The following is a 55521-nucleotide window of genomic DNA, read 5'->3' as shown; positions in this document are numbered from 1 at the left end:
GGCGTTGCTGAAGGAGTGAGCTGCTGAGTGCAGGCGACGGCGCGCTCGCGCCGTCGTCTTTAAATGCTGTCAGCCGTTGGCCTAAACCAGGTATTTGCGAAACCACGCCAGCGTCCGGTCCCAGGCCAGGGTGGCGGCTGCCTCGTCGTAGCGCGGGGTCGAGTCGTTGTGAAAACCGTGGTTCACCCCGGGATAGATATAAGCCTCGTAAGTCTTGCCCGCGGCTTTCAGCGCCTGCTCGTAGGTCGGCCAGCCTTCGTTGATGCGCGTGTCCAGTTCGGCGTAGTGCAGCAGCAGTGGCGCCTGGATTCGTTCGACCTCCGCGCTGTCCGGCTGGCGTCCGTAAAAGGGCACGGCTGCCGCCAGTTCGGGATAGGCCACGGCCGCGGCATTGGCCACCCCGCCGCCATAGCAGAAGCCGGTGATGCCGACCTTGCCGGTGCTGGCGTCGTGCTCGAGCAGCCACTGGATGGCGGCGAAAAAGTCGTTCATCAGCTTTTCCGGATTGACCTTCTGTTGCAGTTCGCGGCCCTTGTCGTCGTTGCCCGGGTAGCCGCCGACCGACGTCAGGCCGTCGGGGGCCAGGGCGATGAAACCGGCCTTGGCCAGGCGCCGCGCGACGTCCTCGATATAGGGGTTGAGCCCGCGGTTTTCATGGGCCACCACCACCGCCGGCAACTTGCCTTCGGCATTTGCCGGGCGCACCAGGTAACCCCGGACCTGTTCGTGGCCCTTGGGCGAGGGGTAGGTGATGTATTCGGCGACGATCTGCGGGTCGGTGAACGACACCTGTTCGGCCAGGGCGTAGTTCGGCGTCAGGGCGGCGAGGGTGGCGCTGGCGGTCAGCCCGACCAGGGTGAAGGCCGCCGCCCGGTCGAGGAACTCGCGGCGGCTGATCTTGCCGTGGGCGTAGTAGTCGTAGAGTTCGAGCAACTCGGGGGCGAAGTCTTTGGCACTGAGACGTTCCATCGCGCGCTACCTCTTCAATCATGGGGGACGTCCTGGTGCCGCACGGCTTGTAGGCGGGACAGGTTCGACCTGGGATTGAATCAGTAAAGCAAGCCTGGGCCCCGGCGGCCAATGCGCAGGGTGAGCATTGTGTTTGGGCGGGGCCTTGGCTAATCTCGCATAAACACGCAAAAGCAGGCATAAGCATGCAAAACCAGCATTCAGTCGCCGAGCTGCCCCATGTGCGCCGGCAGAAGATCCTGTTGCTGCTCGAGCGCGACGGCAAGGTCATGGCCTCCGAGCTTGGCCAGCATTTCGCGGTCTCGGAGGACACCATCCGCCGCGACCTGGCGGAGCTGGCCGATGCCGGGCTGCTGCAGCGGGTGCATGGCGGCGCGCTGCCACGACCCAAGGACACCGGCAAGGATGTGTTCACCCGCCTGGGCGAAAGCAGCGAGGTCAAGCGCCACCTGGCCAGGCTCGGCGCGCAGCGGGTGCAGGAAGGGCAGATCGTGATGTTCGACTCGGGCTCGACCACGCTGCTGATCGCCCAGTCGCTACCTGCCGATATCGGCATCACCGCGGTCACCGCTTCGCCGCTGATCGCCATCGCCCTGGCCGAGTACCCGCGCAGCCAGGTGATCCTCGCCGGTGGCCGGCTCAACCCGGCGACCCTGTCTTCCGGTGGCCATGAGGCGGTACGCCTGATCCAGGGCATCCGCGCCGATCTGCTGTTCACCGGAGTGTGCGCGATTCATCCGGAAGTCGGCATCACCTCGCTGCACTTCGACGAGGTGCCGGTGAAACAGGCCCTGCTCGACAGCGCATCCCAGGTGGTCGCGGTGACCACCGCCGACAAGCTCGGCGCGGTGGAACCCTTTGCCGTGGCGCCGTGCAATCGCCTGCATACGCTGATCACCGAGCAGCACCTGGCCTCGGGCAGCATCGAGGACTACCGGCGCCTGGGCATCGAGGTGGTGCAGGCGCCGGTGTGACGGCGGCGTGAGGTGCCGGGCTTTACGGCCTGGCATCCGCGCATTCATCACGACGCGGCCCAGGCCTGGGGCGGTGGATTGCGAGTGCGGACTTACGGCAAGTCAGACCTGAGATGCTGCGCGCTTATTCGACCCGGCGGAACACCAGGGCCTTCAGGCCGCTTTCGATATCGGTATCGGGAAACTCCGGCGGGTTGTCCAGGCGTTGTTCGAAGCGCAGTCCCGGGGCTTCGCGGGTAACGCTGTCGATCAGGAAGTCCGAGGCGACGGCCGGGTCGTTCATACAGGCCAGCACGCAGCCGTCGGCGGTGAGCAATTCCGGCAAGCGCCGCAGTACCCGGGCGTAGTCCTTGGTCAGCAGGAAACTGCCTTTCTGGAACGAAGGCGGGTCGATGATCACCAGGTCGTAGGGGCCGGCGTTCTTCACCTTGCTCCAGGACTTGAACAGGTCGTGGCCGAGAAAGGTTACCTGGCTCAGGTCGTGGCTATTGAGCCGGTGATTGTCGCGGCCTCGGCTCAGGGCCGGGCGCGACATGTCGAGGTTGACCACATGGGTCGCGCCGCCTTCGATGGCCGCCACCGAGAAGCCGCAGGTGTAGGCGAACAGGTTCAGTACGCGCTTGCCCCGGGCATTGGCGCGCACCCAGTTGCGACCGTAGCGCATGTCGAGAAACAGGCCGTTGTTCTGCTTCTTGCCCAGGTCCACCCGATACCGCAGGCCTTCCTCGACCAGGGTCCATTCCTCGATAGGTTCGCCCACCAGCCAGTCCACCGGGCTTTGCAGCTGATAGCGGTGTTGCAGCAGCAGGGTATGGGCGCCACAGGCCTGCCACTGCGGCGAGGTGCTGATCGCCAGCAGCAACTGCTTGAGCGCCTCCAGCTGTTCCGGCTCCGGCTCCTTGAACAGCGCCACCAGCACCACGCCCTGCAGCCAGTCGACGGTCACCTGCTCCAGCCCCGGCCAGCAACGACCGCGGCCATGGAACAGGCGCCGGGTTTCCGCGGGAGCGGACGCCAGGGCTGTCAGCAGGTGATGGTGCAGGATGGAGAGGGCTTCGGAGTTCATCGAAGGAGGGCCGGCAATAAAAGGGCGGGCATTTTAAACACAACTGACCGTGATGACTTACAAAACCAATGTCTACCCGATTTTAAAGAGATGTTTAACGACGAATCTTCAGAATTGTCCTAACTACCAACTGCCGCCCTTCAGGGTAACGTCCAACCGCCAACTGCAACTATTCGCCTCCTCCCGGAGGCTTTTTTATGGGTAATGCGGAAGCGGACACGGATGAGCGGCTATGTACCCAACGCCCCGAAGGGCTATCGCGATAGAGGCGTGGAACCTGTCGATCTCGGTGAACAACGCTGGGCCGAATACAAGGACCTGCCAGCCAAGCCAGAGGCAAAGCCTGGTCCTGTTGGCTGTGTCTTCGCCAAGTCCTGCACCTTGCCCAATGGGGTGATAAACCATAGCAACCCCGGTGGTTTTGTGCCCGTCGAGTTGCTGAAGCAATACGGTACTTATGCGGTGCTGGGCACCGGCCCAGTGATATCCGCAGGCGGTACTCCACTGCAATGGGTGGGTGGTTCGGGGAGTGCTTCGGGGCTGGTAGCTCGTCTTGGTGGCACCTTGGCCTTGGCGGGTTCCGCCGCTGTGGGTTTCGCGGCATTACTGCTGCCTGACGATACGTCGGCTGACAGTGCGTTCTATACCTCCGAGCAATACGCGCAGTTGAACCAAGGGAACACCCGTGTACGGGTCAACGTAAAACACCTGCCGGATGGTTCTGTGAGTGTTTACGGGTTCTATACCGGGACCAAGGCAGAGTGGCAGCAGGTGCCTGTTATCGAAGCGAAGAGCCTTGGCGATCAACTGGTAGCGGATTTGGGGAACGGAACTGAGCTCATATGGACTCCGGCAGCCGATCCAAACGCCGTGCTAGGCATCCCCACGCTGGAAGGCGCCTCGTTGAAGCCCGGGGCCTGGGTTTTTCCACCCACTGAGCAGGCCGATAAGATATTGGTCAATCCAGTGCATCCGCCCGACTACCAAGATGCAATCATCTGGTTTCCGAACACCGGTATCCAGCCGATTTACATCTCGCTAATCCTGCCAGGAGATCACAGCTACTACCCCAAACCTAAAAGCTTCCCTGCATTCCCTGGCCTCAAGCTGGCGAGACCTAAGACTCGGAAAAAGGGTGGCGGCTTGCGTGACCGCTGGAAAGATAAAGACGGCACACTCTATGAGTGGGACTCTCAGCATGGGGCATTGGAGAAATACAACAAGCGCGGGAAACATCTAGGTGAGTTCGACCCGATAACGGGGCGGCAAACCAAGCCGGCAGACAGATCCAGGGAAATTGAACCATGAAGTACGAACTGAAATTCGAGATATACGGCATACCTCCAGATGGCGATGAAGCGGTATTCGAGATGGAGTTACCAACGCTCACCACAGAATGCCTGATGCCTGTGATGGGCTGGCAGAGCGAGGCGGAGGCCGTGAGCAGCTATTTTCTAACCCCCGAACAAACTGATGCAATAGAGCATCTCGCGGCGATCACTCTGCCAAAAGACCTGGACTTGTTCCTTAGCTGTCATGGCTGAGCCACGAAGAAGCTTGGCGGCACCCTGAAGCATTTAACTTTGGGAGTTCCCGAGGGTGAGGACAGGTTCTTGATGTTCAACAAATGCCGCGTGGGGAACGCGGCAAGTCAGTGGCCTGCACCCGTGCCGATGGCCGGGTGCCATGTCGAGCGGGGCTACCGATCAGGTGTGGAACAGGGCGATGGCAAAGGAAACCACGATCATGCAGGCGACTGCAAAATTGATATTCATGACGTACTTGTCCGACGGTATTGAAGGTGGCGCCATTCTGAAGGCATCGGCGGAAAATAAAAAATCCGCTTTCATGATTTGAATGATCGACGGCAGTGATGATTGGCGGCGTCGTGCCCGACAGGCCGTAAAACGGGGAGCGAGTGGATATCTGCGCGAAGCTGATTATTCAGGCTTCGCGCAATCCAATGAGATCGTCGAGGGCCTGCCTCCAGTTCGCCATGCCATGGCTGTTCAGGTCTGCTGGACGATCTGGATAAGGTTGCCGCAGGTGTCGTCGAAGACCGCCAGGGTCACCGGGCCGGCGACCGTCGGCGGTCGGGTGAACTGCACACCCAGGGCACTCAACCGGGCATATTCGGCGTGCACATCCTCGACCCCGAAGAAGGTGAAGGGAATGCCATCGCGTTTCAGCGCCGAGGTGAACGGCTTGGCGGCCGGGTGGGCGTCGGGCTCCAGCAGCAACTCGACGCCGTCGGGGTCGCCGGGTGAGGTCAGCGTCAGCCAGCGATGCTCGCCCATGGCGATGTCGTGCTTGAGCTGAAAACCCAGCACATCCCGGTAGAAGGCCAGGGCCTTGGCCTGGTCGTCGACGACCACGCTGGTGATCATGATCTTCATGGGTTGGTTCTCCGTATTGATGCGCGAATGGCCAGCAGGATATCGAGGGCCTGTCGGCGATAAATGCCTGGCAGGGATAATAGTCGGGCGGCAGCGTCGCCCGCGCCCTGGAGTGTTACAGGCTGCCACCGGGCGAGGAGGGAAGGCCGGGTTTTCCAGCCGATTCCCGCACGACCCGGCGCCGGGGCTGTAAACTGGCGCGCCAAAGCCGTTGCCCAGCAAGGCGCCGGCCATCCTTTATGACCCCCGAACAAGAGAGCCCCATGGCCAACCACGATATCGACTTCATTCCCGATCCCGACGCGGACTCCATCTCTTCCGACGTCGCCGGCTTCGCTGGCATCCTGGTTTCCACCCAGATCCCCACCCGCGCCGACGGCAGCCTGGAACTGGGCGGCATCACCGCGCAGAGCGAGTGCACCCTGCAGGCGCTCAAGGTGGCCCTGGAAAAGGCCGGCAGCTCCATGGACCGGGTCCTGCACCTGACCATCTACCTCACCGACATGGCCGACCGCGCCGCGTTCAACGAGGTCTACCAGCGCTTCTTCGCCAAGCCCTGGCCAGTGCGCGCCGCCGTTGGCGTGGCGTCCCTGGCGGTCGAAGGCATGCGCGTGGAAGTCACCGCGATGGCGGCCAAGGCCTGAGTTCCAGCCTTTGGCCGGTGGCGCCGCTCGGCGAGTGCGCGCCATCGGGCAGTACACGGGTGCCGGTCAGGCGTTTCGCCGCTACAATGCGCGCCTCGACCGTGACAAGCCTGACTAAAAAAATATGTCCTTGCCCAAGCATCACCTGGAATTGCTCAGCCCTGCCCGCGATGTAGCCATCGCCCGCGAGGCCATCCTGCATGGCGCCGACGCCGTGTACATCGGCGGCCCGAGCTTCGGCGCGCGCCACAACGCCTGCAACGAGGTGAGTGAAATCGCCGAGCTGGTGGAGTTCGCCCGGCGCTACCATGCGCGGATTTTCACCACCCTCAACACCATCCTCCACGACAACGAGCTGGAGCCGGCGCGCAAGCTGATCCACCAGCTGTACGACGCCGGCGTCGATGCGTTGATCGTCCAGGACCTGGGCGTGATGGAGCTGGACATTCCGCCGATCGAGCTGCACGCCAGCACCCAGACCGATATCCGCACCCTGGCGCGGGCCAAGTTCCTCGACCAGGCCGGTTTCTCGCAACTGGTCCTGGCCCGTGAGCTGAACTTGCAGGAAATCCGCGCCATCGCCGACGAAACCGACGCGGCGATCGAGTTCTTCATCCACGGCGCGCTGTGCGTGGCCTTCTCCGGCCAGTGCAACATTTCCCACGCGCAGACCGGCCGCAGCGCCAACCGTGGCGACTGCTCCCAGGCCTGCCGCCTGCCGTACACCCTCAAGGATGAAAAGGGCGGCGTGATCGCCTACGAGAAGCACCTGCTGTCGATGAAGGACAACAACCAGAGCGCCAACATCCGCGCCCTGGTGGAAGCCGGCGTGCGCTCGTTCAAGATCGAAGGGCGCTACAAGGACATGGGCTATGTGAAGAACATCACCGCCTACTACCGCCAGCGCCTGGACGACGTGCTCGAAGACCGTATCGACCTGGCCCGCGCCTCCAGCGGCCGCACCGCGCACTTCTTCCTGCCCGACCCGGAAAAGACCTTCCACCGCGGCAGCACCGATTATTTCGTCACCGATCGCAAGATCGACATCGGCGCCTTCGACTCGCCGACCTTCACCGGCCTGCCGGTGGGCGTGGTGGAGAAAGTCGCCAAGCGCGACCTGCAAGTGGTGACCCATGAGCCGCTGTCCAACGGTGACGGCCTCAACGTGCTGGTCAAGCGCGAAGTGGTGGGGTTCCGCGCCAACATCGCCGAGCCCAAGGGCGAGTTCGAAGAAGATGGCGAGAAACGCTATCGCTATCGCGTCGAGCCCAACGAGATGCCGGAAGGCCTTTACAAGCTGCGGCCGAACCACCCGCTGAACCGCAACCTCGATCACAACTGGCAACAAGCCCTGCAGAAGACTTCCGCCGAACGTCGCGTGGCCCTGAGCTGGGTCGCGCGCCTGCGTGAAGAGCAACTGGAAGTGACCGCGACCAGTGAAGAAGGGATCAGCGCCAGCGTGACCCTGAACGGCCCGTTCGGCGTCGCCAACAAGCCGGAACAGGCGCTGGAGCAACTGCAGGACCTGCTCGGCCAGCTCGGTACCACGCAGTACCACGCCATCGACATCAAGCTCGATGCGCCGCAGGCGTACTTCATCCCCAACTCCCAGCTCAAGGCGTTGCGCCGTGAGGTGATCGAAGCCTTGACCGCCGCGCGGATCGCCGCCCACCCGCGTGGCAGCCGCAAGGCCGAGACCACGCCACCGCCGGTGTACCCGGAATCGCACCTGTCGTTCCTGGCCAACGTCTACAACCAGAAGGCTCGCGACTTCTATCACCGCCATGGCGTGAAGCTGATCGATGCGGCCTACGAGGCCCACGAAGAGGCCGGCGAAGTGCCGGTGATGATCACCAAGCACTGCCTGCGTTTCTCCTTCAACCTGTGCCCGAAACAGGCCAAGGGTGTGACCGGCGTGCGTACCAAGGTGGCGCCGATGCAGCTGATTCACGGCGACGAAGTACTGACCCTGAAGTTCGACTGCAAGCCGTGCGAGATGCACATCATCGGCAAGATGAAAGGCCACATCCTCAACATGCCGCAACCGGGCAGCGTGGTCGGCCACATCAGCCCCGAAGACCTGCTCAAGACCATCCCCCGCGCTCCGCACTGAGTGAGTGGGCGGGCGCGTCGCTCGCTCACTCGGTCAAACGCTGGCTGTCGCGCATCAACGCCATTGTCGACCTGGGTCGGCAATGGCGTTGTTGTCTCAGCGACCTGCCTCAACGCGCCGGGTTTTCTTCCGCGCGCAGTTGCACGCTCATGTCATCGCAGCTTTGCGACCAGTCTTTCAGCCACTGTGGCAACTCGGGCGATAGTTCCAGGCCCAGTTCATGGACGAACTCACCGGGGGCGATCGTGCCTTTGGCCGAGCGGAACAGCCCGCGCATCACCACCACGCCGGTGACCCGGCCTTTGCTGACGAAGCGGTGTTCCATAAAACTCCATTTTTCGTCCCAGCCGAGGATCCGGCTGTGGACCTCGAAGGCTTCGAACAGCTTCAGTTCACGGCGGAACTTGCCCCACACATCACCGACGATCGGCACCGCCCTGTGGCGCAGGGCCACGCGGTAGGCGCCGCTGCGCAGGACGAAGTCCATGCGCCCGAGGTCGGCCAGGGTGAAGTAGCGGCCGTTGGTGACGTGCAGGTTGAGGTCGAGGTCGAGCGGCCAGACGCGCATGCGCACGACGGTGGTGGCCAGGCCTTCGACCGGCTTGCGCCACGGACGACGAAACAGCATGAGCAGCATGCGGAACCAGAGATTCATGAATACACCGATGATTGAAAGGATGGCCGCACTTTAGGCAAGGGGGATCGGCTAAGCTAGGTGCGCAAATGACTTTTTTCATGCGAAAAGCGCAACGGAATCCACTATGCACGTCACCTTGCTCCTGGCCGATCACTGTTCCGCCGCCAGCGCCACCCTGGCCCTGGAAGTACTGAGCGCCGCCAACCTGTTCGCCGACACCGCCAACGCGCCGTTCGAGGTGGTGGTCGCCTCGCTGGATGGCGCCGATGTCAGCGCCTGGGGCGGGCAAGCGCTGCGGGTGCAGCAGTCCGTGGCCGAGATCGCCCAGACCGACCTGGTGCTGATCCCCGGTTTTCTCTTCACCTTGAAGGAGGCCTTGCCGGCATTTGCCGGCTATGGGCCTTGGCTGCGACAACAGCACGCTCGGGGTGCGGTGTTGGCCTCGATGTGCACGGCCACCTTCCTGCTGGCCGAAGCCGGCCTGCTGAAGGGCGCCCGCGTCACCACCCACTGGGCTTTCGCCGAGCTGTTCCGGCGGCGTTATGCCGGGGTTGAACTGGACGAGGGGCAGCTTCTCTGCGAGGACCGGGGCCTGATCACCAGCGGCGGCGCGAGCGCGGCCATGGACCTGCTGCTGCACCTGGTGCGGCGTTTCGCGTCCCTGGAGCTGGCGCAGAAATGCGGCAAGTACCTGCTGATCGACAAGGTGCGCAGCGAGCAGTCGGTGTATGTCATGTGGTCATTGCCCAAGAGCCATGGGGATGGCGAGATCCTGCGGGTGCAGGACTGGCTGGAGGAACACTTCGACCAGCCGCTGCTGATCGACGACACGGCCCGGCGCTTCGGCTTCGGCGTGAGGAACTTCAAGCGGCGCTTCAAGGAGGCCACCGGCTACACGCCGCTGGCCTATCTGCAGACCCTGCGCCTGGAAAAGGCCAAGGAGCTGCTGGAGTCCACGCGCATGACCCTGGACAGCATCACCTACAAGGTGGGCTACGAAGACAGCAACTCGTTTCGCCGGCTGTTCCAGCAACGGGTCGGCCTGCTGCCGGCGGCTTACCGCAAGAAGTTCCAGGCCGCCGGCTGAATGCCGGCGCTGCTTGGCGAAATGCCCCGCGGCCAGCACAATCCCCTGCGTCAGGGAGTCGGGCCGGTCAGTGGCCCAAGTCTCATCCTCCACGGGTTTCGCCATGCCGGTACTGCACGACCAATATCAACCCCAGGACCCGGACCGGATCGACCGGCCGCTGTATGCGCTGCGGATCTCCATGCAGGCCACGCGCTGGGAGCGGCCCTGGCACAGCCATCGCAAGGCGCAGCTGCTGTTCCCGCTGGCCGGGGTGATTACCTGCGAGACCGATGAAGGCCTGTGGATGGCACCGCCGCACTGCGCGGTGTGGATTCCCGGGGATATGCGGCACAACGTGCGGGGCCTGGAGCGGACCGAGAGTTACTGCCTGTTCGTCGAACCGGAACAGGTCCGCGGCCTGCCCGGGGCCTGTTGCACCCTGGCGGTTTCGCCGCTGTTGCAGGCGTTGCTCAAGCGGTGCGTGGAGGTGCCCGAGCTCTATGACCTCGACGGCCCGCAGGGGCGCTTGATGGCGGTGGCCCTGGATGAACTGGCCGCCGCGCCCCAGGAGCAGATCCACCTGCCCATGCCCCGACACCCACAGCTGCGCGCCATGGCCGCGTCGATCATCGAGCAGCCGGCCGAGCGTCGCAGCCTGGGTGGCTGGGGCGAGCAGATCGGCATGAGCGAGCGCAACCTGAGCCGTCTGATCCTGGCCGAGACCGGCCTGAGTTTCGGCCAGTGGCAACGCCAGTTGCACATCCTGCTGGGGATCAAGCGCCTGGCCCGGGGCGAGTCGGTGGAGAGCGTGGCGCTGGGCCTGGGTTATGAAAGCGCCAGTGCCTTTATCCGCATGTTCAAGAAGGCCGTGGGCCAGCCGCCGGCGCGTTTCCTCGCCGAGCGCAGAATGCTGCTGGGCGACCATTCGGCGGTCCGGGACGTGGAATCTTCATTTGGCTGAATCGGTCAATCGCTTGTCCAGATTGACTGATGCAGACAAGGTTTCCTTTGCAGATGATAGGTATTCTTGTTTGTCTCTTGTCGAGGAAGCCTTATGAACATCGACCATCGTCAGTTTCCCCTGGTCTGGATGCACTACCGCGGCGCGGCCGGCCAGACCGATCCTTTCAGCCAGCTCGACCAGTTGCTGCAACGCCAGAAGCCCTTTGTGCTGGTGACCGCCGACGCGCCTGGGGAACAACCGCAGCCGGGCGAAGACGCACAGGCCAGCCTCAAGCAGGCCTCCTTGTGGATGAAGCGCAACAAGGAGGCGATCCGCCGCTGGATCCGGGCCAGTATCGTCATCGCCCCCGACGGCGCGACCCAGGCCCGGGTGGAAGCCTTCGCCGACACCTACCGCAAGTTCTGGGGTTACCCCCTGCTGCACTGCGCTTCGAAGGAGGCCGCCGTGACCATGGTCGACCAGTTGCTGGGGCAAAAGCGGATCAACAGCCATAACTGGTGAGCCAACCCCTTCCTCTGTAGGAGCGAGCTTGCTCGCGATGAACGATAACGCAGTGGATCAGGTACTCCGCGGCGCGGCCATCGCGAGCAAGCTCGCTCCTACAAAACCTTGCTCATAAAGACCCGGCTGCTGCCTTCGGGGGCGCAGGGGATTTCGCCGAAGCGTTGCCAGCCGTGTTTTTCGTAGAAGGACGGCGCCTGGAAGCTCAGGGTGTAGAGCACGGCCGAGCGGCAGCCGCGGCGCCGGCCTTCGTCTTCGCACGCCTGCAGCAGTCGGGCGCCGAGGCCCGCGCCGCGCAGGCTGTCGGGCAGGTAGAACAGGTCGATGAACAACAGGCCCAGGGAGGTGCGGCCGCTGATGCCGCCCAGGACCTGGCCGGTCTCCGGATCCTGGAGTTCCACGGCCAGGGGCTGCCGGTCGTGGTAGCCGGTCATCTGCTCATTGAAGGTGGCGAGGCCGTTGCCGAGCAGGGTTTCGAAGCTGCTGTCGAGGGTGTCGCTGATAACGATCGAGGGGCTGGCCGTGACGGCGTGTTTCATAGGGGGTATTCCAGTTCAGGCGTCGCGCAACAGGTCGTGGGCGTCGAGCAGGCGGTAGGCGATTTCCGGGTTCTTCTCCAGGCCACGGCGGATGGCGGCGGGGATCGATTGGCGGGTCTTGCGGCACAGGCCCGGCAGCTCGTCGAGCTGGATGGCGATGCCGCGCATGCTGCGCACTTCGTTGAAGCTGGGGGCAATCTGCACGCGGATGCCCAGCAATTCGTACATCCGCCGCTGCATGTGTTCGAGGTCGCTCAGGCTTTGCAGGTTCTCCAGCCGGTCGAGCAGGCGCTTTTCCTCCTGGCGGGTCAGGCCGAGGATGCGCAGGTCGGTGCCAGGGGTTTGCAGCAGGCGTTCGCGGTCGCAGTCACAGGCGCCGGGTGGGCAAGGCTGGCGGATCTGGAAATCGGGCATCTATGGACTCCACTCGAAGCGATCGCGGATCGCCGTTGCCCACGGGGTTGCCTGGAAATATACACAGACGGGGCAGGCTGTGGCGCGGGAATCGCCAGCCACGCCGTCGGTTTTTTCAAGGCTGTCGGCGCCGCCACCACAGCCGCCCGTAGACCAGGGCGTTGATCAGCAGCACCAGCGCGCCCAGGACCAGTTGGATCTGCGGCGTCAGCCCGGCCGGGTAGATCAGCGGGATCAGGTAGTGCTCGATGAAACCGTCGCCATAACCCTGCTGGCCGGCGCCGTGGCGCAGGCGGTTTTCCCAGTCGGTCAGGGGGCAGGGCAGGTGGAAGACTTCGACCGCCACGCCCCAGGTCGCGGCAGGCAGATGCAGCCAGGCCAGGCGCGGCCACTTGAGCACCAGCAGGCCGCCGAAGAGTACGAACAGAATGAAGGTCAGGTGCAGTGATACCAGGCTGTCAGCGGCGAAGCGGTAGAGCATGTCGAGTCTCGTTGCGGTCAGGGGTACGGCAGGGGTTCAGGTTCGCGCGCGGTCGAACCAGCCCAGCGCGGTGCGCCAGATGCAGATGCCGAGAAAGTACGCCGACATCGCCAGCCACAAGCCCATCACCCAGGGGCCATTGTAGGGATGGTTGACCACCAATGACAGGCTGCACAGCAGCCAGATGGCGGTCACCGCGATGTTCACCGGCATGAAGCGGCGCACGCGGAAGGGGTGGAGGAATTTCATCCGGGTCAGGGTCAGCAGCGCCAGGACCACGATGCTCGAAAGGCTCAGCCAGGGTGTCGGGGCAAGGATGTACAGCGTCAGCGCCACCACGTTCCAGGCTGCGGGAAAACCGACGAAATAGTTGTCCTTGCTCTTCATGTTGACGTTGCAGAAGCAGAACAGCGACGACACCAGGATCACCGAGGTCGCCAGCAGCGCGCTGTAGTCCGGCAGCGGGATGTAGCGATAGATGAACAGCGCCGGGATGAACACATAGGTCAGGTAGTCGATCACCAGGTCCAGCACCGAGCCGTCGAAATGCGGCAGCACCGACTGCACATTGACCTTGCGCGCCAGCGAGCCGTCGACCCCATCGACAATCAGCGCCACGCCCAGCCACAGCAGGCAGGCCTTGGGCTGGTTGTCGAACAGCGCCAGGGTGGCGAGAAAGGCCGTGACCACCCCGGTCGCGGTGAAACCATGGGCGCCCCAGGCTTTGAGACTGGCGATGTGTCGGGTCGTTATCACGGGTGTTCTCCAGGAAATGAAACCAGCCGTACGACGCCCCATTGGAAGAAACGGGGGCTTATCGCCAAACCTGGCCAGACTGCATCTATCGACCGGGCCGGCGGCGATAAGGTTCACCGCTGCCCGCGTCTTTGTCAGGCCACTCATGGACTTGTCGGCGTGCAGCATGGCGCCCAAGCCCGTGGCGGCTCCTAAGACTGTAGCCACAGTTTGGCGGGGACGGGCCCTGGCGAACGCGAATTTCTTCACGGCGCTGGGGGAGGCAGGGCGCCCACCGTGGCATTCACTTCCGGTGTCGCGGTGCTACATCCCGTTGGCGAAGGGCACGGCCCGGATATCGATGCGCGAGCGCAGGTGCTTCATCGCACCGGCGTACTCGGCCAGGACCTCCAGGGTCCAGTCGGCACGAGCGCGCAGGTGGCGTTCTTCGGGCGTGGGCTCGGCATGCGCATTGAATGCGCCTTCCACCTGGCGAACGATCAGCTGCTCCGGCAAGTAGCAGATCCGGCAGTTCTTGTAGCTGGAGACGCGCAGCTCGGCGAGCGGATAGGCACCACCGAGGCCGGCCGAGACCCCGACCAGCAACGCCGGCTTGTGCCCCAGCTCGGTGTGGCCGGCATACACGAAGAAGTTCTTGATGGCCGGGCAGGCCATGCCGTTCCACTCCGGTGTCACCACCACCAGCGCGTCGGCCTGGCGCAAGGTGGCCGAGTATTGGCTCCAGGCATCGTTCGAGTCCGGGCTTGGCCAGAGCGGCAAGGGCGAGCGCCCGAGGTCGAGCAGCGTGACCTGCTCGCAGAGTTTCAGCTGTTGCAGGCGTTGGCCCAGGTAATGGGCGACCTTGGCCGACTGGCTGTCGGGCTGGCTGGAGCCGGCGAGCAGCGCGATATGCAGGCTCATTGCACCACCTCCTGCTTGGCTTCGGGACGCGCCGCCGGTTTGGGTGAACGCACCAGCGGCCAGAACAGTTCCTGCTGCCAACTGATGGGGCGCAGATCCTCGATGCCATAGGCGCTGGGCCGGCGGCGGGTGATTTTCGCGGTGCCGAACAGCACGTCCCAGAAGAACAGCAGATTGCCGAAATTGCCCTTGTAGTGGGTCACCCCGTCATGGGCGCTGAGGCCGTGGTGGGCGGAGTGGGTCGAAGGGGTCGAAATGGTCCGCTCCAGCAACCACATCAGTGGGCGCAGGGCCGGGATGCGATAGAGCCTGTCGTCCCAGGCGACGCTGCTGTGGGCGGCGAAGATCACCGTCATCTTGACGATCAGGTAGCCGTAGTAGACCGGCGCCAGGCCCATGTAGATCAGCAGGCCAGAGAGCCAGATGCCCGGCATCAGCAGGTAATAGAAACTGTTGTTGCGGTAGACGATGCGGATGCTCATGTACGGCGCCGAATGGTGCGCGCGGTGCAGCGCGTAGAGGAACGGCAGGCGGTGGGTCAGGCGATGCCACCAGTACTGGGTCATGTCATCGAGCAGCAGGAACAGCGCCGCGCCCGCCACCCAGTGCAGGTCGCCCAGGCTGTTCTTCAGCGACGGCGCGAAGGTGTCCAGCAGCAGGGTGCTGAGGAACATCACCAGGGGGAAGGTGAGGCCCAGCAACAGCGAGGAACCGATGATCTCGATCAGCACATCGCGGCGCTGACCCTTGGGCTGGCGAAAGCAGGTACAGGCGATTTCCAGGAGGATGAAACCGAGGAAAATCCCGGCCACGACCAGGATTGGATTGTTGGCGAGCATTGTTGTATTCATGGCAATCTCGAGTCAGGCCCGACATGGGCATTGCCCGAACAATAAGAAACCAAGAGCCGCCCGGACCCTATGCGCGAACTGGACAAAAACACTGGCGAAGAGGCCAATCAACCGGTCCGCCGTTTTCACCGGGGCCAGCTCGGCCGGGTGCTGGAACGGGTGCTGCAACGCCAGACCCGCGGCGACCGCCAGGATTACAACCTGCTCGAGCTCGAACAACTGTGGCGCCTGGCGGCAGAGCGCGACCCGGCCATCGGCCTGCACTTGTTCGGCGAATTCACCCCCCAGGACCTGCACGTACTGGCCTACATCTGCCTGTACTGCCCGGACGTGCGCGGCGCCATGCGATGCTGGGCCGACTACGCCGCGCTGGCCTCGGACATGGACAGCCTGAGGCTGGTCAGCGACGGCGATCTGCTCGGCGTCGAACTGTGCATCGACGCGCCCGCCAGGCTGACCCGCTACGTGGTGGAGCATTACTGCGTCATGGCCCTGACCCAGATCCGCCACGGCACCGGGCAAGCTGTGCGCCCGGTGCGCGCCTGCTTCAGCCATTCGCGACCGGCTTACCACGAGGAATATCGCCAGTGGTTCGGCGATAACCTCCAATTCGATTGCCCGCGCAACTGCCTGTACTACGACCAGGCCACCCTGCGCCTGCCGCTGTTGACGCGCCACGCCGGCATGCAGGCGTTGCTGCGCAGCGAACTGGACCGGCGCCTGGCCCAGCGCCTGCAACTGGCTGGCTGGACCGGCAAGGTCGCGGCCAGCATGCGCGACAGCCTGGCCCGTGGCGTGGTGCCGAGCCTGGAGAACCAGGCCGAGGCGCTGTACCAGAGCCCGCGGACCCTGCGCCGGCGCCTGGAAGAGCAGGGCATGACCTTTCGCCAGTTGCTCGATCAGGTCCGCGCCGAGCTGGAGCAGCAGCTGGAGTTTCTCGGCGAGAGCCGCGCCCAGATGGCGGCCCAGCTGGGTTACAGCGACCTCGCGGCGTACCTGCATGCCCGCAAACGCTGGAAGCGCGACTGAATCCAGCGCGCGCGCGACATCACAGCAGGCGTTGTGCGGATTCCTGAAAGGAATCCACTCTATAAAAAACATGAATTTTATTTATCGAATTCGAGCCTGTAGCGTGGTCCCGTCCCTGACCGATGGAGCGCCCTCATGTCCACCCCGCAGCCGCCGTCTCCCGCCGAACGCTACTGGCAGCGCAACCTCGCGGTATGCGCCCTGGGGGCGTTCACCACCATTGTCGCGATGACCCTGCTGTTGCCGTTCCTGCCGTTGTACGTCGAGCAACTGGGCGTCAGCGATCCGGCGGCCATCGTCCAGTGGTCCGGCGTGGCCTTTGGCGCGACCTTCCTGTCGGCGGCGATCACCGCGCCCTTGTGGGGCCGTCTGGGCGATTGCTACGGGCGCAAGCTGATGCTGATCCGCGCCAGCCTCGGCATGGCGCTGGCCATGTCGCTGATCGGCCTGGCGGAGAACGTCTGGCAACTGGTGTTGCTGCGCCTGCTGGCGGGCTTGCTCGGCGGTTATGCCTCGGGGGCGACCATCCTGGTCGCCACGCAGACCCCCAAGGCGCGCTCCGGCTGGGCGTTGGGCGTGCTGTCTTCGGGGATCATGGCCGGCAGCCTGGCCGGCCCCCTGATAGGCGGTCTGCTGCCGCCGTTGATCGGTATCCGCAACACCTTCTTCATCGCCGGCGCGGTGATCTTCGTGACCTTCCTGGCCACCACTTTTTTGTTGAAAGAGGCGCCGCGCGAGCCACGCCAGGCAACGCAAAAGGGCCAGGCGCCGGAGCATTCCTGGGCGTCGGTGACGGACAAGAAACCGCTGCTGAGCATGTTCGCGGTGGCCTGCCTGCTGATGTTCGCGACCATGTCCATCGAGCCGATCATCACCGTGTATCTGCAGGAGCTGCGGGCGGAAAACGTCACCCTGATGGCGGGGCTGGTGATGTCCGCCGCGGCCCTGGGCAGCATCATTTCCGCGTCGCAGCTGGGCAAGCTGGCCGACCGTATCGGCCACTGGCGGGTGCTCACTGTGTGCCTGGCCGCGGCGGCGCTGCTGCTGATTCCCCAGGCGCTGGTCAGCGCGCCCTGGCAACTGGTGCTGCTGCGTTTTCTCATGGGCCTGGCGTTGGGCGGGCTGTTGCCTTGCATCTCCAGCATCATTCGCCATTCGGTACCGGAAAACATCGCCGGGCGGATGCTTGGCTACTCGACCTCCAGCCAGTACGTCGGGCAGGTGCTCGGCCCCCTGGCCGGGGGCTTTCTCGGCGGGCACTTCGGCATGCGCACGGTGTTTGTCGGCACCTGCGGCGTCATGGCCCTGTGTGCCCTTGTCACCTGGTGGTTCGGCTCGATGAAACCTGCCGTGGCGGTGGCCGGCGAAGCCGGTTAGACCGGGCCGGCACCACGCCGCGCGCTGCGTTCGACCATGGCGACAATGGTCTCGAACAGCTCATCGCGGGCTTGCTCGCGGCTGATTTCTCCGGTGGCCGCGGCATGGGACAGGGCCTCGGCGGCCCCGAGCATCGCCCGCAGGCCAGCCGTGGCTATGGTCCCGGGCGCCGCGAAGGGGGCGAGGGCGGCGCGGCATTTTTCCAGGAAGATCAGCTCGTACTCCTCCTTGATCCGCGCCAGTTCCGGCGTACTGGCCAGGGCGGCGATCACCCCGGGGATCTCCCGCCCCTGGGTCAGCACGCAGTCGACATAAGAGCCGGCGATGACCGCCGCGCGGCTGTCCAGGGTCGCTTCGCTGCGCTCCAGGGCGGCGTCCATCAGCAGCGTCTGGCGTGCATCGAAGTCCTGGTACAGCGCCGCCAGCAGCCCGGCGCGGGTGACGAAATGGTCATAGACCACCGGCTTGGTCACCCCGGCCTGCTCGGCGAGGCGGCCCAGGGTCAGGGCCTCGGTGCCTTCGGCGCCGATCAATTGCCAGGCCACTTCCAGCAGCTGTTGCAGGCGCTCTTCCCGGGACAGGCGGCGACGGGGGGGTGAAGCCTCGGAGGGGGTGCTTGACATGCTTATATACCAAAAGTAACTTACTGTTCGTAACTTACCAAAAGTATATAGGGCCTGGTTGCCGCCCTCAATCCATTTGCCCCCTTTGCAGGAGTCTTCGCCATGCATGCGCTTATCGTTGTCGCCCACCATGATCCCCGCTCGCTCAGCCACAGCCTGGCGGCGCAGGTCGCCGAGGGCCTTGGGCCGTCCCACTCGTTCGAGATCGCCGACCTGTTCGCCGAGGCGTTCGACCCACGCTTCAATATCGCCGACCACGCGGTCCACCGCCGGCAGGAACAGCCTCCGGCCGACGTGCTGGCCGAGCAGGCGCGCATCGACCGTGCCGATGCGCTGGTGCTGGTCTATCCGGTGTACTGGTGGTCGATGCCGGCGCTGCTCAAGGGCTGGATCGACCGGGTGTTCGCCAACGGCTGGGCATTCGATTTCAACCTCGAAGCCAATCGCTTTGAGAAGAAACTCGGACACCTGCGGGTGCACCTGCTCGGCGTCGGTGGGGCCGATGCCGGCACATACGGGCGCCACGGCTACGAGGTGGCGATGAAGACCCAGATCGATCACGGGATCTTCGATTACTGCGGCGCGCGGGTGCTGACCTCGCAGCTGCTGCTGGAATCGGAAAGCCAGGACCCGGCGCTGCATTTGCGCACGGCCCGGGCCATCGGTCGTGGTCTGTTCACCCGTGTCGAAACCGCCGCGGCGGTCCAGGTGGGGTGAGGGGAGGATGCACCGTGCGGCTCCGCGACGTCCCGGTCGCGGAGCGCAGGACGGCACAGGCCGTTAGTGCCCGGCGGGCTGCGCCTGTTGAGTGAGGATGGCCCTGGCCAGTTCTTCATCGCTGGCGTTGAGGCCTGGGTTTTCCTGGCGGATTTTCTGCAGCACCGACTCCAGGTAGACACCACGGATGGCACCACCGCTGGCGACGAAACTGGAGGCGTCGTCACGGGCGGGAATCACCATTTTGTCGTCCTTGAAGGTCGAGTACAGCGAGGCGGAAACCCCTGCCGAGGTGGCGACATCACCCGCATCGACACGGGCCATGGCTGAACCTGCGGGCAGACAGAGCAACAACGAAGAAACGAGTAATAGGCGGCGCATGAGGGCGTCCTCCGACAGCGTGAAGCAAAAAGGAAGTACTACACCATCTAGGATGCGCGGTACTGCCCGGGAGTTCCCTGGGCGCCGGCTGTACCCGCTGGCCGGGCGTTTTGCGTGGGGCAGGAAGCGGCCCCCGGCATTGCACCGGAGGCCGTCGTCAACGGGCTGTCAGCTGACGACCCGGTAGCACGGCACATAGGCCGCGCCGCCCGGCAGTTTCATCCGGTGCTGCTGGACGAAGGATTTGAGCAGGTGATCCAGCGGCTGCATGATCGCGGTGTCGCCGTGGATTTCGTACGGGCCGTGCTTCTCGATCAGGCGGATGCCCTTGTCCTTGACGTTGCCGGCGACGATGCCGGAGAACGCGCGGCGCAGGTTGGCCGCCAGTTCGTGGGACGGCAGTGCGTGGTCCAGCTGCAGGCCGGCCATGTTGGCGTGGGTCGGGTCGAACGGGCGCTGGAAGCCTTCGTCGATTTTCAGCAGCCAGTTGAAGTGGAAGGCGTCGTTGCGTTCGCGGCGGAACTGCTTGACCTCCTTGAGCCCCTCGGTCATCTGCCGGGCGACCTCGGCCGGGTCGTCGATGATGATCTGGTACAGGCTGTGGGCCGCATCGCCCAGGGTCGCGCCGACGAAGGCATGCAACTGCTCCAGGTACGGCGCGGCGCTTTTCGGCCCGGTGAGGATCACCGGGAACGGCAGGTCGCGGTTGTCCGGGTGCATGAGGATGCCCAGCAGGTACAGGAACTCCTCGGCGGTGCCGGCGCCGCCCGGGAAAATGATGATGCCGTGGCCGACGCGGACGAAGGCTTCCAGGCGCTTCTCGATGTCCGGCAGGATCACCAGCTCGTTGACGATTGGGTTCGGCGCCTCGGCGGCGATGATGCCCGGCTCGGTGAGGCCCAGGTAACGGCTGCCGCTCATGCGCTGCTTGGCATGGGCAATGGTCGCGCCCTTCATCGGGCCCTTCATCACGCCCGGGCCGCAACCGGTGCAGACGTCCAGTTTGCGCAGGCCCAGCTCATGGCCGACCTTCTTGGTGTACTGGTATTCCTCGGTGCTGATCGAGTGGCCGCCCCAGCACACCACCATCTTCGGCTCCACGCCCGGGCGCAGGGTGCGGGCGTTGCGCAGCAGGTGGAAGACGTAGTCGGTGATGCCCTGGGAGCTTTCCAGGTCGATGCGCTGGCTGGCCAGCTCGCTTTCGGTGTAGACGATGTCGCGCAGGGCGCTGAACAGCATTTCCCGGGTGCTGGCGATCATCTCGCCATCGACGAAGGCATCGGCCGGGGCGTTCAGCAGTTCCAGGCGCACGCCACGGTCCTGCTGGTGGATGCGGACTTCGAAATCCTTGTAGGCGTCGAGGATGGTCTTGGCGTTATCGACATGGGCGCCGGTGTTGAGGATGGCCAGGGCGCACTGGCGGAACAGGGCATAGATGCTGCCGGAACCGGCTTCGCTGAGTTGTTGCACTTCACGTTGGGACAAAGTCTCCAGGCTGCCTTTGGGGCTGACCGAAGCGTTGATGACGTGTCTTGGTTGCATTCTGGATTCCTTGAAAGCGAGACCACCGGCCCATACGGGCCCATGGCTTAAGAATAGTGAGCGGCGGTCGGGACGCCGGGAAAAACATTCTCCCGGGCTTCACGACGCAAAGGCAAACGGGGCCACCGGAACGTGCGGCCCGTGCACCTCGCTACTTTCTCACAGCTGGTGGTCCGAAGCGAAAGCGGCGTGCATTGCCCTTGGCTATGCTCAGCCCATTCACCCATAGGGCTGGGGAGCGCAACCGGGCGCTAGCAGTGCCAGCCTCGTCACGACATTGGGAGTGCGTGAACATGGCACCTGCATCCGAGCGGTCCGCGGTCAACAAGAGCTGCTGAAGTGATTGCCTGTCATGTCACCCATGGCGCTCCGTCGATCTTGTCCGAAGCCTGAATGAATTTATCGGCCCGGCACTGCTCATAACTCTAAATGGCGTAATCGCGCCAGGATCGTGTACGCAGTCAGGGAGCGGCATCCTCATGAGTCCAGTGTCATCCGTCGATCCAGGCCAGCCTTGTCGCCTGCTGTTGGTGGTCGAGGACGAGCCGATGATCCTGGAGTTTCTCTGCGAGATCCTGCAGGACGAAGGTTTCGCCACCCAGGCCATGCCCAGCGCGGATGCGGCGCTGCGGTTCCTGGAAAGCCATCCGGAGCAGGTGCGCCTGCTGCTGACCGATATCAACATGCCGGGCACCTTGAACGGCGCGGGCCTGGCCAATCGGGTGCGCGAGTGCTGGCCGGGCCTGCCGGTGCTGGTGATGTCCGGTTATGAGACGCCGCAGAGTTCCGGCATCCGCTACCCGGTGGCGTTCATCCGCAAACCCTGGACCATCGGGCAGATCCTCGACTGTGTCGATGAAGCGTTGAACGGGACGGGGGAATAAAGAGTGGGGCGGAAGGTGAGGCGCGAAGCGGCTTTCGACCACCCAGGACCTCGGGTCCTCGGTGATCGCAAGGGAGGGTGAGCTAGCGGCTCACTCTTTGACGCTCATGAACTCTTTGGCCCAGACGATGTAGTCCTCGGGCTGGGTGTAGGTGTGGGCCAGCTCGGTAGCGCTGAGGTCCGAGGCCTGGGTGAAGATCTGCCGCTGTTCGCGCAGGCAGTCGTAGGTGGCCTTGATCGCCGCGAAATACGCCGCGTGGCCGTCGACGATGATCTTCGCGCCCAGTTGCGCCAGGCGCGCATCGTCGCGCAGCGCCGGGTTGCCGTAGGTCACCAGCATCAGGGGCACCGACAGGTGCTCGGAGATCTGTTCCAGTTGCTCGAAATCCTTGACCCCGACCATGCAGATGCCGTCGGCGCCGGCGCGCTCGTATTGCTGGGTGCGGCTGATGATTTCCTGGATCGGCAGGATCGCCGCGTTGGTCCGGGCGATGATCGCCAGTTCCGGGTCGACCCGGGCTTCCAGCGCCGCGCGGATCTTGCCCACGCCTTCGGCGACCGAGATCAGGTCGGTGGACTTGCGTCCGAACTGGGCCGGCAGCAGGGTGTCTTCGATGGTCAGGGCGGCGACGCCGGCGCGCTCCAGCTCGACCACGGTGCGCATCACATTGAGGGCGTTGCCGTAGCCGTGGTCGGCGTCGGCGATCACCGGCAGTTGGGCGACGCGGCCGATGCGGGTGGCCTGCTCGGCGAATTCGCTCAGGGTGATCAGGGCGAAGTCAGGCGCGGCCAGCACCTGCAGCGAGGCGACGGAGCCGCCGAGAATGCCCACTTCGAACCCCAGGTCGGCGGCGATCCGTGCCGACATCGGGTCGAAGACGGAGGCAGTGTGGAAGCAGGAGTCTGAAGCGATCAACTCGCGAAAACTACGGCGTAAATCTTGATGAGACAGCCTGGACATACGAACTCCCGGAAGGAGGTAAAAGAGATGCCGACGATAGCGTCGAGTCAAAAATGCAATCGGTCGTCCAGCGAGCCTGTGTAGGAGGTTCGCTGCGAAAACCTGGGCAGATGAAGACGAAGCAAGCAGGTATGAAACGGCGGGTGACGCCGCACCGGATGGAAAAAGCCAGGCGGGCGCTTTTGTTATGGCCGGGGTGAAGGCTATCACGCCACCGCGGCGAAAATGATGACGAATTCGTATGGGCCCATGCCAGAACGGCATAGGCCATGCCGGTTGTCATGGGCGCCAGGGCGGGTCGATCATGCCGATTGAGAGGGTTCGCTCATCACTGGTATTTATGGGAGCGTCGATCGCTCGCGACGAAAACGAGCACGCGCAGCGACGGTTCCCGCACCGCGGATCACGGGCATGGCTCAATAAAATGTCAGAATTTGAGTCCAGGTCTGGACCTTTTCCCCTGATGCGCAATCATTAGGACGTGGATACCCAAAGGAGAGACGCATGTTCATTCGGTCATTGACCCTCGCAACGCTGCTCGCTGTCGTCGGCCCCGCAATGGCGGCCGACAACGAAGGCCCTCTGGCCCAGGATCAGGGCAAGGCGCGCCCACTGATCGTGATCGCACCCAGCTCCGTGGACCCGACCCTGGTGGCGCTGAAGAAATCCCTCGACGAGCCGGCCAACCGCCAGGCCTTCAGCGAACGCAACATGGTGCTCTACACGGTGATCAACACCATCGGCCAACGCGACGGCAAGGACCTGGACCCGCAATCGACCATGGCGCTGATCCGCAGCCTGAAGCTCGGCGCCGGGGCGCAGACCAAGGTGATCCTGGTGGGCAAGGACGGCGAGAAGAAGCTCGAGCATTCCGGGGCCATCGAACTCAAGGAAGTCTTCAGCACCATTGACCAACTACCAGCGGCGGAAAAGGAAGCCGTTGCGCCGACGTTAGCGCCGGTCTCGGAAGTCAAGGCAGCCCACGCCGGCAAGGCCGCCAAATCGGGTAAGCCAGCGGCGCCACCGAAACCGCTGGACGACTGAGCCCGGCCCACACCGTTTGCTGATCCATCCCATCGCGAGCAAGCTCGCTCCTACAGAAACACGCATGCCCCCTGTAGGAGCGAGCTTGCTCGCGAAGCGTTCTGATTGACCTCACCCGGCCATCAGGCATCGGTCACGACACCGCCAGCATTCCTTCCACTCTTGCTGCATCGCCATCGACCTCGGCGCTTTGCAATGTCCGGCTGACCCCGCGCACGATCATCTCGACCTCGCGTTCGTCGACGATCAGCGCTGGCAGCAGGCGGATGGTGCTGCCCCGGGTCACGTTGATCAGCAGTCCGTGATCCTGGGCCGCCCGGAGCGCCAGCTCGCGTTGTGGGGCTTTCAGCTCGATGCCGATCATCAACCCCAGGCCACGCACCTGCAGGACCTGCGGGTGATCGGCCAGCTCCGCCCGCAAGCGTTGCAGCAGGTGCTCGCCCTGGCGCCTGGCGTTGGCCAGCAGGCCTTGTTGCTCGATGATCTCCAGCACGGTGCAGGCCACCCGGCAGGCCAGCGGGTTGCCACCGAAGGTGCTGCCGTGGCTGCCGGGGGTGAACAGGTGCGCGGCCTTGCCCCGGGCCAGGCAGGCACCGATGGGGATGCCGTTGCCCAGGCCCTTGGCCAGGGTCATCACGTCCGGGACTACGCCTTCATGCTGGCAGGCGAACCACTGGCCGGTGCGGCCGATGCCGGTCTGGATCTCGTCGAGCATCAGCAGCCAGTTGCGCCGGCTGCACAGCTCGCGCACGCCCTTGAGGTAGCCGGGCGGGGCCAGACGGATACCGCTTTCGCCCTGGATCGGCTCCATCAGCACCGCGGCGATACGCGGGCCGTGGGCCTGCGCGGCTTGCTCCAGGGCGGCCAGGTCACCGAAGGGCACCTTGAGAAAATCCCCCGGCAGCGAATTCAGGCCCAGGCGTACCGCTGGCCCGTCGCTGGCCGCCAGGGTGCCCAGGGTGCGGCCGTGGAAGGCGTTCTCCATGACAATCACCAACGGCCGCTCGATGCCTTTGTGCCAGCCGTGCAGCCGCGCCAGCTTCAACGCGGTCTCGTTGGCTTCGGCGCCGGAGTTGTTGAAGAACGCCCGGTCCATCCCGGCCAGGCGGGTCAGCCGCTGCGCCAGTTGCTGTTGCCAGTCGATGCCGTAGAGGTTGGAGGTGTGCAGCAGCAGGCCGGCCTGTTCGCTGATGACACTGACCAGTCTGGGATGGGAATGGCCGACGCCCGTCACCGCCACGCCGGCCACCGCGTCCAGGTATTCGCGGCCGGCCTGGTCCCAGAGGCGCGTGCCCAGGCCGCGGGTGAAGCTCAGCGGCAGCGGCTGATAGGTGTTCATCAGGCAGGTGGCGGTCATGACGGGTAGCTCCATCCAAGGGGTGTGCGGGCAGTATCGTTAGCCACCTGAGCTAGATAAACTCGTCAATTCTTTAATCATCTTCAAGTCAGGGTTGATAATGGATCTGTTCCAGGCGATGACGGTGTACGTGAAGGTGGTGGAGGCGGGGAACATGACTGCCGCTGCCCGCGAGTGCGGCCTGTCCACCACCATGGTCGGCAATCACCTGCGGGCCCTGGAGCAGCGCCTCGGGGTCAGCCTGCTCAGTCGCACCACAAGGCGTCAGCGCCTGACTGAGTTCGGCGCCGAGTATTACCAGCGTTGCCTGGCGGTGCTGGGGTTGGTGGCGGACTCCGAGCGCATGGCGGAGCAGGTCCAGGGTGAGCCGTCGGGCACCCTGCGCATCACCGCGCCGCTGACCTTCGGTACCGAGCGCCTGGCGCCGGCCCTGAGCGAATTCCAGCAGCGCTGCCCGCAGGTCAAGGTGGAACTGACGCTGGCCAACCAGCGCTTCGACCTGATCGACGGTGCCTTCGACGTGGCTTTTCGCCTGGGCAACCTGGACACCTCGTCGCTGATCGCCCGGCCCCTGGAGGACTACACCCTGACCATCTGCGCGGCGCCGGACTATCTACAGCGCTGCGGCACGCCACGAGTCCCGGAGGACCTGCAGCACCACAACTGCCTGGCGTTCGCCTATCCGGCCGGTGACGAGTGGAGCTCCACCGCCACCCAATGGCCGTTGCGCGGGCCCGAGGGCGACGTGCTGATTCCAGTGTCCGGCTCGTTGTTGACCAACACCTCGTCCGGCCTGCATCGCGCGGCGCGGGGTGGCCTGGGGGTGGTGATGATGCCCGATGCCCTGGTGGAAGAAGACCTGCAACAGGGGCGGCTGGTGCCCGTGCTGCAGGACTATCAATTGCCCCGGCGGGCGATGCACCTGCTCTACGCCCAGGACCGTTACCGCCTGCCCAAGCTGCGCAGTTTCGTTGAGTTTGCCTTGGAGAAATGGGGGCGCTAAGCAGCGCCAGGTCGTGAAACATAGACCCCGCCGTGCCAGTCTGGCAGCGACGGGGTCTGGAGTGACGCTATTTACCGGTCAGCTCAACTCGACCGGTTTCAACTGCTCCCAGGATTCCACCGGCCCCGGGTTGGCCGGCTGGCTGCCGCCGCCAAAACACACCGCCAGCTTGTTCAGCGCATTGATCGCGGTGGTGACCGCGCCTTCGGCCCAGCCGGCCGTCCAGGACACGTCATCGCCCGCCAGGATGAAGCGGTCGGGATTGCCGGTGTCGATGCCGCTCATGAACTGGGAAAAGATCCGCCGCTGATATTCGTACTGCCCCGGCAGGTTCATCTTGAAGGCGCCCAGGTACAGCGGCTGATCCTCCCAGTTGTGCTCCACGAACGCATTGACGGTGCTGTATTGCTCGTTGAGGTTGATCCCCGGGTAGACGTTGTCCAGCAGGTTGGTGCACAGCTCGACATGCTGCGGTAACGGCGCGGGGCGGTCGCCGAGGAATTTCAGCGCATCGTCGTTCCAGGTGTAGGACAGGAAGATCCCGCTGCCTTTGTAGTCGCCCTTGCTGGCCGAGTAGTCGACCAGGTAAGTGCCGCGGGTCAGGCGGTCGGAGAGGGTGATGCTCATCTTGCGTTGCTCGTCGCCCACCACCGGGTCGTTCCAGAACGGGCGCTGGGTGGCGGCGAAAATCTTCGCCGACTGCATGTAGTGGGTGTACATGATGGCTTCCCAGGTATCGATGGGCAGCAGGCTGTTCATGGCGGGAAGGCTTTGCGGGTTCCCCGAGTAGCGCAGTTTGTCGAGGATCCGCACATGCGGGGTGTAGATGACGCTGGGGAAGTGGCACTGCTGGGTCTTCCGGGTGCGGGTGTCGGTGATGGCGACGCGGAAGGAACCGTCCGGCTGGCGTTCGATGTGTCGCACCTCCTTGTGGAACGGGTCGGCGAATACCTCGCGCGACAGCGCTTCGACCGTGGTGTCCTCGCCCCAGTGCAGCATCACGTCACCCAGTTCTTTCGGCGCCTTGGACCAGAGTCGTTGCGGCAGGCTCGAGGAGCCGTCGAACATCAGTTGGTGGTCGGCATCCAGGCCGGTGTACAGCACGCGCAGCAACTCGAGGATGCTGTTGGGGTAGTCGGTGTTCCAGCCGCCGGTGCCGAAGCCGATCTGGCCGAACAGGTCGATATCGGCCTTGCTCCAGCCGGAGTTTTCCAGGAGCGCGGCGTAGAAGCTGACGTCGTCGCCGCTGGTTCCCGACTGAGGTTTGACGATGGCATTCCAGAGCTGCTTGATCTTCTGTTGATCGATGGAGCCCTCGGTCATGGCCTTTTCCAGATCTTTGAAGTGGTAGTTTTCCAGGAAGTCATCGAAGAACTGGTCTTCCAGCTCGACGTATTCCTGTGGCTTTGGAAAGGCCGGGTTGCCGTCCACTTCGTAATAGACCTTCTCCCCGCGGTAATCGACCACCGTGCTGACGGCGGCGGCAGTCCCCGGGTTGGGAAAGTCCGCCGAGTTTTCGGTCATGCCGACTTTGCGGAAGTAGTGGAACAGCGCCTTGCCCGACACCGGGAAACGCATGGCGCCCAGTTCACAGAGCACCTGGCTGCCCGGGTTTTCGGGGTCGCCCTGGACCTTGGAGTAGAGCCGCCCGCCGATGCGCTCGGAGGCCTCGACCACCACCGGGTGCAGGCCCATGCGCATGGCTTCATAGGCGGCGACCAGACCGGAGACGCCAGCGCCGACGATCAACACTTTCTGCCCATAGTTCTCCGGGTCTACCTGGCAGGGGGGAAGCTTTCGATTAGTCGCGCTCTGCAAATAGTTGGCGTAGTGAAAGGGGAAGTCCGGAATCAGCGCAGTGACATCCTTGTTCATGCGCAGGGGAGAGCGGTTGGTTCTTGAAGGAATCGCAGACATGGGGTTTCTCCTTGAAAGTCATTTCCATGTGTTTCCACTTGCTCGATGGCTCTATATCCATAGTCGCCGAGGCTTCAGCCTAGAGCAGATTCCCGGGTTGTATAGGTTCGCGCGGGTTTTGTGCCCGCACGAGCCGAAGGAACTAGGATTGCACCGCCGTGCACAACTCCACCAGCAGGCCGTCGGGGCAACGCACATAGGACACGGTCTGCCCCCAGGGTTTTTCGCTGGGCGCGCTGAGTTCGCTGGCGCCGGCATCCAGCGCCTTTTGATGGGCGGCGTGCACGTCTGCGCAGACCAGGCCGATTTCCATGCCCAGCGGCCTGGCCGAGCTGTGGGCCTCGACGTGGCCGCCGTTGAAGTTCATTGCGCCCAGTTCATGGGCGGCGAAGGCGAGGGCGGTGGCGCCGGTTTCCAGTTCGCCGTAGGTGCCGGACTCATGGAGAAAACGGGTGGGCAGGCCGAAGGCGCGATTGAAGAAAGCCAGCGAGGCGCTGACATCCGGGACATAGAAAATGGTGTAGGCGAATTTCATGCTTGAGCGATCCTTGTTCATTGAAACTGGAGGGCCACGAAGGCCGGTTTATGTGTCGCCCTGGCACCCGCTTGGGCGTGCGCATGAGTAGGAGTGCCCGGTCGGTTTTGGCACTGAGCATTCAGGGTGCTGCGCAAGCGTACTACCCGATTCCAGGGACGATGATTTTCAATGGTTACAGATCGCTACCAGGCAGGTGTCGCGGCGAAAGGCTTGCTGGCGATGGCGGTCGTGAGGGCGCTATCGCGAGCAAGCTTCGCTCCTACAGAAGCGAGGAGTACGGGGCCTTAGCGCAACCGTTCAAGCATCTGGTAGTACCACATGCCCGCCGCCAGCATCGGGTTGCCCAGCTGGTCGCCGAAGGGCACGCGGATGTGCTGGCAGGCGGCGAAGGTGTCGTAGTCGCCCAAGTGCCCGGTGATGGCCTGGGCCATGATCTCGCCCATGATGTGGCTGGTGGCGATGCCGTGGCCGGAGTAGCCCTGGCAATACCAGACGTTGTCCGAGAGCTTGCCCAGTTGCGGGATGCGGTTGATCACGATGCCCATGGCGCAGCTCCACTGGAAGTCGATGGCCACGCCCTTGAGCGCCGGGAAGGTGCGTTCGATGCACGGGCGCAGTTCGCCGGCGATGTCCCGCGAGTCCTTGCCGCTGTAGTTGGCGCCGCCGCCGAACAACAGGCGGCCGTCGGCGGTCATGCGGTAATAGTCGAGCACGAAGCGGCAATCGTAGACCGCCAGGTCCTGGGGGTTGAGGCGCTTGGCCAGGTCGCCCAGGGGCGCGGTGGTGACGATGCCGCCCATGGCCGGGAAGATCTTGCCCTTGAGTTGTTTCGGCTCCAGCTTGTGGTACACGTCGCCGGCCAGCAGCACCTGTCTGGCGTCGATGCGGCCCTGGGCGGTGATCACCGCCGGGCGCTCGCCGTGGACGATCTGCAGCACTTCGCTGTGCTCGAAGATCAGCGCGCCGAGGCTCTCGGCGGCGCGGGCTTCGCCGATGCACAGGTTCAGCGGATGCAGGTGCAGGTTGCGGGTGTTCTTGATCGCACCGTGGTACAGCGGGCTGTCCAGCACCTCGCGCAGCTGTTGCTGGTCCAGCAGGCTGACCTCGTCGCCCATGCCGCGGCGCACCGCTTCTTCATAGTCGGCACGCAGGCCGGCGAGGTGGCTGGGCTTGTAGGCGGCATGCAGGTGGCCGTGCTTGAGGTCGCAGGCGATGGCGTATTTGTCCACGCGCTGGCGGATGATCCGGTGCCCGCGCCAGCGCAGTTGCCAGATGAAATCGTCGACCTCGTCGCCCAGGGTGCGGCGCATCTGCTTGCGCATGGCCTCGTCGCCGGACAGGCTGCCGGTGACCTGGCCGCCGTTGCGCCCGGTAGCGCCCCAGCCGATCTTGTGGCTTTCGACCAGGGCCACTTTCAGGCCTTTTTCCGCCAGTTCCACGGCGCTGGCGACGCCAGTGAAACCGCCGCCGATGATCACCACGTCGACGCTCACCTGGCCTTGCAGGGGCGGGTAGGCGGTTTCGTCATTCAGGGTGGCGCTGTAGTAGGAAGGGCAGCGTTCGGCTGCCGGTGTTACCGGGTTGAATGCGGCTGTCATGGGTCGTTCTCGAATGCTGGGAAGGGGCCGGGCCGGCGCTATGACGCCGGCCAGCGCGTCACGCCTGGGTCAGGTACCAGCGCCAGTCCTGCTCGCCGACTTCGGCCATGAACTGGCGGTATTCGGCGCGCTTGACCGCCAGGTAGACCCCGAGGAATTCGCTGCCCAGGGCATTGCGGGCCCAGCTGGAGTTCTCCAGGGCGGTCAGCGAGGTCAGCCAGTCGGTGGGCAGCAGTTCGCTGGCCTGGGCATAGCCGTTGCCTTGCACCGGGTCGCCCGGATCGAGTTGTTCGCGCAGGCCGCGATGGATCCCGGCGAGGATCGCCGCGGCCGCCAGGTAGGGGTTGGCGTCGGCGCCGCAGATGCGGTGCTCGATATGCCGGCTGTTGGCCGGGCCGCCCGGCACTCGCAGGCTCACCGTGCGGTTGTCGACGCCCCAGGTCGGTGCCAGCGGCGCGTAGCTGTTGGCCTGGAAGCGGCGATAGGAATTGGCGTTGGGGCAGAACAGCAGCAGCGAGTCGAGCAGCGACGCGAGCATGCCACCCACCGCCTGGCGCAGCAGCGGGGTGCCGGCCGGGTCTTCGGCGGCGAACAGGTTGTGGCCCGCGGCGTCGGCGAGGCTCACGTGCATGTGCATGCCGGTGCCCGCCAGGTCATCGAAGGGCTTGGCCATGAAGGTCGCCTGCATCCCGTGCTGGTGGGCCACGGCCTTGACCAGGCGCTTGTAGCGCACCGCCTGGTCCATGGCCTCCAGGGCATCACCGTGCTCCAGGGTGATTTCCACCTGGCCCGGGGCGTATTCGGAAATCGCCGTGCGCGCCGGAATGCCTTGCAGCTTGCAGGCGGCGTAGAGGTCGGCGAGGAAGGGTTCGATCTGCTCCAGCTCGCGCAGGCCATAGACCTGGGTGTGCCGTGGCCGGCCGCCGTCGGCGTCCAGCGCCGGTTGCGGGCGGCCGTTGCTGTCGCGCTTGGTATCCAGCAGGTAGAACTCCAGCTCGCAGGCCATCACCGGGTGATATCCCTCGGCCTTGAGCTGGTCGATGACCTTGATCAACAGGTGGCGCGGGTCGGCGATGCTGGCCGGCAGGCCTTCCTGCGGGTGCATGCTGACCTGCACCGCGGCGGTGGGGATCTGTCGCCACGGCAGGCGCACCAGGCTGCCGGCCAGCGGGTAGGCGCGGCAGTCGATATCGCCGACGTCCCAGACCAGACCGGAGTTTTCCACGTCGTCGCCCTGCAGGGTCAGGCCGAGGATGGTGCTGGGCAGCGGGCGGCCGCTTTCATAGACCGCCAGCAGTTCTTCGCGGTGCAGCAGCTTGCCGCGCGGCACGCCGTTGGCGTCGAGGATGAACAGCTCGATCATGTCGATATCGGGGTTGGCGGCCAGGAAGCTACGGGCCTCATCAAGGGCTGCAAATTTCATGGTTCTCTCGCTTGCGCCATGACGGCGCGCAGGTTCGGTTCATGCAGCGGCGCCGGCATGGCCCGGTTGCAATGGCAGATAGCAAGGCGGCAGGGCTCGACGCGCAAAGGCGCGCGTTCAGAGCGAAAGCGAGAGATCCGGAGGGCGCGAGGAATGACGCAGGCGGGAGCGGCACAGGGCCATGGGCAGATTGACCAGCAGTTTCATCGCGGGTCCCCGGGGGTGCCGTGGAGATCGCCGCGGGTGCGTTGCGTTGTCGCCATGCCAATGCCGAGGCGGCTGCACGGGGCAGCAGCGCATGTCTGGCAGGGCGGGCGGCAACACAAGGCGTTCATCGGCCGGCGGATCTCGTCAAGAATTCACGGACATTTCGTGCAAGTGAGGCTCACCGTTTTACCGGGACTGGTCCTCGCTGCCAAGGGGCGCGTCACAAAATATTTAACACCGCCCCCGGCAACGTAACGGAAAAAGTCCTCAGTAGATCCAGGGCACCAGGCGCCAGGTGTAGGCGCAGTAAGTGTCGTATTGCTTGCCGAACTCTTTGCGCAGCAAGGCTTCTTCGGCGTGGATGCGGGCGATCAGCGGGATCAGCATCAAGGCTGTCAGCAGCAGGCCGACCCCGGAGCGGAAGGCCAGGGCCCAGCCCACGCAATTGATCAGCAACCCCAGGTAACTCGGATTACGCAGGGTGCCGTAGATGCCGGTGGTCACCAGCTGATGGCCGGGCTGGATCGCCACCAGGCCGCTGAAGCGATTGCCCAGCACGAACACCGGCCACAGCCGCAAGATGCCACCGGCGATAAAGAACACCACGCCGAACCAGCGCGTGTCGGTGCCGCCAAAGGTCCAGAAATTCAGGCGGTCGGTGTAGGCGGGAAGAAAGGCCAGCAACAGCCCGAGGATGCCGAAGGCGGCGAGGACCCAGCGGTTTTCCCGGTCTTCCTGTTTGCCGGGGCTCAGGTTGCCTTCGCTGAACTGGGCCACGCCGGCCATCGCCAGCAAGGACAGGGCGATGACCCACAACGCCGGGTGGGAGAAGAACGCCACCAGCCCGCCCATGCCGAGGATGGCCAGGCCAAGGTAGACGAGGCTGGCGACCAGGCTGAGCGCCGCGAGTCTGGGAGAGTTACGCATGATGGCCCCTCACGAATGCCGAGGTGTATGCATTCAGTGTAGGTCCATCGCCGAGACAGCCCAGGTCGCCCGCGGCACCGCGTCGCCTGCATCGCCGGCAAGCCTGGCTCCTACAGAAGAGGAGGTGTTCACGCATGTCTGTAGCCGCTGCCGAGCAGCGCGAGGCTGCGCTCGAGGACGAAGTCCTCGCAAAACCTGCGCATGCGGTTTGCCTGTAGGAACGCGGTGCCCGGTTTTGCGGCCCCTGCGTTGCCGATCGCAGCCTCGCGGGCTCGGCAGCGGCTACAGGGACGCCATGGTGTTCCCGGCTTCTGTAGGAGCGAGGCTTGCCCGCGAGGCGGTGTATCTGACACCCCATCTCGCCTGGATCACCTACGGATGCACAGGCGGTTTCTCCGCCAACTGGGCGACCAGGAATTCGATAAAGGCCCGGGTCTTTTGCGGCACGCGCCGGGCCGACGGGTACACCGCGTGGATGCTGATCGGCGGCGCCTGCCATTCGCACAGCACCGGCACCAGGCGGCCGGCGGCCAGGGCGTCGGCGACGATGAAGTCGGGCAGCAGGGCGATGCCCATGCCGGCCTCGGCGGCCTGGGCCAGCAGGTCGCCGTTGTTGGCGTGCAGCGGGCCGGTGACGTGGACGCGCTGGGTGTCTTTGCCGTTGCTCAATTGCAGGCTGACTCCGCTTTGCAGGTAGCCATAGTTCAGGCACTGGTGGGCGGTCAGGTCGCGGGGCGTCTGCGGGATGCCGGCGCGCTTCAGGTAGTCCGGCGAGGCCACCATGATCCGCGGCGCCGGGGCCAGCAGCTTGGCGACCATCGACGAGTCGGCCAGGCTGGCGATGCGGATGGTCACGTCGAAACCGCCGCGTACCGGGTCCACCTGCTGGTCGCTGAGCACCAGCTGCAACTCGATGTTCGGGTGCTGCTCATGGAATAGCGGCACCAGCGGCCCGAGGCGGCGCAAGCCAAAGGACATCGGCGCGTTGACCCGCAGCACCCCGCGCAATTCGCCGATGCCGTCCCGCGCCCGCTGTTCGGCCTCGTCCACGGCGGCCAGGACTTCCCGCGCCGACTCGTAGTACTCGGCGCCGGCTTCGGTCAGGTGCAGGCTGCGGGTGGTGCGGTGCAGCAACTGCACGCCGATGGCTTCCTCCAACGCCTGGATCTGTTTGCTGACTTTCGAGCGCGGCACGTCCATGGCCCGGGCCGCAGCGGCGAAGCCGTTGGCATCGACCGTGATGACAAACGCGCGCATGCATTCGATGCGATCCATGACTGTCCCTATTTTGGAATCAATGATTCTCGATTTTAGGGAATTGTCCCTTTTTAATCTAGCCCCTAAATTAGCCACCAAGCCGGCAGCAAAGCCTCCACAACGGAATCCGCGCCGAGCCCCCGAATTTTGCAACTCAACGCTTTAACCCACTTAGCTATCGACATCAAAAGGAACGCGCCATGTCTATCCGTGAACTGCTCAACCCAAGCAACTCCGCCCTGATCCTGATCGACCACCAGCCACAGATGTCCTTCGGTGTGCAGTCGATCGACCGCCAGACCCTGAAGAACAACACCGTGGGCCTGGCCAAGGCGGCGAAGATCTTCAACGTGCCGACCATCTTCACCTCGGTGGAAACCGAAAGCTTCAGCGGCTACATCTGGCCGGAACTGCTCAGCGTGTTCCCGGATCACCAGCCGATCGAGCGCACCTCGATGAACTCCTGGGAAGACAAGAAACTGGTGGAAGCAGTGAAGGCCACCGGACGCAAGAAGCTGATCATGGCCGCGCTGTGGACCGAGGTCTGCCTGAACTTCCCGGCCCTGGAAGCCCTGGCCGAAGGTTATGAGGTGTACATCGTCACCGACGCTTCCGGCGGCACCAGCCAGGAAGCCCACGACATGTCGGTGCAACGCATGATCCAGGCCGGCGCGGTGCCGGTGACCTGGCAGCAAGTGCTGCTCGAGTTCCAGCGCGACTGGGCGCACAAGGAAACCTACGACGCGGTGATGGACCTGGTGCGCGAGCACAGCGGCGCCTACGGCATGGGCGTGGACTATGCCTACACCATGGTGCACAAGGCGCCGCAGCGTCAGGTCAAGTAAGCCTGTCGCCAATGACCACCGGCTGACGCAACCCGCTTGCGTCGGCCGGTGGTCGTTGGCGATGAAAACGCCCGGATTGCACACCGTTCCCACGACTCAAGGACCGTCATGAAACAGACCCTCGATTCCTCCCGTAGCGCGGCCTCCCTGTCGCCCTGGAGCCCGCTCAAGCATGGCCTGTTTCGCGGGCTGTGGCTGGCCAGCATCGCCTCGAACATCGGCACCTGGATGCACGAGGTGGGCGCCGGTTGGCTGATGACCTCGTTGTCGGCCAGCCCGATGACGGTGGCGCTGGTGCAGGTGGCCGCCGCGGCGCCGATGTTTTTCCTCGCGCTGCCGGCGGGGGCGCTGGCCGATATCGTCGACAAGCGCCGCTACCTGTTGCTGGTGCAGGGCTGGATGGCCAGCGTCGCCATGCTCCTGGCGTTCCTGACCCTCAGTGGCCTGATGACGGTGCCCCTGTTGCTGCTGTTGACCCTGGCCATGGGCATCGGCACAGCGCTGATGATGCCGGCCTGGTCGGCCCTGACCCCGGAACTGGTGCCCGCCGGCGAATTGCCCGCGGCCATCGCCTTGAGCAGCGTCGGGACCAACGTGGCGCGCGCCGTGGGCCCGGCCATCGCCGGGGTCCTGGTGAGCCTGGCCGGGCCCTGGGCGACCTTTGCGGTGAATGCGCTGTCGTTCTTTGCGGTGATCGCCGTGCTCGCCTGCTGGCGGCGCGAGCCGAAGGTCGCGGTGCTGCCGGCGGAGCGGCTGTTCAGTGCGATCCGCGTGGGCTGGCGCTACGCCCGCAGTTCCCATCCGCTGCAACGGGTGCTGATTCGCACCCTGGCGTTCTTCTTCGGCGCCAGCGCCGGCATGTCCTTGCTGCCGTTGATCGTGCGCGGCGAGTTGCAGGGCAGCGCGACTCAGTTCGGCGTGTTGCTCGGCAGTGTCGGCCTCGGCGCGGTGCTGGGGGCGATGCTGTTGCCGCGGCTGCGCCAGCACCTGGCGGTGGATCGCCTGGTGGCGCTGGCCAGCGTGATCTACGCCCTGGTGCTGTTCGCCCTGGCCTGGCTGCGCGACTTCTATCTGTTGATCCCGGTGATGCTGATCAGCGGCGGCGCCTGGATCGCCGTGCTCTCGAGTTTCCAGGTGGCGGCCCAGACCTCGGTGCCGGCCTGGGTGCGGGCGCGGGCGCTGGCGGTGTATATCCTGATGTTCTTCGGCAGCATGGCCCTGGGCGGGTTGCTCTGGGGCTGGGTGGCCAGCCTGTTGTCCATGAGCCTTGCCCTGAGCGTGGCGGCCGCGGTGCTGCTGGCCGGGGTCGGGCTGACCTGGCGGGTCGGCTTGCCCCAGCGCAGCGCCGAAGACCTGGCGCCGTCGCTGCACTGGCCGCAACCGCTGCTCAGCGCCGACCAGGACCTGGAACGCGGCCCGGTGATGATCCGCCTGGAATACGACATCGCCCCCGAACACGCCCAGGCCTTCCAGCAGGCGATGAACCCGGTGCGACGCATGCGCCAGCGCAACGGTTCGTTTTCCTGGTGCCTGTTGCAGGACAGCGAAAACCCGCGCCTGTGGTGCGAGATTTTCTTCGACGAATCCTGGGTCGGCCACCTGCGTCACCACGAGCGGGTGACCCGCGCCGAACTGAAGATCGAAGCGGCCGCCCGCCGCTTCCAGAGCGACGGGGTGAAGATCCGCATCCGCCATTTCCTCAAGGGGCAGGGCTGAGGCCCGCAGCGTTGGCGGGCCGGCGCCTGTGCCCTAGCGCAGCAGGTGCACGGCCAGGCCCGCCAGCGCACAGGCCATCAGCACCTGGATCACGCCGCGCTTGAAGCGGAACAGGGCAACCGCCGCGGCCAGGGCGATCAGCGCCGAGGGCCAGTCGAGGGCGCCGCTGAAGCCGTTCGGCCACAGCACGTGGTAGCCGAAGAAGCACGCCAGGTTGAGGATCACCCCGACCACCGCGGCGGTGATCCCGGTGAGCGGCGCGGTGAACTTGAGCTCGTTGTGGGTCGACTCCACCAGCGGGCCGCCGGCGAGGATGAACAGGAACGAAGGCAGGAAGGTGAACCAGGTGACCAGCGACGCCGCGACCGCCCCGGCCAGGAACACCTGGTCGGCGCCAAACACTTGCGAGACATAAGCCCCGACGAAGCCGACGAAGGCCACCACCATGATCAGCGGCCCGGGGGTGGTTTCCCCCAGGGCCAGGCCGTCGATCATCTGGGTCGGGGTCAGCCAGCCGTAGTGACCCACCGCGCCCTGATAGACATACGGCAGCACGGCATAGGCACCGCCGAAGGTCAGCAGGGCGGCCTTGGTGAAGAACCAGCCCATCTGGGTCAAGGTGCCTTGCCAGCCGAACAGCGCGGTCAGGGCGCCCATCGGCAAGGCCCACAACAGGGCACCGATGAATGCCAGCAGCGCGAGTTTCAGCCAACTGAAGCGGGCATGCCCAGGGGCAGGGGTGTCGTCATCGATCAAGGCCGGGCCGAAGGACTTTTTAGCCGCACCGTGCCCTCCGACCTTGAACTTCTCGGGTGCCAGGCGACCGCCGAGGTAACCGATCAAGGCGGCCCCCAACACGATCAACGGAAACGGCACGTTGAAGGCAAAGATCGCGGTGAATGACGCCGCGGCTATCGCCCACAGCCAAGGGTTCTTCAGGGCCCGCGAGCCGATCCGGTGCGCCGCCTGTATGACTATCGCCGTCACCGCGGGCTTGATGCCATAGAACAGCCCGGCCACCACCGGGACTTCGCCGAAGGCGATGTACAGCCAGGACAAGGCGATCAGGATGAACAGCGAGGGCAATACGAACAGCGCGCCGGCAATCACGCCGCCCCAGGTCCGATGCATCAGCCAGCCAATGTAGGTCGCCAACTGCTGGGCCTCGGGCCCGGGCAGCAACATGCAGTAGTTGAGGGCGTGCAGGAAGCGTCGCTCGGAGATCCAGCCCCGGCGTTCTACCAGTTCCTGGTGCATGATCGAAATCTGCCCCGCGGGCCCGCCAAAGCTGATGAAGCCGAGCTTGAGCCAGAACCAGAAGGCCTCGCGCAAACCGACCGGCCCGGGCCTCGGCGGATCCGTTTCCAGCGCCGACTCGGAAACCTTACTCATGGGGTTGTTCCTCTTTCTCGAACTCGGCGAGCAGGCCGTCGAAGATGGCGCTGGCAGCGGCCAGCAGCTGGTCGTCATGGCTGATGGTTTCGCGCAGCCCGGCCAGTACCCGCTCGATGCCGGCAGCCTCCGCGGGCTGGATGCCGCCGATATCGAGGTAGTGCACCAGGGCCGCGAGACGATCCAGGCCGGGTTGCCGAAGGGCAAAACTGGCTTGCAGGGTTTCGAAGGTCACGCGGTTGCCGACATGGCTGAACGCTGCGTCATCGAAGTCGAAACCCAGGGCGTCGGCCGGGCAGTCCTGGGGCTGGTCCAGCCAGAGGATCCGCGCCTTGGGATCGATGAAGCGGCGGATCAGCCAGGCACTCGCCAGGCGGTCGACCCAGGGGCGCTTGCGGGTCGCCCAGGCACGGCCCTGATAGTCGCCCGGGCTGAGCAGGGTGATGGGCAGGTCGTGGCTATACGGCTCATCCGTCGACAAGGCCCGGCTGACCGCCGTCTCCAGCTCCTGCAAGGCGGCGTCGGTGTGCTGCTTCGGCTGGCCGGGGAAAAAATCGATGCTGGCCAGCTGATCGTAGGCTTTGCGCAGCTTGCGAATCTGCCGGGTGCTGGCCAGGGCATTCTGCGCCGTCAGTTGCCCCCGGCACTCCTCGATTTCGTTGCGCAGTTTGCTGTAGTCCTCGTTGCGGTCGAACAACCCGATAAAGCGTTCGCCGTTGGGGTCCACCACGGGCAGGACAAAGGCGGTGCCATTGAGGGCCAGGATGTCGCGCTCAACCGCGGCCAGCGTTTCGCGGCAGGTGGCGGTGTCCGGCAACAGGTAGGCACCGTCGCGCAACACCGCGGCCCCGGAGGCTTTCAGGGCTCGCCAGGCGCGCATGCGCGCTGTTGCATTCGCGGTCGGCAATCCGAGGATTAGCGCTAGCCAGTTATTCATGTAGTGACAGATCTGAAAAATGTAGATATTGCTACATTATTCTTGCGCGAAGGCATTGGAAAGGGATTTCACAGGCTCTTCGTGAATGGCGAGGTCCGCCGGTCAAATCCGAGGGCTCAATGAGGGGCTTTGATAACGCAAGTCGCCCACCGCGGCAGCGGTGGGCGACCTGTACTAGCGCAGCCGGCGGGCGGCGAGATCCAGCGCGATGGCCAGCAACAACGCCAGGCTGGCGATCACGAACAGCTGCTGATGATGGCCGCCGCTGGCATTGAAGATCAGCGAGTAGGCGGCCCCGGCCAGCGCCTGGAAGCTGGCGAAGGCCACGGTCGCGCGGCTCCAGGCGACCTGTTGGGCATGGGCGTGTTGCTTCAGTTCGTGGACCCGGGCCAGGGCCAGAGGCACGATGCCGGGTGGGAACGAGCCGACCAGTACCGCCAGCCCGCACAGCAGCCACGGCTGGCTGGTGATGCTCAACGCGCCCACCGCCAGCGCCTGCACGATCAGCACCCAGCGGATGCTGCGGCGGGCCCCGAGGTGGTCGGCGAGCATGCCGTAGACCATCGGCCCAAAGATCGCGCCGACCCCATACATCACCCACACCAGCGCCGCCACATGGGTGCCGGCATCGAGGCCGCGGGCCACGTAGTCCACCAGGAACACCATGGCCGGCACCAGCCCGGTAGCCATCAAGGCGTACTGGGCGAACAGCAGGCGCAGGCCACGGCCGGACGCCGGCTCTTCATGGTTGGCCGGCTCGCTGGCCTTCACCGCGACAGCGGGCTCGGGCTGGGTCTGCGGCCAGCAGAACCAGCTGGCGGCGGTCAGCACCGCGGCCACCAGCCCCAGGCCTAGCCAGGTGTCGCGCAGGCCCCATTCCAGCAGGGCCGGCACCAGGGTGCCGGAGCCGGCGATGCCCAGGCCGATGCCGAGGAAGATCGCGCCGCTGGCCGCGCCTCGGCGCGCTGGCGGTACGTGGGGCAGCACAGTGGACGCCACCAGCACCATGATGGCGCCGCCGGCGATCCCCGAGAGCAGGCGCCAGACGAAGAACCAGCTGAAGGACAGGGCCCAGGCACAGGCGAAGAACGACAGGGTGGCGACCACCAGCATCAGCCGCAGCACCCGCGGATTGCTCAGGCGCTTGCCCAGGGGATGGCCGATCAGCGCGCCGATCAGGTAGCCGGCAAGGTTGGCGGCGCCGAGGTAGACCACGTCGGCCTGGACGAACCAGTGGGCCTGGATCAGCTGCGGGATCAGCGGGGTATAGGCAAAGCGCGCCAGCCCGATACTGACCAGGCTGGCGCACAGGCCGGCGAAAATATGCAGCCAGACTGCATTACGCATGGGAAGTGTCGCGGTGGTAGGCGCTGACATGGGGGCGTCCTTGATGGGTGAGCGGTGGAAAGGGATGGGCTGGGGTGGATTCTGCAAGGTGGCGCCTGTGCGGCGGAAATCATCGGCATCGATAGCGGATATGCCTCGCCGATATCGCCTCAAACGCTTGCGGGGCCCTGGCTGTTTGCCAGTCAGGCCCGGGGGCGCAAACCCCCAGGCCAGTGCCGGTCAAGGCATCTCGGGCAGTTCCTGCGCCCGCAGATCGAACACCAGCACTTCGGCATCCGCGCCGTTGCTCAAGGTCAGTGCCTGTTCCTTGCGGACCCGCACGCCATCGCCTTCCTGCAAGAGCAGGCCATTGAGCTCGACCGAGCCGCGGGCCACATGCACATAGGCGTAGCGGTCGGCGTCGAGCTTCAGGGTGGCGCTTTCCTGGCCATCGATCAGCCCGGCATAGACCCGCGCATCCTGGCGCACCTGCAGCGAACCGTCGGCGCCCTCGGGGGAGATGATCAGTTGCAGGCGACCGCGTTTTTGCTGCGGGCTGAAATGCTCTTGCTGGTAACGCGGCCTGGCGCCGCTGACATCCGGCACTATCCATATCTGCAGGAAGTGCACAGGCTGGGTGGCCGAGTGGTTGTACTCGCTGTGGGCCACGCCGCTGCCAGCGCTCATCAGTTGCACGTCGCCAGGGCGGATCACCGAACCGGTGCCCAGGGTGTCCTTGTGTTCCAGGGCGCCTTCGAGCACATAGGAGAAAATCTCCATGTCCCGGTGCGGGTGCTGGCCGAAGCCCTTGCCGGCGGCGACCCGGTCGTCGTTGATCACCAGCAGGTCGGAAAAACCCTGCTCCCGCGGGTTGCGGTAGTTGGCGAAGGAAAAGGTGTGGAACGACTTCAACCAACCGTGGTTGGCGGCGCCGCGATCAGAGGCTTTGCGAAGGGTCAGCATGGGGGAATCTCCTGTCGGGACGGGAATTCGTCCGGTTGAGGAGAAGGCTAATGTTTACCCTGTGATGCAATAAGTAGATGGAAACTGAAAGACTGTCCCTTTCGGGTTGACAATTTTGTGCGCTGAATCACGTATTCTTGTCCGACGATCGCGCGCCGTCCGGGCATAATCTGCAGGGTCGGCGTTAGGCTTTTAACCCTTTGATATCAGTGATCTTTACCCATGAAAACCGTGGCAATGGTGCTGTTTCCAGACTTTCTCCTGCTCGACATGGCCGGGCCCATGGAGGTGTTTTCCATCGCCAATCGTTATCTGGAGCCGAAGGACCATTACCAGCTCTCGACGATCGGCACCGAGCACGGCCCGTTGCGCGCTTCCAACGGCGTCAGCGTCCAGGCCGACATGCATATCGACCAGGCGCGCGACAACTATGACCTGCTGCTGGTGCCCGGGGGGCCGGGGGCCTACAACGAAAAGCATCCACCCTTGCTCGACTGGCTGGCGGGAGCCGTGCGCCGCTCGGCCGTCTATGGCTCGATCTGCACCGGGGCCTTCATCCTCGGGCATGCCGGGTTGCTCGACGGGTTTCGGGTGACGACCCACTGGCACTACACGGAGCGCCTGATCCGGGCCTTCCCCAAGGCAACGGTGGAGACCGACCAGATCTTCGTCGAGGACCGCAACCTGATCACCTCGGGCGGGGTCACCGCCGGCATCGACCTGGCATTGGCGGTGGTCGCCCGCGACCACGGCAAGAAAGTCGCCCAGGACGTGGCCAAGGTGTTGCTGGTGGTGATGAAGCGCCAGGGCGGGCAGGCGCAGTTCAGCCCGTTGATGGCCACGGTGGCGCCGCAGGAAACGCCGGTGACCCGGGTGCAGAACCATGTGCTCGAACGCCTGGACGAAGCCTTCAGCATCGAGCGCATGGCCAGCCTGGCGAACATGAGCACGCGCCATTTCGCCCGGGTGTTCGCCCGGGAAGTGAACATGACGCCGATGGAGTTCCTGCAAAGCGCACGCATCGACCGCGCGCGGAACCTGCTGGAGACCAGCGACCTGCCGCTCAAGACCGTGGCCTACAAAAGCGGCTTCGGCAGCGTGCGCCACATGCGCTTTCTGTTCAGTGAAAAGCTCGGCCTGACCCCCACCCAGTACCGCGAACAGTTCAGCTAGTGCCGGCTTGTCCGTCTGGCGCACCGCGATGGCCGTGACGCTCCCTCCAGGGCGGTTGTACCGTCATCGCTGCCTGCCAAGATACTGGGGAATTCTTGGTAATGGAGGTGCGGGAGCCTGGCGCCAGGCCGGGTTTCCAGCACGTGGATGCGCATGAACAGCGTCAGAGACTTGAACAGTGATGCGGTGCTGCGGTTCGGCCCCTACGCCTTCCACCTGCGGCAGCGGCTGGTCCTGGACGGCGATCGGCCGTTGCGCATGGGCGGGCGTGCCCTGGACATCCTGCGGGTGCTGGTCGAGCGCGCCGGCCAGGTGGTGGGCAAGGACGAACTGATCGCCTGCGTCTGGCCGAACTCGGTGGTCGAGGACATCAACCTGCGCGTGCACATCGCCGCCCTGCGGCGCGCCCTTGGCGAAGGCCCGGACGGGCAAGGCTACATCATCAACATTCCGCAGCGCGGTTATTGCTTCATTGCCCCGGTGCTGCGCGAGGCGCAAGAAGAGCCGGTCGCGCTGGCCAGCCTGCACAAACCCCAACACAACCTGCCGGCACGGCTGACCCCGGTCACCGGTCGCGATCCGCTGGTCGGCAGCCTGGTCCGGCAGTTGCCGGTGCGCCGCTTCATGACCCTGGTCGGCCCGGCGGGGATCGGCAAGACCACGGTCGCGCTACGGGTCGCCGAGCTGCTGTTGCAGCACTACCACGACGGTGTGTGGTTCATCGACCTGGCGAGCATCGACGACCCGGCGCAACTGGTCGAGTACATGAGGCACAGCCTTGAACTGGACGCCGGCCTGGAGGCGCTGGCAACCCGGCATGCCTTGCTGGTGCTGGACAATTGCGAGCACCTGCTCGAACGCTGCCGGGCCGTGGTCGAGCAGGTGCTGGCCTCGGCGCCACGGCTGTCGATCCTGGCCACCAGCCGCGAACCGCTACAGGCTGCGGGGGAGACCGTGCATGGCCTGGCGGCCCTGTCGGTGCCGCCGGCTTCGGCGTTGCACAGCGTGGCCGAGGTCATGAGCCATTCGGCGGTGCAACTGTTCGTCAGCCGCGCCCGGGCCCGCCAGCAAGACTTTGCCTTGCGGGAACAGGACCTGGCAGCGGTGCGCGAAATCTGCCGACGGCTCGATGGCTTGCCATTGGCCATCGAACTGGCGGCGGCGCAGATCGACGCGCTGGCGCTGGTGGGGCTGCAAGCGCAGCTGGACAACTGCTTTCAACTGCTGACCCAGGGCCGGCGCACGGCCGTGGCGCGGCATCAGACGCTCAAGTCCGCCCTGGACTGGAGCTATCAACGCCTGAGCCGGCTGGAGCAGACCCTGCTGCAGCGCCTGGCGGTGTTCGACACGGCCTTCACCGTGCGGGCCGCCACCGACGTCATCAGCTGTGCGGTGCTGCGGCCCGAGTGCGTGGCCGAGGTCATGGCGCAACTGGCGCGCAAATCGCTGCTGGCGCTGGAGCAGGGCCAGGGCACGACGCATTACCGCTTTCTCAACACCACCCGCGCCTACGCGCTGGAAAAGCTCGAACACAGCGGGCAACTGCGGGTGTTCGAACGGCGGCATGCCCATGCCATCGGCAAGACCCGCTGGCTGTCAGTCAGGAAGGTCTCGTTGCAGCTCATCGAGCAATTCACGGACGCGGGTTAGGTCCGGCGTGGCAAAACCTTCGGTGAACCGGGCGTAGAGTGGTGCGAGCAGCTCATGGGCGCGCCGGGCCTGGCCCTGGCGCTGCCAGAGCCGGGCCAGCGAGGTGGCGCTGCGCAATTCCCAGGTCAGCGCGCCCTGGGCCCTGGCCACTGCCAACGCCTGGTGCAGCACCGCTTCGGCGGTGCCAGGCGCATTGTCGGTCAGCAGCGCCTCGGCCCTGGCGCGCAGGATCTCCGCCGTGCTCCAGCCGGCCGTGCCGCTTTCGGCCCGTTGCAGCAAGGCGTTATCGATGAAAGCGCCGTCCAGGGTCACCATGATTTCGCCGATCAGCCCGACGCCGGATTGCGTCGGCGAGAACTCAGGGGCGCCTTCGATGACCTGCGCATAGTGCCGGCCCCAGGTGTAGAACAGCAGCACCGAATGCTTCTGCGCCTGCTCCAGCAGCAGGCGCAGGAGTTCGCGGGCGGTCGCGGTGTCGCCGTTGTAGTGGGCGATCAGGCAGCCGGCCAGCGCCAGGGTGTAGCAGATGGACGTGCCGTGGTTGATCTGCAAGGCGATCTCCAGGGCCTGGCGCGCGGTGCGCCAGGCTTTTTCCGGATGGCCCTGCAACCAGAGGATCCGCGCCAGGATCGTCAGGGCGGCGACGCTCTGGTCGTACTGCACGCCAAAGCCGCGGGTGAAGCGGCTCAGGTTGCCGCTCTGGGCCATCAGCTGGATGACTTGCTCGGCCTTGTCCCGGGCCTGCGGTTGGTCGCCGGCAAAGTGCAGGGCCAGCACCTGCAGGCGCTGGGTGCTGAGGGACATTGCGTTGGCGCCGGCGTCGCGCAGCGCCAGGTGGTCGAACTGCCGGCTTTGCTCCAGGGCCAGTTGGTAGTGGCCGCAACTGAGGTTGACCGCCATGTGCCCGGACACCGCCTTGAGCTGGGCGGCCACATCGTCGCTGCCTTCGGCCAGGGTCCTGGCGGCGACGAAGGCCTCGATGGCTTCGGCGCTGTTGCCCTGGGTGTGGTAGCAGGCGCTGCCGAGCGCCAGCTTGAGGGCCTGGGTCAGGCGCGGGCAGGGCTGGTCTGTCGCGTGCAGCAGGGTCAGGGCCTTGCGCACATGGGCGCCATGTTCCTTGAGCAGCGACAGCTCCTGCCAAAGCGGCGCGGAGACAGCGGCCAGGCGGATCGCCAGCTGTTGCGGGCCCTGGGCATTCAGGCCCCAGTCGAGCGCCGCGCGGATGTCTTCCAGGCTGCGGGCGTGCCGCTCGACCCAGAGCGTCGAGGGGGTCTGTTCCCAATCGTCCTGGGCCTGGTGCATCAGGGCCAGGCAACGTTCGGCGTGTCGCCTGCGGGTAGCCGGCAGCTCGGCGGCCTGCTCGAGTTTTTCCAGGGCATAGCTGCGGGTGGTGTCCAGCAGGCGATAGAACACTTCCTCGTCGCCGACCTCCACGTTCAGCAGGGACTTGGCCACCAGCTGGGTGATCGAGGTAAAGACCACGCGGGCTTCGATGTGCTCGCCGACGATCACCGCCGCGGCCGATTGCAGGGTGAAGCCGCCCCGGAAGATGCCCAGCCGGCGCAGGCAGGCCTGCTCGCAGGCGCTGAGCAGCTCGAAGCTCCAGTCCAGGGTGGCGCGCAGGGTCTGATGACGGCCCGGGGTGATCTGGCCGCCCTGGGGCAGCAGGCGAAAGCTGCCTTGCAACTGGCTGAGCAAGCCGGCGAGCCCCAGGTTGCCGACCTGGGCGGCGGCCAGTTCGATGGCCAGGGGAATGCCGTCCAGGCGCCGGCAGATATCGATCGCCAGGGGCAGTTCGGCGTGGCTCAGTTCGAAACTGTCGTGGCTGGCCATCGCCCGTTCGACGAACAACTGCAGGGCCGAAAAAGTCAGGGCCTGGGCGCGGTCCAGCACCGCGATGGGCGGTGGGCAATCGAGGGATTCCAGGCGTTGCACGAATTCGCCCTCGGCCCGCAGGCTCTCGCGGCTGGTGGCCAGGACATGCACCTGCGGCGCCGCGCGCAGGATGCTTTCGCAGAGCGGCGCAATGGCGTCGAGCAAGTGCTCGCAGTTGTCGATCACCAGCAGCATCTGCCGCTCGCGCAGGAAGCTCGCCAGGCCGGCCACCGGTTCGCCGTCGTGCAGCGCCAGGTCGAGGAGGGTCGCCAGGTGGCTGGTGATCATTTGCGGGTCGTTGAGCGGCGCCAGGTCCAGCAGGCGGATGCCGTCGCGGTACTGGCCGATCAGCTGTTCGGCGACCCGCAGGGCCACGGTGGTCTTGCCGATGCCGCCGGGGCCGACCAGGGTGATGAAACGCTGGCGCGCCAGTTGCCGCATCACATTGTCCACCAGCACCTGGCGGCCGATCAGGCGGGTGCGGCGCACCGGCAGGTTATGCCCGCTCGGCTCGGCGGGAGCGCCTGCGGGGCTTTGCTCGAAACGCTCGGGGGAGAACGGCTCCAGGGAGAAGGGCGCGACGAAGCTGTAGCCGCGCTGGGCCACGGTGACGATGTAGCGCTGGCCGGCCTGGCCGTCGCCCAGGGCCTTGCGCAGCGCCGCCATGTGCACCCGCAGGTTGGTGTCTTCGACCACGCTCCTGGGCCAGACCCGGGCGATCAGTTGCTGCTTGCTGACCACTTCGCCGGCGTGTTCCAGGAGGATCAGCAGGATGTCCATGGAGCGGCGGCCCAGGCGCAAGGGCCGCTCGGCTTCCAGGATCAGGCGTTGCCCGGGGTAGATCCGGTAGGGGCCGAAATGCACAGCTTGTTCGGGGGCTAGGGTCAACGGCTCACTCCTGCTGCTTTGCTTTTTTCCAGTGTTTCCCGTGGCACCTGTGCGGGAAGGGCGGACGAAGGGCACGACCTTCTATCTCGCGGTTTTCGAGCATGTTCCTCAGGTTTCCCGAACAACGCAACGCGGCGCGGACGGGCGTGCATCCGGTGCGCTGACCGCAGCAATCTCCTTGCCAGCGATGGGGCCCGTATTCATTGGCCGCGGCTCTGGCGACGAGCGGGCAGGGGCCGTGCCCGCGCCACTGAAAATTAACAACGTTTAACTCGCCCTGTATCCGCCCTACGCCCAAAACTCCAGGTCTTCATGTCGCCGATCGAAGGGACGATCGTGCGTGCCGCGCGAAGAAAAAAGGGATGAACACGTCTGGAGGATGCCGGAATGAGCAAGGTGGTGGTGGTCTATCACAGTGGCTATGGCCATACCCGGGTCATGGCCGAAGCCGTGGCCCAGGGGGTGGAAAGCCACCTGAACAGCGCCTGCCGGCTGATCCCGGTCGAGGAGGTGCACGACCAGTGGGAGCGCCTGCACCAGGCCGACGCCATCATCTTCGGCGCGCCGACCTACATGGGCAGCGCCTCGGCGCCGTTCAAGGGCTTCATGGAGGCCACCGCGGCCTTCTACCTGGCCCAGCCCTGGCGCGACAAGCTCGCCGCCGGCTTCACCAATTCCGGTTGCCTGTGTGGCGACAAGCTCAACACCTTGTTGCAGATGGCGGTCTTCGCGGCCCAGCACTCGATGATCTGGGTCGGCCTCGACCTGCTGCCGGCGCGCTCCAGCATCGGGGTCTTCGATGGCCAGTTGAATCGCCTCGGCAGTTCCCTGGGCGCCATGGCCCAGTCGAATGTCGAACAGTCCCCCGAACACGCACCCCCGCTCGAAGACCGCCGCACCGCCGCGCACCTGGGCCAGCGGGTGGCGCGCCTGGCCGAGCGCCTGGCCCAATCATCGATTTGAGTCACCCAACCCCCTGAAGGAGCACATGCCATGAGTACATTCACCACCCGCGACGGTACCGAGATCTATTACAAGGACTGGGGCAGCGGCCAACCCGTCGTCTTCAGCCACGGCTGGCCGCTGAACAGCGACAGCTGGGAGGCGCAGATGATCTTCCTGGCGTCCAAGGGCTACCGGGTCATCGCCCATGACCGCCGCGGGCATGGCCGCTCCAGCCAACCCTGGTCGGGCAACGAGATGGACACCTACGCCGACGACCTGGCGCAGCTGATCGAACGCCTGGACCTGCAAAACGCGGTGCTGTTCGGCTTCTCCACCGGCGGTGGCGAAGTGGCGCGCTACATCGGTCGCCACGGCACGGCGCGGGTCGCCAAGGCCGGGCTGATTTCCGCAGTGCCGCCGCTGATGCTCAGGACCGCGGCCAACCCCGGCGGCCTGCCGATCGAAGTCTTCGACGGCCTGCGCGAAGCGTCGCTGGCCGACCGTTCGCAGCTGTACAAGGACGTCGCCAGCGGGCCGTTCTTCGGGTTCAACCAGCCTGGCGCCAAGCCGTCCCAGGGCATGATCGACTGGTTCTGGATGCAGGGCATGATGGCGGGCCACAAGAACACCTATGACTGCATCAAGGCCTTCTCCGAAACCGACTTCACCGAAGACCTGAAGAAATTCGACGTGCCGACCCTGGTGGTGCACGGCGACGCCGACCAGATCGTGCCGATCGAAGCCGCCGGCATTGCCTCGGCCAAGCTGGTCAAGGACGCGAAGCTGCTGGTCTATCCAGGCGCGCCCCATGGCCTGACCGACACCCACAAGGATCAGCTCAACGCCGACCTGCTGGCGTTCATCGAGGCCTGAGTGGTTCGGTAACCTGCGCCTGATCCATAAAAAACGCCGGGAGGTTTTTGCCTCTCGGCGTTTTTTATTGCCGGATCTCAAGCGTGTCGCGGCCTTATGCGCTCGCCTGGTTGAGGCAGGGGCGGGCGCGCAGGACCCGGCACCGCCAGGCGAACGGGTTGATGCCTTCGCTGTGGGTGAAGATGTGGCAGAAGTGCGCCTGGTCGCAGAAGCCGCATTCCAGGCTGATCTGCGTCAGGGTCAGGTCGGTGTCCTGGATCAGTTGCTTGGCCCGGGCGATGCGCTGGCAGCGGATCCATTCCTGGGGCGACAGGCCGGTGCTGCACTTGAAGGCGCGGGAGAAATGGCTGCGGGACAGGGCGCAGGCCCGGGCGAGCTCGGTGACTTCCAGGGTGCTGCTCAGGCCGTCGAGGATCATTTGCTTGACCAGGCTTTCGCGCCAGGGAGAAAGGCCGCCGGGGGTGGTTTTTCGGCTTTGTGGGGCGGGCGCCCTGACGGCGTTGTGCTGAGCGTGGGCCATGACGAAATTCCGTGTCGGTGGGCATGCGCCGACGCACCGCAGGGTGGGCCGGGCGCTTCCCGATTTAGAAAACAGGTCTGCGCAGAGGGCTTCATTCTTGGTGGCGTGGCGGGGGCTTGCGAGTTAAACGTTGTTAATTCCGTTAACCCGCAGGTGGGCAGTGGCCGCAACTGAGCACATGGCTGCAATTTTTGCGGCGCGCGGCCGGTGCATGATCGACCTTGTACGGCTGGCTCGGGAGTGGCCGTTTTTCTGACTCGATCAAAAAGGTGAAGGCATGACGCATTCTCTGCTGTGCACGCTGCGCGGAGCAGCCCTGGCATTGGTCCTGACATCGCTTGGCGCCCAGGCGCAGGCGCCGGTCCAGGGCACCCAGGTACCCGGTTACTACCGCCTGGCGGTGGGCGACTACGAAGTGACGGCGCTGTTCGATGGCTACAACGACCTGTCGCCGAAGCTGCTCCAGGGCATGACCCAGGGCCAGATCCGCGCCTTGCTGGCCCGCCGCTCGATCGAGACCCCGGGGGTACAGACCGCCTTCAACGCCTTTTTGGTCAACACCGGCAAGCAACTGATCCTGGTGGACACCGGCGCCGGCCAGTGCATCGGCGCCACCGCCGGCATGCTCACGGCGAACATGCAGGCCGCCGGTTATCGCCCGGAGCAGGTCGACGCCATCCTGCTCACCCACCTGCACCTGGACCACGTGTGCGGGCTGGTGGATGGCAAGCAACAACCGCTGTTCGCCAACGCCACGGTCTACGCCGCCCAGGCCGAAGCCGACTACTGGCTCGATCCGCAGGCGCTGGCCAAGGCGCCCGCCGGTGCCCGGGAGTTTTTCAAGATCGCCCAGGACTCCACCGCCCCGTACCGCGCCGCCGGACGCTTCAAGACCTTCGCCAGCGGCCAGTCGCCGGTGCCGGGCGTCGAGGCCCAGCTGGAAGCCGGGCATACCCCGGGCAGCACCACCTACCGCTTCACTTCCCAGGGCCAGAGCATCCTGTTCATGGGCGACCTGGTGCATAACCTGGCGGTGCAGTTCGAGCACCCGGAAGTGTCGATCCGTTTCGACGTCGACAACCAGCAGGCGATCAAGGCCCGGGCCAAGGTCTTCAGCGAGGCGGCCAGCAACAAGACCTGGGTGACCGCGGCGCACCTGCCGTTCCCGGGCGTGGGCCATATCGCCGCGGTGGATGGGCATTTCCAGTGGGTGCCGGCCGAGTACGGGCCTTACCAGCGGGCGGCCAAGGTGCCGATGATCGAGTGACGTGCGCTGGCTGAACACACAAGGGGACTGCCGCTATGAACCGTAACGATCTGCGCCGCATCGACATGAACCTGCTGGTGATTTTCGAGGCCCTGATGTTCGAAAAGAACCTGACCCGGGTCGCGGAAAAACTGTTCATGGGCCAGCCCGCGGTGAGCGCCGCGCTCGGCCGCCTGCGCGACCTGTTCGACGATCCGCTGCTGTTGCGCAACGGCCGCGGGATGGAGCCGACGGCCCGGGCGCTGGTGATCCTCAAGGAGCTGCAACCGGCGATGGACGCGATCTCGGGCGCGGTCAGCCGGGCCAAGGAATTCGATCCGGCGACCAGCTGCGACCTGTTCCGCATCGGCCTCTCGGACGATGCCGAGTTCGGCCTGTTCCCGCCGTTGTTGAGCCAGTTGCGCGAGGAGGCCCCGGGCATAGTCGTGGTGGTGCGCCGGGCCAACTACCTGTTGATGCCGGCCTTGCTGGCCTCGGGGGAGATCTCGGTCGGGGTCAGCTACACCACCGAGTTGCCGGCCAATGCCAAGCGCAAGAAGCTGCGGGACATCGGCTGCAAAGTGCTGCGTGGTGACAACCGCCCCGAGCCCTTGACCCTCGATGAATACTGCCGGCGGCCCCACGCCATGGTGTCGTTCTCCGGCGACCTGAGCGGCAATATCGACCTCGACCTGGCCAAGGTCGGGCGCAGCCGCCGCGTGGTGTTAGGTGTGCCGCAGTTCAGCGGTTTGCGGGCCTTGCTCGCCGGCACCGAGATGATCGCCACCGTGCCCGACTACGCGGCCTGTGCCCTGGTCGAAGGCTGTGCCTTGCGCGCCGAGGACCCGCCGTTCGCCATCGAGGCGGCGCAGTTGTCCATGGCCTGGAGCGGGGTGCACGACAACGATCCGGCCGAGCGCTGGTTGCGTTCGCGGATCGCCCAGTTCATGTCCGAGCCCTTGAAGATCCACAGCGCCTAGGCGCTGGCGATCGTGCCGGGCCCCGTGGCGAAGAGAGCACATGCGTTCAATTTTTCCCGCCCGCGCAGCGGCACCATGCAATCTCGGCGTTGACGCCGAGGACTTTTCAAATTGTGCGGGTGTGCCAATGAACGCTTCACTATGGGATGAACGGGCCCGGGACCTCGGGCTGCTGTTTTTGCGAGTCAGCGCCGGGCTGTTTCTGCTGTGGGTGCACGGCCTGCCGAAACTGCTCGACTACAGCGCTGAGCTGCAACGCATCGAAGACCCGTTCCAGCTGGGCGCCAACCTGACGCTGATGCTGGCGATCTTCGCCGAGGTGCTGTGCCCGTTGCTGATCGTCGCCGGGGTGGCGGTGCGCCTGGCCTGCCTGCCGATCCTCGCGGTGCTGCTGGTGGCATTGCTGGTGGTGCACCCGCAGTGGAGCCTGGCCGAAGGCCAGTTCGCCTGGCTGCTGTTGATCCTGTTCAGCAGCATTCTTATCGCCGGCCCGGGACGGCTGGCCCTCAATGATCGTTTCGCCGGAGCCTTGCGTTATGTCTGATTCCAATCGCCTCGAGGCCAGCGCGCGGCCGGACTCCGATGAGGTCGTGACGCTGATCGTCAAGCACCGGGTCAAGGCTGGCCTGGAAGCGCCTTATGAAGCCTGGTTGCGGCGCATTGTCGGGGTTGCCGGGCAGTACGAAGGGCACCTGGGCGTGGACGTGATTCGCGGCAAGAGCGGCGGCCTCGACCTGTTCACCTGCGTGCTGCGCTTTTGCTCCACCGAGGCGATGCAGCGCTGGCTCGACTCGCCGCAACGCCGGGCGCTGGTCGACGAAGCCGCGCCGATGCTGGCCGACGGCGACCAGACCGAAGTCCACCCGGTCCATGAATTCTGGTTTTCCACCCAGACCGATGCCGCCTCGCCACCGCCACGGTGGAAACAGGCGTTGTTGACTATGCTGGTCATTCTGCCGCACACCCTGCTGGTGCCGCTGATCTGGGGGCCTGTGCTGCAACTGAATGCCTGGCTTGGCAATTACGTGGTCGCCACTTTCCTGATCACCCTGACCATCGTGCTCTCGGTGGTCTACCTGTTCATGCCCCTGGCGACCCGGCTGTTCGCCCCCTGGTTGCAAGCCACTGTCACCGACCGACACCTGGAGCCCGGCCATGGCCAATAACGACGACCCGACCGATCCTCTGCGCCGCCACTTGCTCGCGGCCGGATCCTTGCTCAGCGCCGCGGCGGCTTTCTGGCCGCGCCTGTCCCTTGCCTCTTCCCATTCAGAAGGACATCCGATGAACGCCGATCTGATTCTGTTCAATGGTCAATTCCACACCGTCGACCGTGAGAAACCCCGCGCCAGTGCAGTCGCCATCAGCCAGGGGCGCTTCGTCGCGGTGGGCACCGATGCCGAGGCCATGGCCTTGCGCGGCAGCGCCACCCAGGTCATCGACCTCAAGGGCCGCACGGTGATCCCCGGCCTCAACGACTCGCACCTGCACTTGATCCGTGGCGGCCTGAACTACAACCTGGAACTGCGCTGGGAAGGCGTGCCGTCGCTGGCCGACGCCCTGCGCATGCTCAAGGACCAGGCCGACCGCACGCCGACCCCGCAGTGGGTGCGGGTGGTGGGCGGCTGGAACGAATTCCAGTTCGCCGAAAAGCGCATGCCGACCCTGGAAGAACTCAACCAGGCGGCGCCGGACACTCCGGTGTTCGTCCTGCACCTGTACGACCGCGCCTTGCTCAACCGCGCGGCCCTGCGCGTTGCCGGCTACACCCGCAACACGCCGAACCCGCCGGGCGGCGAGATCGTCCGCGACAGCAACGGCGAACCCACCGGCATGCTGGTGGCGCGGCCCAACGCAATGATCCTCTATTCGACCCTGGCCAAGGGGCCGAAGCTGCCGCTGGAATACCAGGTCAACTCGACCCGCCAGTTCATGCGCGAACTCAATCGCCTGGGCCTGACCAGCGCCATCGATGCCGGCGGCGGTTTCCAGAACTACCCGGACGACTACGCGGTGATCGAGCAACTGGCCCGGGAGCAGCAGTTGACGGTGCGCATCGCCTACAACCTGTTCACCCAGAAGCCCAAGGAAGAACTCACCGACTTCAAGAACTGGACCGGCAGCGTCAAGCTGCACCAGGGCGACGACTTCCTGCGCCACAACGGCGCCGGGGAAATGCTGGTGTTCTCCGCCGCCGACTTCGAGGACTTCCTCGAACCGCGTCCGGACCTGCCGCAGACCATGGAGCAGGAACTGGAGCCGGTGGTGCGGCATCTGGTGGAACAGCGCTGGCCGTTCCGTCTGCACGCGACCTACGACGAGTCGATCTCGCGCATGCTCGACGTGTTCGAGAAGGTCAACCGCGATATCCCCTTCAACGGCCTGCCGTGGTTCTTCGACCACGCCGAAACCATCACGCCGAAAAACATCGAGCGGGTTCGCGCCCTCGGTGGCGGCATCGCGATCCAGGACCGCATGGCGTTCCAGGGCGAGTACTTCGTCGATCGCTACGGCGCCAAGGCCGCCGAACAGACCCCGCCGATCAAGCGCATGCTGGCCGAAGGCGTGCCAGTAGGCGCCGGCACCGACGCCACCCGCGTCTCCAGCTACAACCCCTGGACCTCGCTGTACTGGATGGTCAGCGGCAAGACCGTGGGCGGCATGGAGCTGCACGCCGAAGGCCTGCCGCGGCAGACCGCGCTGGAACTGTTCACCCACGGCAGCGCCTGGTTCTCCTCGGAGCAGGGCAAGAAGGGCCAGATCAAGGTCGGCCAGCTGGCGGACCTGGCGGCCCTGTCCGCGGACTTCTTCAGTGTCGAGGAAGAGGCCATCAAGTGGATCGAGTCGGTGCTGACCGTGGTCGACGGCAAGGTGGTGTACGCCGCCGGCGACTTCTCCAAGCTTTCGCCGCCGATGGTGCCGGTGCTGCCGGACTGGTCGCCGGTGGTCAAGGTGCCGGGGCACTGGCGTCCGACCTCGCCGCTGGTGGCCCAGGTGCACCAGTGCAGCGGCCCGTGCGCGGTGCACTCCCACAGCCACGAGCGGGCGCGCCTGTCGAATGTGCCGGTCAGTGACTTCCAAGGCTTCTGGGGCGCCTTCGGCTGCTCGTGCTTTGCCTTCTGACGATCCACAACAGTGCCGGCCGCAGCGGCCGGCGCTTATAGCGACATCCACCCACCTAGGAGTTTCACATGAGCAACGTACCCTACAAACGTCTGGATATTAATGACGCCGTTGTCCTGCTGGTCGACCACCAGACCGGCCTGATCTCGCTGGTCCAGGATTTCTCGCCCAACGAGTTCAAGAACAACGTGCTGGCCCTGGCCGACTGCGCCAAGTTCTTCAAGCTGCCGACCATCCTCACCACCAGCTTCGAATCCGGCCCGAACGGCCCACTGGTACCCGAGCTGAAACAGATGTTCCCGGACGCGCCCTACATCGCTCGTCCAGGCCAGATCAATGCCTGGGACAACGAAGATTTCGTCAAGGCGATCAAGGCCACCGGCCGCAAGCAACTGATCATCGCCGGCGTCGTCACCGACGTCTGCGTGGCGTTCCCGACCCTGTGCGCACTGGAAGAAGGTTTTGACGTGTTCGTCGTGACCGACGCTTCCGGCACCTTCAACGAAGTGGTGCAGCAGGCCGCCTGGGCCCGCATGACCGCCGCCGGCGCGCAACTGGTCAACTGGTTCTCCGTGGCATGCGAGCTGCAGCGTGACTGGCGCAACGACATGGAAGGCCTGGCCAACCTGCTGTCGCAGCGTATCCCGAACTACCGCAACCTGATGAACAGCTACTCGGCATTCACTGCCAAATAAGCCTGGCGTTATCGCCGAGCTGAAAAAATGCCCGCCATTGTGCGGGCATTTTTTTGCCTCGCGGACAGCGCGATCCCTGTAGCCGCTGGCGTAGCCTGCAATCGGCGGCGTAGCCGTCGTAAAACCAGGTGATGTGGTTTTCCAGGCAGATCGCGGACTCAGGTTTTGCGGCAACTGCGTTGCCGTTCGCAGCCTCGCAAGCTCGGCAGCGGCTACACAGGCATCGCGGTCCCTGTAGCCGCTGCCGCAGGCTGCGATCGGCGGCGCAGCCGTCGTCAAACCAGGCGATGTGGTTTCCAGGCAGATCGCGGACTCA

At 65.1% G+C, this 55521-nt stretch carries 55 protein-coding genes (1 of these 55 cut by a window edge); 28 read left to right on the top strand and 27 right to left on the bottom strand.

The features are described from left to right. Positions 1-19: the final stretch of a phosphatidylserine decarboxylase family protein gene (locus DK261_RS31230; RefSeq protein WP_110177378.1), read on the top strand. The gene continues 1400 nt to the left of window position 1, outside the view; only the last 19 of its 1419 coding nucleotides appear in the window; the start codon falls outside the window, past its left edge; the stop codon is at positions 17-19. A gap of 62 nt (positions 20-81) precedes the next feature. Here DK261_RS31230 and yghX read toward each other — a convergent pair whose 3' ends face one another. After that, positions 82-969: a YghX family hydrolase gene (yghX, locus tag DK261_RS31225; RefSeq protein ID WP_110177376.1), complete on the bottom strand. Its 888-nt coding sequence runs from the start codon at positions 967-969 to the stop codon at positions 82-84. Positions 970-1154: 185 nt separating this feature from the next. Here yghX and DK261_RS31220 point away from each other — a divergent pair, with 185 nt between their 5' ends. Then, entirely contained in the window at positions 1155-1943 is a 789-nt protein-coding gene (locus DK261_RS31220) for a DeoR/GlpR family DNA-binding transcription regulator (RefSeq protein ID WP_009048330.1), read from the top strand. Positions 1944-2067: 124 nt separating this feature from the next. Here the strand turns inward: DK261_RS31220 and DK261_RS31215 are convergent, their stop codons facing one another. Then, the gene (locus DK261_RS31215; protein WP_009048331.1) at positions 2068-3009 is read right to left on the bottom strand and encodes a class I SAM-dependent methyltransferase; all 942 of its coding nucleotides are present in this window, start codon (positions 3007-3009) and stop codon (positions 2068-2070) included. Positions 3010-3231: 222 nt separating this feature from the next. Here DK261_RS31215 and DK261_RS31210 point away from each other — a divergent pair, with 222 nt between their 5' ends. From DK261_RS31210 to DK261_RS33735, 3 genes are all read left to right on the top strand, one after another. Next, positions 3232-4317, top strand: a complete 1086-nt coding sequence (locus DK261_RS31210) for a colicin E3/pyocin S6 family cytotoxin (protein ID WP_110177374.1) — start codon at positions 3232-3234, stop codon at positions 4315-4317. Beyond that, positions 4314-4553 (top strand): pyocin S6 family toxin immunity protein, encoded by a 240-nt coding sequence (locus tag DK261_RS31205; RefSeq protein WP_051673129.1) that lies wholly within the window; start codon positions 4314-4316, stop codon positions 4551-4553. Before DK261_RS31210 ends, DK261_RS31205 begins: the two co-directional genes overlap by 4 nt. Positions 4554-4734: 181 nt before the next feature. Next, positions 4735-4866 (top strand): hypothetical protein, encoded by a 132-nt coding sequence (locus DK261_RS33735; protein WP_016702842.1) that lies wholly within the window; start codon positions 4735-4737, stop codon positions 4864-4866. A gap of 152 nt (positions 4867-5018) precedes the next feature. Here the strand turns inward: DK261_RS33735 and DK261_RS31200 are convergent, their stop codons facing one another. Beyond that, the gene (locus DK261_RS31200; protein ID WP_041986842.1) at positions 5019-5405 is read right to left on the bottom strand and encodes a VOC family protein; all 387 of its coding nucleotides are present in this window, start codon (positions 5403-5405) and stop codon (positions 5019-5021) included. A 263-nt stretch (positions 5406-5668) separates the two neighbouring features. On the opposite strand from DK261_RS31200, the gene DK261_RS31195 reads away from it, so the two are divergent. Together DK261_RS31195 and DK261_RS31190 are read left to right on the top strand one after the other, a co-directional pair. After that, complete coding sequence (locus DK261_RS31195; protein ID WP_009048334.1) at positions 5669-6049, top strand: RidA family protein; 381 nt, start codon at positions 5669-5671, stop codon at positions 6047-6049. Between the two features lie 124 nt (positions 6050-6173). Further along, on the top strand, positions 6174-8162 hold the full coding sequence (locus DK261_RS31190; RefSeq protein ID WP_016702839.1) for a U32 family peptidase: 1989 nt from the start codon (positions 6174-6176) through the stop codon (positions 8160-8162). 109 nt (positions 8163-8271) lie between these two features. On the opposite strand, the gene DK261_RS31185 is transcribed toward DK261_RS31190, so the two are convergent. After that, complete coding sequence (locus DK261_RS31185) at positions 8272-8817, bottom strand: thioesterase family protein (protein ID WP_038631562.1); 546 nt, start codon at positions 8815-8817, stop codon at positions 8272-8274. A 106-nt stretch (positions 8818-8923) separates the two neighbouring features. Here DK261_RS31185 and DK261_RS31180 point away from each other — a divergent pair, with 106 nt between their 5' ends. From DK261_RS31180 to DK261_RS31170, 3 genes are all read left to right on the top strand, one after another. Then, complete coding sequence (locus DK261_RS31180; RefSeq protein ID WP_110177372.1) at positions 8924-9886, top strand: GlxA family transcriptional regulator; 963 nt, start codon at positions 8924-8926, stop codon at positions 9884-9886. A 103-nt stretch (positions 9887-9989) separates the two neighbouring features. Continuing rightward, complete coding sequence (locus DK261_RS31175; protein WP_110177370.1) at positions 9990-10829, top strand: helix-turn-helix domain-containing protein; 840 nt, start codon at positions 9990-9992, stop codon at positions 10827-10829. A 93-nt stretch (positions 10830-10922) separates the two neighbouring features. Further along, positions 10923-11333, top strand: a complete 411-nt coding sequence (locus tag DK261_RS31170) for a hypothetical protein (protein ID WP_110177368.1) — start codon at positions 10923-10925, stop codon at positions 11331-11333. 98 nt (positions 11334-11431) lie between these two features. Here the strand turns inward: DK261_RS31170 and DK261_RS31165 are convergent, their stop codons facing one another. The 6 genes from DK261_RS31165 to DK261_RS31140 form a co-directional block, all read right to left on the bottom strand. Next, complete coding sequence (locus DK261_RS31165; RefSeq protein WP_110177366.1) at positions 11432-11872, bottom strand: GNAT family N-acetyltransferase; 441 nt, start codon at positions 11870-11872, stop codon at positions 11432-11434. 15 nt (positions 11873-11887) lie between these two features. Beyond that, on the bottom strand, positions 11888-12286 hold the full coding sequence (locus DK261_RS31160; RefSeq protein WP_025809645.1) for a hypothetical protein: 399 nt from the start codon (positions 12284-12286) through the stop codon (positions 11888-11890). A gap of 115 nt (positions 12287-12401) precedes the next feature. Further along, complete coding sequence (locus DK261_RS31155) at positions 12402-12767, bottom strand: DUF2784 domain-containing protein (protein WP_110177364.1); 366 nt, start codon at positions 12765-12767, stop codon at positions 12402-12404. Between the two features lie 36 nt (positions 12768-12803). Continuing rightward, entirely contained in the window at positions 12804-13523 is a 720-nt protein-coding gene (pcsA, locus tag DK261_RS31150) for a phosphatidylcholine synthase (RefSeq protein WP_110177362.1), read from the bottom strand. Positions 13524-13826: 303 nt separating this feature from the next. Next, positions 13827-14423, bottom strand: coding sequence for an NADPH-dependent FMN reductase (locus tag DK261_RS31145; protein ID WP_009048352.1), 597 nt, complete (start codon positions 14421-14423; stop codon positions 13827-13829). Continuing rightward, positions 14420-15274 (bottom strand): sterol desaturase family protein, encoded by an 855-nt coding sequence (locus DK261_RS31140; RefSeq protein WP_110177360.1) that lies wholly within the window; start codon positions 15272-15274, stop codon positions 14420-14422. Before DK261_RS31140 ends, DK261_RS31145 begins: the two co-directional genes overlap by 4 nt. A gap of 69 nt (positions 15275-15343) precedes the next feature. Here DK261_RS31140 and DK261_RS31135 point away from each other — a divergent pair, with 69 nt between their 5' ends. Both DK261_RS31135 and DK261_RS31130 read left to right on the top strand, forming a co-directional pair. Continuing rightward, positions 15344-16303, top strand: a complete 960-nt coding sequence (locus DK261_RS31135) for an AraC family transcriptional regulator ligand-binding domain-containing protein (protein ID WP_110177358.1) — start codon at positions 15344-15346, stop codon at positions 16301-16303. A gap of 135 nt (positions 16304-16438) precedes the next feature. Further along, positions 16439-17680, top strand: coding sequence for an MFS transporter (locus tag DK261_RS31130; protein WP_110177356.1), 1242 nt, complete (start codon positions 16439-16441; stop codon positions 17678-17680). On the opposite strand, the gene DK261_RS31125 is transcribed toward DK261_RS31130, so the two are convergent. Beyond that, entirely contained in the window at positions 17677-18303 is a 627-nt protein-coding gene (locus DK261_RS31125) for a TetR/AcrR family transcriptional regulator (protein ID WP_110177354.1), read from the bottom strand. The genes DK261_RS31130 and DK261_RS31125 overlap by 4 nt on opposite strands. 102 nt (positions 18304-18405) lie before the next feature. Here DK261_RS31125 and DK261_RS31120 point away from each other — a divergent pair, with 102 nt between their 5' ends. Further along, positions 18406-19020, top strand: a complete 615-nt coding sequence (locus DK261_RS31120) for an NAD(P)H-dependent oxidoreductase (RefSeq protein ID WP_110177352.1) — start codon at positions 18406-18408, stop codon at positions 19018-19020. Positions 19021-19083: 63 nt separating this feature from the next. Here DK261_RS31120 and DK261_RS31115 read toward each other — a convergent pair whose 3' ends face one another. Then, complete coding sequence (locus DK261_RS31115) at positions 19084-19401, bottom strand: DUF2388 domain-containing protein (protein WP_007924983.1); 318 nt, start codon at positions 19399-19401, stop codon at positions 19084-19086. 168 nt (positions 19402-19569) lie between these two features. After that, entirely contained in the window at positions 19570-20943 is a 1374-nt protein-coding gene (gene ppnN, locus DK261_RS31110; RefSeq protein WP_009048358.1) for a nucleotide 5'-monophosphate nucleosidase PpnN, read from the bottom strand. Between the two features lie 479 nt (positions 20944-21422). Between ppnN and DK261_RS31105 the strand changes: the two genes are divergently transcribed. Further along, positions 21423-21827, top strand: coding sequence for a response regulator (locus tag DK261_RS31105; protein WP_110177350.1), 405 nt, complete (start codon positions 21423-21425; stop codon positions 21825-21827). A 90-nt stretch (positions 21828-21917) separates the two neighbouring features. Here DK261_RS31105 and DK261_RS31100 read toward each other — a convergent pair whose 3' ends face one another. Next, a complete protein-coding gene (locus DK261_RS31100; RefSeq protein WP_009048360.1) occupies positions 21918-22787 on the bottom strand; it encodes an oxaloacetate decarboxylase in 870 nt (289 codons plus the stop codon). A 504-nt stretch (positions 22788-23291) separates the two neighbouring features. Between DK261_RS31100 and DK261_RS31095 the strand changes: the two genes are divergently transcribed. After that, a complete protein-coding gene (locus tag DK261_RS31095) occupies positions 23292-23831 on the top strand; it encodes a DUF4174 domain-containing protein (protein ID WP_110177348.1) in 540 nt (179 codons plus the stop codon). Between the two features lie 133 nt (positions 23832-23964). Here the strand turns inward: DK261_RS31095 and DK261_RS31090 are convergent, their stop codons facing one another. Continuing rightward, positions 23965-25188, bottom strand: coding sequence for an aspartate aminotransferase family protein (locus tag DK261_RS31090; RefSeq protein ID WP_110177346.1), 1224 nt, complete (start codon positions 25186-25188; stop codon positions 23965-23967). A 100-nt stretch (positions 25189-25288) separates the two neighbouring features. Here DK261_RS31090 and DK261_RS31085 point away from each other — a divergent pair, with 100 nt between their 5' ends. Then, on the top strand, positions 25289-26191 hold the full coding sequence (locus DK261_RS31085) for a LysR family transcriptional regulator (protein WP_028682646.1): 903 nt from the start codon (positions 25289-25291) through the stop codon (positions 26189-26191). A gap of 78 nt (positions 26192-26269) precedes the next feature. On the opposite strand, the gene DK261_RS31080 is transcribed toward DK261_RS31085, so the two are convergent. The 6 genes from DK261_RS31080 to DK261_RS31055 form a co-directional block, all read right to left on the bottom strand. Then, complete coding sequence (locus DK261_RS31080; protein WP_103331069.1) at positions 26270-28108, bottom strand: NAD(P)/FAD-dependent oxidoreductase; 1839 nt, start codon at positions 28106-28108, stop codon at positions 26270-26272. 142 nt (positions 28109-28250) lie between these two features. Beyond that, positions 28251-28643, bottom strand: coding sequence for a VOC family protein (locus DK261_RS31075; RefSeq protein ID WP_103331068.1), 393 nt, complete (start codon positions 28641-28643; stop codon positions 28251-28253). Positions 28644-28930: 287 nt separating this feature from the next. Next, positions 28931-30244, bottom strand: coding sequence for an FAD-binding oxidoreductase (locus DK261_RS31070; protein WP_016702826.1), 1314 nt, complete (start codon positions 30242-30244; stop codon positions 28931-28933). A gap of 58 nt (positions 30245-30302) precedes the next feature. Next, positions 30303-31667 carry a glutamine synthetase family protein gene (locus tag DK261_RS31065; protein ID WP_103331067.1) on the bottom strand — a complete coding sequence of 455 codons (1365 nt, stop codon included), beginning with the start codon at positions 31665-31667 and terminating at the stop codon, positions 30303-30305. A gap of 474 nt (positions 31668-32141) precedes the next feature. Beyond that, positions 32142-32801, bottom strand: coding sequence for an isoprenylcysteine carboxylmethyltransferase family protein (locus DK261_RS31060; protein WP_009048368.1), 660 nt, complete (start codon positions 32799-32801; stop codon positions 32142-32144). Positions 32802-33173: 372 nt separating this feature from the next. Next, positions 33174-34076 carry a LysR family transcriptional regulator gene (locus DK261_RS31055; RefSeq protein ID WP_009048369.1) on the bottom strand — a complete coding sequence of 301 codons (903 nt, stop codon included), beginning with the start codon at positions 34074-34076 and terminating at the stop codon, positions 33174-33176. Positions 34077-34258: 182 nt separating this feature from the next. Between DK261_RS31055 and DK261_RS31050 the strand changes: the two genes are divergently transcribed. Both DK261_RS31050 and DK261_RS31045 read left to right on the top strand, forming a co-directional pair. Beyond that, positions 34259-34903: a hydrolase gene (locus DK261_RS31050; protein ID WP_009048370.1), complete on the top strand. Its 645-nt coding sequence runs from the start codon at positions 34259-34261 to the stop codon at positions 34901-34903. A gap of 108 nt (positions 34904-35011) precedes the next feature. Further along, entirely contained in the window at positions 35012-36619 is a 1608-nt protein-coding gene (locus DK261_RS31045; protein WP_101282750.1) for an MFS transporter, read from the top strand. Between the two features lie 33 nt (positions 36620-36652). On the opposite strand, the gene chrA is transcribed toward DK261_RS31045, so the two are convergent. The 4 genes from chrA to DK261_RS31025 form a co-directional block, all read right to left on the bottom strand. Next, complete coding sequence (chrA, locus tag DK261_RS31040; RefSeq protein ID WP_110177344.1) at positions 36653-38011, bottom strand: chromate efflux transporter; 1359 nt, start codon at positions 38009-38011, stop codon at positions 36653-36655. Beyond that, positions 38004-38948: a chromate resistance protein ChrB domain-containing protein gene (locus DK261_RS31035; protein ID WP_110177341.1), complete on the bottom strand. Its 945-nt coding sequence runs from the start codon at positions 38946-38948 to the stop codon at positions 38004-38006. The genes chrA and DK261_RS31035 overlap by 8 nt, the downstream gene beginning before the upstream one ends. 174 nt (positions 38949-39122) lie before the next feature. After that, the gene (locus DK261_RS31030; RefSeq protein ID WP_256597619.1) at positions 39123-40295 is read right to left on the bottom strand and encodes a YbfB/YjiJ family MFS transporter; all 1173 of its coding nucleotides are present in this window, start codon (positions 40293-40295) and stop codon (positions 39123-39125) included. A gap of 219 nt (positions 40296-40514) precedes the next feature. Continuing rightward, complete coding sequence (locus DK261_RS31025) at positions 40515-41237, bottom strand: pirin family protein (protein WP_009049593.1); 723 nt, start codon at positions 41235-41237, stop codon at positions 40515-40517. A gap of 222 nt (positions 41238-41459) precedes the next feature. Here DK261_RS31025 and DK261_RS31020 point away from each other — a divergent pair, with 222 nt between their 5' ends. Together DK261_RS31020 and DK261_RS31015 are read left to right on the top strand one after the other, a co-directional pair. Next, positions 41460-42410, top strand: a complete 951-nt coding sequence (locus DK261_RS31020) for a GlxA family transcriptional regulator (protein ID WP_009049592.1) — start codon at positions 41460-41462, stop codon at positions 42408-42410. A 153-nt stretch (positions 42411-42563) separates the two neighbouring features. After that, complete coding sequence (locus tag DK261_RS31015) at positions 42564-44060, top strand: winged helix-turn-helix domain-containing protein (RefSeq protein WP_110177527.1); 1497 nt, start codon at positions 42564-42566, stop codon at positions 44058-44060. Here the strand turns inward: DK261_RS31015 and DK261_RS31010 are convergent. Next, entirely contained in the window at positions 44007-46823 is a 2817-nt protein-coding gene (locus DK261_RS31010) for a winged helix-turn-helix domain-containing protein (protein ID WP_110177337.1), read from the bottom strand. The two genes, DK261_RS31015 and DK261_RS31010, sit on opposite strands and share 54 nt — an antisense overlap. A 387-nt stretch (positions 46824-47210) precedes the next feature. On the opposite strand from DK261_RS31010, the gene DK261_RS31005 reads away from it, so the two are divergent. Further along, positions 47211-47786, top strand: a complete 576-nt coding sequence (locus tag DK261_RS31005) for a flavodoxin family protein (protein WP_110177335.1) — start codon at positions 47211-47213, stop codon at positions 47784-47786. Positions 47787-47816: 30 nt separating this feature from the next. Further along, positions 47817-48641, top strand: a complete 825-nt coding sequence (locus DK261_RS31000) for an alpha/beta fold hydrolase (RefSeq protein ID WP_101282744.1) — start codon at positions 47817-47819, stop codon at positions 48639-48641. A 94-nt stretch (positions 48642-48735) separates the two neighbouring features. Here DK261_RS31000 and DK261_RS30995 read toward each other — a convergent pair whose 3' ends face one another. Next, positions 48736-49161: an AraC family transcriptional regulator gene (locus DK261_RS30995; RefSeq protein ID WP_009049587.1), complete on the bottom strand. Its 426-nt coding sequence runs from the start codon at positions 49159-49161 to the stop codon at positions 48736-48738. A 277-nt stretch (positions 49162-49438) separates the two neighbouring features. On the opposite strand from DK261_RS30995, the gene DK261_RS30990 reads away from it, so the two are divergent. The 6 genes from DK261_RS30990 (at position 49439) to ycaC (ending at position 55205) form a co-directional block, all read left to right on the top strand. Next, entirely contained in the window at positions 49439-50428 is a 990-nt protein-coding gene (locus DK261_RS30990; protein WP_110177332.1) for an MBL fold metallo-hydrolase, read from the top strand. 35 nt (positions 50429-50463) lie between these two features. After that, complete coding sequence (locus DK261_RS30985) at positions 50464-51387, top strand: LysR family transcriptional regulator (RefSeq protein WP_009049585.1); 924 nt, start codon at positions 50464-50466, stop codon at positions 51385-51387. A 127-nt stretch (positions 51388-51514) separates the two neighbouring features. Next, entirely contained in the window at positions 51515-51931 is a 417-nt protein-coding gene (locus DK261_RS30980; RefSeq protein ID WP_110177330.1) for a DoxX family protein, read from the top strand. After that, positions 51924-52553 carry an antibiotic biosynthesis monooxygenase gene (locus tag DK261_RS30975; protein WP_016703070.1) on the top strand — a complete coding sequence of 210 codons (630 nt, stop codon included), beginning with the start codon at positions 51924-51926 and terminating at the stop codon, positions 52551-52553. The genes DK261_RS30980 and DK261_RS30975 overlap by 8 nt, the downstream gene beginning before the upstream one ends. 118 nt (positions 52554-52671) lie before the next feature. Further along, positions 52672-54510, top strand: a complete 1839-nt coding sequence (locus DK261_RS30970) for an amidohydrolase (RefSeq protein ID WP_009049582.1) — start codon at positions 52672-52674, stop codon at positions 54508-54510. A gap of 68 nt (positions 54511-54578) precedes the next feature. Continuing rightward, positions 54579-55205 (top strand): isochorismate family cysteine hydrolase YcaC, encoded by a 627-nt coding sequence (gene ycaC / locus DK261_RS30965; protein WP_009049581.1) that lies wholly within the window; start codon positions 54579-54581, stop codon positions 55203-55205. Positions 55206-55521 lie beyond the last annotated feature (316 nt).

The sequence above is a fragment of the Pseudomonas sp. RW409 genome (assembly GCF_003184125.1).
GTDB classification, from domain to species: domain Bacteria; phylum Pseudomonadota; class Gammaproteobacteria; order Pseudomonadales; family Pseudomonadaceae; genus Aquipseudomonas; species Aquipseudomonas chlororaphis_I.
Note: the sequence above shows the minus strand (reverse complement) of the source record. Positions and strands in the feature narration are given on the sequence as shown.

Excerpts from the sequence above, each read along its gene's own strand:
- yghX (WP_110177376.1), bottom strand. The coding sequence starts at position 969 with ATGGAACGTCTCAGTGCCAAAGACTTCGCCCCCGAGTTGCTCGAACTC.
- DK261_RS31220 (WP_009048330.1), top strand. The coding sequence starts at position 1,155 with ATGCAAAACCAGCATTCAGTCGCCGAGCTGCCCCATGTGCGCCGGCAG.
- DK261_RS31215 (WP_009048331.1), bottom strand. The coding sequence starts at position 3,009 with ATGAACTCCGAAGCCCTCTCCATCCTGCACCATCACCTGCTGACAGCC.
- DK261_RS31210 (WP_110177374.1), top strand. The coding sequence starts at position 3,232 with ATGAGCGGCTATGTACCCAACGCCCCGAAGGGCTATCGCGATAGAGGC.
- DK261_RS31205 (WP_051673129.1), top strand. The coding sequence starts at position 4,314 with ATGAAGTACGAACTGAAATTCGAGATATACGGCATACCTCCAGATGGC.
- DK261_RS33735 (WP_016702842.1), top strand. The coding sequence starts at position 4,735 with ATGGCAAAGGAAACCACGATCATGCAGGCGACTGCAAAATTGATATTC.
- DK261_RS31200 (WP_041986842.1), bottom strand. The coding sequence starts at position 5,405 with ATGAAGATCATGATCACCAGCGTGGTCGTCGACGACCAGGCCAAGGCC.
- DK261_RS31195 (WP_009048334.1), top strand. The coding sequence starts at position 5,669 with ATGGCCAACCACGATATCGACTTCATTCCCGATCCCGACGCGGACTCC.
- DK261_RS31190 (WP_016702839.1), top strand. The coding sequence starts at position 6,174 with ATGTCCTTGCCCAAGCATCACCTGGAATTGCTCAGCCCTGCCCGCGAT.
- DK261_RS31185 (WP_038631562.1), bottom strand. The coding sequence starts at position 8,817 with ATGAATCTCTGGTTCCGCATGCTGCTCATGCTGTTTCGTCGTCCGTGG.
- DK261_RS31180 (WP_110177372.1), top strand. The coding sequence starts at position 8,924 with ATGCACGTCACCTTGCTCCTGGCCGATCACTGTTCCGCCGCCAGCGCC.
- DK261_RS31175 (WP_110177370.1), top strand. The coding sequence starts at position 9,990 with ATGCCGGTACTGCACGACCAATATCAACCCCAGGACCCGGACCGGATC.
- DK261_RS31170 (WP_110177368.1), top strand. The coding sequence starts at position 10,923 with ATGAACATCGACCATCGTCAGTTTCCCCTGGTCTGGATGCACTACCGC.
- DK261_RS31165 (WP_110177366.1), bottom strand. The coding sequence starts at position 11,872 with ATGAAACACGCCGTCACGGCCAGCCCCTCGATCGTTATCAGCGACACC.
- DK261_RS31160 (WP_025809645.1), bottom strand. The coding sequence starts at position 12,286 with ATGCCCGATTTCCAGATCCGCCAGCCTTGCCCACCCGGCGCCTGTGAC.
- DK261_RS31155 (WP_110177364.1), bottom strand. The coding sequence starts at position 12,767 with ATGCTCTACCGCTTCGCCGCTGACAGCCTGGTATCACTGCACCTGACC.
- DK261_RS31145 (WP_009048352.1), bottom strand. The coding sequence starts at position 14,423 with ATGAGCCTGCATATCGCGCTGCTCGCCGGCTCCAGCCAGCCCGACAGC.
- DK261_RS31140 (WP_110177360.1), bottom strand. The coding sequence starts at position 15,274 with ATGAATACAACAATGCTCGCCAACAATCCAATCCTGGTCGTGGCCGGG.
- DK261_RS31135 (WP_110177358.1), top strand. The coding sequence starts at position 15,344 with ATGCGCGAACTGGACAAAAACACTGGCGAAGAGGCCAATCAACCGGTC.
- DK261_RS31130 (WP_110177356.1), top strand. The coding sequence starts at position 16,439 with ATGTCCACCCCGCAGCCGCCGTCTCCCGCCGAACGCTACTGGCAGCGC.
- DK261_RS31125 (WP_110177354.1), bottom strand. The coding sequence starts at position 18,303 with ATGTCAAGCACCCCCTCCGAGGCTTCACCCCCCCGTCGCCGCCTGTCC.
- DK261_RS31120 (WP_110177352.1), top strand. The coding sequence starts at position 18,406 with ATGCATGCGCTTATCGTTGTCGCCCACCATGATCCCCGCTCGCTCAGC.
- DK261_RS31115 (WP_007924983.1), bottom strand. The coding sequence starts at position 19,401 with ATGCGCCGCCTATTACTCGTTTCTTCGTTGTTGCTCTGTCTGCCCGCA.
- ppnN (WP_009048358.1), bottom strand. The coding sequence starts at position 20,943 with ATGCAACCAAGACACGTCATCAACGCTTCGGTCAGCCCCAAAGGCAGC.
- DK261_RS31105 (WP_110177350.1), top strand. The coding sequence starts at position 21,423 with ATGAGTCCAGTGTCATCCGTCGATCCAGGCCAGCCTTGTCGCCTGCTG.
- DK261_RS31100 (WP_009048360.1), bottom strand. The coding sequence starts at position 22,787 with ATGTCCAGGCTGTCTCATCAAGATTTACGCCGTAGTTTTCGCGAGTTG.
- DK261_RS31095 (WP_110177348.1), top strand. The coding sequence starts at position 23,292 with ATGTTCATTCGGTCATTGACCCTCGCAACGCTGCTCGCTGTCGTCGGC.
- DK261_RS31090 (WP_110177346.1), bottom strand. The coding sequence starts at position 25,188 with ATGACCGCCACCTGCCTGATGAACACCTATCAGCCGCTGCCGCTGAGC.
- DK261_RS31085 (WP_028682646.1), top strand. The coding sequence starts at position 25,289 with ATGGATCTGTTCCAGGCGATGACGGTGTACGTGAAGGTGGTGGAGGCG.
- DK261_RS31080 (WP_103331069.1), bottom strand. The coding sequence starts at position 28,108 with ATGTCTGCGATTCCTTCAAGAACCAACCGCTCTCCCCTGCGCATGAAC.
- DK261_RS31075 (WP_103331068.1), bottom strand. The coding sequence starts at position 28,643 with ATGAAATTCGCCTACACCATTTTCTATGTCCCGGATGTCAGCGCCTCG.
- DK261_RS31070 (WP_016702826.1), bottom strand. The coding sequence starts at position 30,244 with ATGACAGCCGCATTCAACCCGGTAACACCGGCAGCCGAACGCTGCCCT.
- DK261_RS31065 (WP_103331067.1), bottom strand. The coding sequence starts at position 31,667 with ATGAAATTTGCAGCCCTTGATGAGGCCCGTAGCTTCCTGGCCGCCAAC.
- DK261_RS31060 (WP_009048368.1), bottom strand. The coding sequence starts at position 32,801 with ATGCGTAACTCTCCCAGACTCGCGGCGCTCAGCCTGGTCGCCAGCCTC.
- DK261_RS31055 (WP_009048369.1), bottom strand. The coding sequence starts at position 34,076 with ATGGATCGCATCGAATGCATGCGCGCGTTTGTCATCACGGTCGATGCC.
- DK261_RS31050 (WP_009048370.1), top strand. The coding sequence starts at position 34,259 with ATGTCTATCCGTGAACTGCTCAACCCAAGCAACTCCGCCCTGATCCTG.
- DK261_RS31045 (WP_101282750.1), top strand. The coding sequence starts at position 35,012 with ATGAAACAGACCCTCGATTCCTCCCGTAGCGCGGCCTCCCTGTCGCCC.
- chrA (WP_110177344.1), bottom strand. The coding sequence starts at position 38,011 with ATGAGTAAGGTTTCCGAGTCGGCGCTGGAAACGGATCCGCCGAGGCCC.
- DK261_RS31035 (WP_110177341.1), bottom strand. The coding sequence starts at position 38,948 with ATGAATAACTGGCTAGCGCTAATCCTCGGATTGCCGACCGCGAATGCA.
- DK261_RS31030 (WP_256597619.1), bottom strand. The coding sequence starts at position 40,295 with ATGCGTAATGCAGTCTGGCTGCATATTTTCGCCGGCCTGTGCGCCAGC.
- DK261_RS31025 (WP_009049593.1), bottom strand. The coding sequence starts at position 41,237 with ATGCTGACCCTTCGCAAAGCCTCTGATCGCGGCGCCGCCAACCACGGT.
- DK261_RS31020 (WP_009049592.1), top strand. The coding sequence starts at position 41,460 with ATGAAAACCGTGGCAATGGTGCTGTTTCCAGACTTTCTCCTGCTCGAC.
- DK261_RS31015 (WP_110177527.1), top strand. The coding sequence starts at position 42,564 with ATGAACAGCGTCAGAGACTTGAACAGTGATGCGGTGCTGCGGTTCGGC.
- DK261_RS31005 (WP_110177335.1), top strand. The coding sequence starts at position 47,211 with ATGAGCAAGGTGGTGGTGGTCTATCACAGTGGCTATGGCCATACCCGG.
- DK261_RS31000 (WP_101282744.1), top strand. The coding sequence starts at position 47,817 with ATGAGTACATTCACCACCCGCGACGGTACCGAGATCTATTACAAGGAC.
- DK261_RS30995 (WP_009049587.1), bottom strand. The coding sequence starts at position 49,161 with ATGGCCCACGCTCAGCACAACGCCGTCAGGGCGCCCGCCCCACAAAGC.
- DK261_RS30990 (WP_110177332.1), top strand. The coding sequence starts at position 49,439 with ATGACGCATTCTCTGCTGTGCACGCTGCGCGGAGCAGCCCTGGCATTG.
- DK261_RS30985 (WP_009049585.1), top strand. The coding sequence starts at position 50,464 with ATGAACCGTAACGATCTGCGCCGCATCGACATGAACCTGCTGGTGATT.
- DK261_RS30980 (WP_110177330.1), top strand. The coding sequence starts at position 51,515 with ATGAACGCTTCACTATGGGATGAACGGGCCCGGGACCTCGGGCTGCTG.
- DK261_RS30975 (WP_016703070.1), top strand. The coding sequence starts at position 51,924 with ATGTCTGATTCCAATCGCCTCGAGGCCAGCGCGCGGCCGGACTCCGAT.
- DK261_RS30970 (WP_009049582.1), top strand. The coding sequence starts at position 52,672 with ATGAACGCCGATCTGATTCTGTTCAATGGTCAATTCCACACCGTCGAC.
- ycaC (WP_009049581.1), top strand. The coding sequence starts at position 54,579 with ATGAGCAACGTACCCTACAAACGTCTGGATATTAATGACGCCGTTGTC.